The organism is Nonomuraea sp. NPDC049714 (assembly GCF_044465295.1).
Lineage (GTDB): Bacteria > Actinomycetota > Actinomycetes > Streptosporangiales > Streptosporangiaceae > Nonomuraea.
This window is the reverse complement of record NZ_JBITLM010000010.1, coordinates 1-56,895: the sequence shown is the minus strand read 5'-3', so window position 1 is coordinate 56,895 and position 56,895 is coordinate 1. Positions and strand designations below refer to the sequence as shown.

Below are 56,895 nucleotides of genomic sequence, written 5' to 3'. Positions count from 1 at the left end.
TCGTCGCGCTGCCCGACGAGCCGCGCGCCGCCCACGCCAGGATCGCGTTCCCGGGCGCGGGCAAGCCCGTGCCCGGTCTGCGACCGCTGGCCTTCCACGGTACGGTCTCCCACCGTTTCACTCCTGCCGTGCGGCAGGCGGGCTCGGTACGGCAGGAGGGCCCGTACCTGGTGCTGACCACGGCCGGGCAGGTCGACGGCAGGCCGCCCGTGACGTCCGGCGAGCAGCGTCCGGCCGTCTACGCCTTCGCGACCGAGCTCTCCGAGCGAGTGCTGGCGGACCTGAGCGCGCCGGTGATGCCCGACTGCTCGGCCAAGGAGTGGCAGTGCTGAGCGAGGAGCGGCAGTGCTGAGCCGGGTCGGCGTGGCCGTGCTGGCGGGGGCGTTGCTGTTCGACGCGCCGCCCGCCGTCGCCGACGAGGTGCGCCGCGGCCAGCGTCAGGTGATCGAGGCGCTCGACCTGCGTACGGCCTGGCGGATCAGCAAGGGCGAGGGCGTCAGCGTGGCGGTGCTGGACTCCGGCGTCGATCCCGGGCACCGCGATCTGGCCGGTTCGGTGACCGTGGGCAAGGACTTCGCCGACGGCGCGAACCCGCCGGGGGTGCCGCCCCTGCGCATGCACGGCACGTACATGGCCTCGCTGATCGCCGGGCACGGGCACGGGCCCGACGGGAGGTTCGGCGTCATCGGGGTCGCGCCCGAGGCGGGGGTGCTGTCGGTGCGGGTGATCCTGGAGGACGAGGAGCCGGGCTTCAAGGAGTTCACCACCTCCCAGCGGTTCGAGAACTCCGTCGCCGACGGCATCCGTTACGCGGTCGACCAGGGCGCTGACGTGATCAACCTGTCGATCTCCAAGGAACTGCCGAACAGGCAGGAGCGCGCGGCCGTCCGTTACGCGATCTCCAGGGGCGTCGTGCTGGTGGCGGCGGCGGGCAACCAGGGCGCGGACGGCGGGACCGTTCCTCTCTCCTATCCGGCTCCCTTCTCCTATCCGGCGTCCTTTCCCGGTGTGGTGTCGGTGGGGGCGGCGGACGGGAAGCTGCGGCGGGCGGCGTTCTCCAAGCGGAATCCCTCGGTCGTGGTGGCCGCGCCCGGGGTCGACATCATGGGCGCCGGGCCCGACGGCGGGTACTGGGTGGGCAAGGGCACGTCTCAGGCGACCGCGCTGGTCTCGGGAGTCGTCGCCCTGATAAAAGCGAAATATCCAGAAATGTCGCCGCCGTTGGTGGTGCAGGCCCTGGCCGAGAGCGCGACCGACAGGCCGCCGGGCGGCTACGACACCGGCACCGGATTCGGCGTCGTCAACGCCGCCAGGGCGCTGGCCGAGGCCGGCAGGCTGGCCCGCCACACCGTGACGGCCGCGGCCGGCCAGGCGCACGACCCCGCCAGGCCGCTCGGCGGCGGCCCGACGGGCCCGGTCAGGGTCGTCCACCGGGACGGCGAGCATGTCATGGCCTACGGCTCCATCGCCGCGGCGCTGGCCGCGGGCGCCCTGGGCTCGCTGGCGGTCATCTTCGCTCTGGTCAGGAGAGTGCGACGCGCGCACAATTGCCAAGACGCATGATCCGCCATCTAAGGGGGACGAATTAGACACGTAGCCGAACGGGGAACGAGGCGGTGGTGAAGGCACGCAGGTCCACCTCAGGTCTGCCACGCGCCGGGGGAGCAGCCACGCCGGGACGGAGGAATCCGCTCGGAGCCACCGGCCGCGGTTCCCGCGTGCGCGACTGGCCTGCGGCCGGCGGCGCGAGCAGGACGGCCGCCAAGGAGCGGGCCGAGGCCGAAGCGCTCCAGCAGGGCATCCGCTACCGGCGGCTGTTCGTGGCGTTGCTCGGCACCATCGTGGCCCTGTCGGCCGTCATCGTGCTGCTGGGCACCGCCGGTCTGTTCAGGGAGACCCGGTCCCGGCCGCTGACCCCCGAGGAGCAGAACCGCTACAAGCAGGAGGAGATCGCCAGGCGCTGGCAGTCCTGGCCCGCCACGAGCGTCTTCCCCGAAGAGGTGAAGTACCTCGGGCTCGACCGCGTCCAGCAGTACGCCAGACGCGTCGGCATCGCCCCCGAGACCACCTGCCGCAACGCCGTCGACTCCTCGATCGCCACGATCCTCGACGGCCACGGCTGCCTCACCATGCTGCGCGCCACCTACGTCGACCAGACCTCCACCTTCGTCATGACCGTAGGCGTGGCCGTGCTGAAGGACGAGGAGGCCAGGGTCTCCGCCGGTGAGGAGCTCACCCAGGACGACCGCGTGGGCGTGCTGCCCGTCGCCTTCCCCGGCACCGTGTCCGAACGGTTCCAGGCCCAGCAGCGCCAGCGCACCGGCTGGGTGGGCGCCGGACCCTACCTCGTCTTCTCCACCGCGGGTTACGCCGACGGCCGCACCAGGGCCGCCATCCCCCCGGAGGAGATCCTGCACAGCGAGCTCTGGCCGGCGGCCAGGTCGGTCGGCAACCAGATCGCCTACTTCCTCGCGGACCCGCCCAAGGTGCCGCCCTGCACCCAGGGGAACGTGTGCTGACCGCCGTACGCGTGCTGACCGCCGTCATGCTCGCCCTGCACGCCCCGGTCGAGGCGCCCATCAGGGAGAAACAGCAGTGGGTGCTCGACGCGCTCAACGTCGAGCAGGCGTGGACCATCACCAAGGGCAAGGGCGTCACCGTGGCCGTCATCGACAGCGCCGTCGACAAGGGCGTCAAGGAGCTGCGCGGCCGCGTCACCGTCGGCCCCGACATGAGCTCGTCCTCGGCGCGCGACCAGGCGGCCCCCGGCAGGCACGGCACCGCGATGGCCGGGCTGATCGCCGGCTCCGGCGCCGACGACGGCCTGATCGGCGTCGCGCCGGAGTCCCGCGTCCTGTCCCTGCCGCTGGCGCTGGACGAGGAGCCCGACCTCCACGCGATCCCGCCGCTGGAGGACCAGCGAAGCGCGACGCAGAGCCCGCTGGCCCGGGCGCTGCGTTACGCCGCCGACCACGGCGCCCAGGTCGTCAGCATGTCGATCGGCACCTACGGCCCGCAGCGCACCGAGCGCGAGGCCGTCTCCTACGCGCTCGGCAAGGGCGTCGTGCTCATCGCGGCCGTGGGCAACGACGGGCAGAGCGAGTACGCCAAGGAGAAGGGCACCTCCTACTGGAGCTTCCCCGCCGGCTACCCGGGGGTCGTCGGGGTGGCCGCCGTCGACAAGCAGAGCAAGGTCGCGCCGTACAGCAGTGACAATCTGTCCGTGCTGGTCGCCGCGCCGGGATCCGGGGTGCCCGTGATCAAGCGTGGCGGCGGCTACGAGGTGACCGACGGGACCAGCTCGGCGGCTGCGCTGGTGGCGGGGGTCGCGGCGCTCATCAAGGCACGCCATCCCGACATGCGGCCGGCCCAGGTGGCGCAGGCGCTGGCCGCCGGCTCCAGGGGCCGGCCCGCCGCCGGCTACGACGACAGGAGCGGGTTCGGGGTGGTCGACGCCGTGGCCGCGATGAACGCCGCCGAGCGGCTTGCCGGCGAGCGGCGTTCCCTGCCCGTGCCGGACGACCAGCACTTCGGGCAGGGGGAGGACTCGCCGCCGCCGTCGGCGCCCGGTCCCGATCCGTGGCGGCTGTGGCTCTACGGCGGGGGAGTTCTGGTGGCGCTCATCCTGTTCTGCGGGGCGATCGTCATGCTCAATCAGCGCAGACAGTAAAGATCCGCTATGGTCGCGCGTCATGGGATACGAGCTACGCGTGGTTCGTGAGTCTCCGCTGGCCTTTGGAGAGCTGGCGAGGGCGATCGCGCCGGCCGGTTTCGAGCTGCGCGGATCGGACGAGATCGTCGCCAGACATGGCGGCGGCACGCACCCTGTGGGCGCATGGCGGGACCAGCTGATCGGGGAGCCCGGCTCCGACTGGCAGGTGGCGCAACTCGTCCGGCTGGCCGCCGCGCTCGGCGCCAGGCTGGTCGGCGAGGACGGCGAGGTCTACGCGCTGCGCAACGGGGTCGTGGAGGTGCTGGCCGACGGCACCGCGATGGAGATCGGCAAGCTGGACGAGATGATCGACGCGGGCCCGGCGGCGTGGACGCCGTGAACCCGTTCGCCGAGGCGGTGCTCGAAGTAGTCGAGCGCATCCCGCCCGGCAGGGTCATGTCCTACGGCGACATCGCCGAGTATCTGGGCGAGGGCGGGCCGAGGCAGGTGGGCCGGGTGATGTCCACGTACGGAGGCGGTGTGCCCTGGTGGCGGGTGGTGCACGCGGACGGCACGGGCGCGCCGGATCACGAGGCGCGCTGCCTGGCCCACTGGAGGGCCGAAGGCACCGCACTGCGGGGTGAGCGGGTGGACATGCGGAAGGCACGCTGGGATGGGCGTTCAGCCGATTTTCAGGAAGCGCCGTGACCTGCTTTTTCGGTTTAGGGGCGATTTGTTGACATGTGACTCCTATTAGCATGAGCAGAAACACTGACGGCGGCCCGAAAGGCGGTGCCCACCCGATGGCTACCGGCGTAACAGCCCAGAGCCCGGGCGGCGAAGCGGTCCCCGACCGCCTCAAGGCGGTCCAGGATCTCTGCGATCGCGGCGAAGCACTCGACGCCATCATGCGCGTGGTCGGCCCAGGCGGCCGTGACTCCGCGTTCGACACCGAGGTACTCAGCGGCCCACTGGGCGCGCGGATGGACCTGGCGGTCAAGCGTGGCGCCGCGCGCAGGCGCGAGCTGCTCACCTTGCTGCGCCCCTACCTGGGGGGCGTGGACGCGGGCGTCAAGCGTGAGCTGCCCGTGGCCCGGCGCCTCATCTGCCACCTGATCGAGCACCGCCCCGACGACGAGCTCGTCGACGGCGAGACCCTCACCAAGGTCGTCGCGGCGGCGGCCGAGCCGTCCAAGCGCATCCGCAAGGGCCTGCGCTGGTACGCCGACCTGCCGTTCCGCGACGAGCTGCCGGCCGAGCTCTACCGCCTCAAGCGCGCCGACATGGTGCCGGTGACCCACATCGACGACATCGTCTGGGTCGGCGGCAAGCTGCGCATCACCGGCTTCGCCTACCTCGCGGGCCTGTCCGTCCGCAGCCGCCGCTTCAACCGGGCGACCGTGGTGCTGCGCGGCCCGCGCTGGCTGCCGCCCGTGCGGCTGCGTACCCGCCGGGTGCTCGCGCCCGAGGCCACCCACACCGCCCGCGAGCCCGGCTGCAACTACGACTGGTCCGGCTTCAGCGCGGAGCTCAACCCGTGGGCGCTGCGCTGGCGCGGCGCGGTGCGCGGGGTCGTCCACGCCGCGCGCCGTCGCATGCGCCGTCGTCCCGCCGTGCGCGACGCCACCACCTGGCGCGCCGAGATCGTGTTCTGGAGCCGCGGCGCCAGGGCCACCGGCCTGCTGCGCGGCGCCTCCGTGGGCCGCAGTGAGCGTCCCGCCGGCCGCAAGCTGCGGTCCGGCCTGTGGGCCAGGCCGGTCTGGACCTCCGACCGCGCCCTGCAGGTGGCGCTCCAGCCCAACCGGGCCGAGCTGACCGGCGTCACCGTCGACGAGGACCGCCTCGGGCTGCAGATCTTCCTGCCCGACCGCGCGGTGACCAAGGGCCACGCCCGGCTGGGCGGCCACCGCATCGCCGCCGAGTTCACCCCCTCGGGCAAGGGCACCGAGGTGCTGATCAGCCTGGCGGTGCCCGCGCTGCTGCAGGAGAAGGACGGCCGCCGCCTGTGGGTCGAGCCCAAGGGCGACCCCGCGGCCTCCGTCATGCTGGGCGATCTGGCCAACACCAGGACGACCGTGGCGGACCGCGAGATCACCGTGCTCGGCGACCGGCGCGACCGCGTCGTCATCTCCGCGCACCGGATCCGCCCGGTGATCGTCTCAGCCGTGTGGGAGGGGCAGACGCTCGTCCTCAAGGGCGACTATCCGGACGCGCCGGGGCCGCGCTCGCTGACCCTGCGCCACCGCTCCGGCCTGTCCTACCTGATCCCGATGGAGCGCTCCGGCGAGGACTTCACCGTACGGATCACCCCGGCCGCCATGGACCGGTTCGGCGAGTCGGTGCCGCTGTCGTCCGGCACCTGGAACATGACCGTGCGCCACCCGTCCGGCGAGATCGTCCCGGTCCGCATGGAGCACGCCTCCCTGGAGACCCTGGACGAGGAGCCGCGCGTCCTCGGCGGCCACGCCTTCCGGATGATCTCCACCCGCTTCGACGTGCCCGTGGTGATGTCGGAGGAGGAGCGGCCCGCGGACGAGAAGGGCGTGGCGGGCACCCACGTGCTGCGGCGCGTCTTCTACCCCGCCCAGCGCACCGAGCCGCTCAACGATGCCACCGTCTACGTCGTCAACGACGGCCGCCTGTACGCCGACAGCGTCCGGGCCGTCTACGAGGAGCGGCTGCGGCGCGGCGACGACCGTGAGCACATCTGGATCGTCAAGGATGGCGCGTTCGTCCCGCCGGGCCCGGCGACCGTGGTGCGCGCGGGCAGCCGGGAGCACCACGCGGCGCTCGCCAGGTCCCGCTACATCGTCACCAACGCCTTCCTGCCCGTCTGGTTCCGCTCCCGCGAGGGCCAGGTCGTCGTGCAGACCTGGAACGGCACCCCGGCCAAGCACATCGGCAACGACCAGGCGCACATGAACCGCGACCCCCGCCCGCCGATCTGGCACCGGCAGGCCGCGGAGGTGCGCGGCTGGGACGTGCTGCTGTCGCAGTCGCCGTGGGCCACGCCGGTGCTGCGTCAGGCGTTCGGCTATCAGGGCGAGGTCCTGGAGAGCGGCCTGCCGCGCAACGACGTCCTCACCTCGCCCGACAGGGACGAGCTGGCGGCGGCGGTGCGGGCCCGGCTCGGCCTGGCCGAGGGCAAGCGCGTGATCCTCTACGCGCCGACCTGGCGCGACTACGACCGTAAGAACGCCATGGTCAAGCTCGACCTGGCCAAGGCCCGCGAGGCGCTCGGCGCGGACCACGAGCTGCTGGTACGCGCCCACCCCATGCAGGCCACCCCCGCCGTCCCCGACATCGCCCGTGACGTCACCACTTATCCCGATATCGCGGATCTGCTGCTGGTGACGGACGTGCTGGTGACGGACTACTCCTCGGTCATGTTCGACTTCGCCGTGACCGGCCGCCCGATCGTGCTGTACGGCTACGACCTGGCGAAGTACGCCACCAAGCGGGGCCTGTACGTCGACCTGCCGGAGATCGCGCCCGGCCCGGTGCTGTCGACCTCGACGGACGTGGTCGAGGCGCTGCGCTCCATCGATGAGGTGGCGGCCGCGCACGCCGACCGCTACGACACCTTCCGGGCCACCTTCGCCCCGCGCGACGACGGCAAGGCGACGGCCAGGGTCGTGGACCACATCTTCTCCTGAGGGACCTGCTCACCGGCGCGCCGGGCTCCGGCGTGTCGGTGAGAATCCCGATATTTCCCCAGATACCGTGGGCGATCGCGCGGGGGCACCGGTCAAGTCGGCACGATCTACCCCTGTGGTCTGGTGGAATCTAGTGTTGTGAGTGGTCAGACCTGGCGACTGGTGCGCCGCAGCAGTGCGGGGCCTGTCGAGGCCCCTGTGCTGGATGAACATCAGCGCGCTGTGGTGGAGCACCGGAGCGGCCCCCTGCTGGTGCTCGCCGGGCCGGGCACCGGCAAGACCACCACCGTCGTGGAGAGCGTCGTCGACCGGATAGAGCGGCGCGGCACCGACCCCGAGCGGGTGCTGATCCTCACCTTCAGCCGCAAGGCCGCCGGCGAGCTGCGCGAGCGCGTCACCGGGCGACTGCGCCGCACCACCCGCACGCCGCTGGCGCTCACCTTCCACTCCTACGCCTACGCGCTGCTGCGCCGCGAGGCCGTGCTGGCCGGCGAGCGGCCACCGCGCCTGCTCACCGGCCCCGAGCAGCTCCTGGAGGTGCGGCGGCTGCTGCACGGCGAGCTGCAGGACGGGGCGCTGGAATGGCCCGAGGACCTGCGCGAGCCGCTGAAGACCCGCGGGTTCGCCGAGGAACTGCGCGACTTCCTGTCCCGCGCGGCCGAGCGCGGCCTGGACGGCGATCGGATCCAGGAGCTCGGCAGGCGCCACGGCCGGGCCGACTGGGTGGCGGCCGGCCGGTTCTCCCAGCGCTACCAGGTCCGCTTCGACCTGGACCCCGATCCGGCGCTGGACTACTCCGAGCTGATCAGGGCGGCGGCGGGGCTGCTCGCCGATCCCGACGTGCGCCGACGCGAGCGCGCGGCGCACGACGCGGTGTACGTGGACGAGTACCAGGACACCGACCCGGCCCAGGAGTTCCTGCTGGAGCAGCTGGCGGGCGACGGCCGGGACCTGGTCGCGGTGGGCGACCCGGACCAGTCGATCTACGGGTTCCGTGGCGCGGACGTGCGCGGCATCCTGAAGTTCCCCGAGCGGTTCCGTACCAGAGAAGGGCGGGACGCGCCGGTGGTGGCCCTGCGGGTCTGCCGGCGCAGCGGCGCCGACCTGCTGACGGCCTCCCGCCGCGTCGCCGCCCGCCTGCCCGCCGCCCCCATGCCCGCCCGCCTGCCCGACGCTCCCATGCCGGCCCCCATGCCGTACGCTCCTCTGTCCACCGCTCCTGTGCCCGCCGGGGGCCGTTCGGGCGGCCACCGGGACCTGCTGCCGCTGCCGGAGACCCCAGAGGGGAACGTCCGGGTGCTGCTGGCCGACAGCACCAGCCAGGAGGCGGCGGTCGTCGCCGACACGCTGCGGCGCGCCCACCTGATCGACGGCGTGCCGTGGCACCGGATGGCGGTGCTCGTCCGGTCGGCGATCCGCCAGGTGCCGCTACTGCGCCGGGCGCTGGTCACCGCCGGGGTGCCCACGATGATCGCCGGCGACGAGGTGCCCATCGCCCAGGAGCCCGGCGTCCGGCCGCTGCTGACGATGCTCCGAGTCGCCATGGACGCCGCCGAGCTGGACGAGGGCGTGGCCGAGGAGCTGCTGACCGGCCCGCTCGGCGGCACCGACATGATCGGCGTACGCCGCCTGCGCCGCGCCCTCAAGATCGCCGAGAACGAGGCCGCCGCCGCCGACACACCCGCAGACGAGGAGCCCGCCGCCGACCCGTCGGCCGAGGCTGAGGTCGCCGGTGCGGCGTCGCGTGCCGGGGACGAGCCCGCCACCCTTCCGCTCGGGCCGCGCTCCTCGGGGGAGCTGCTGGTCGCCGCCGTCAAGGACGCGCGGGAGCTCGTACGGATCGAGCCGCACATCGCGCTGCCCGCCGAGCGGGTCGCCAAGCTGCTGGCCACGGCCAGGCAGGCGGTGCGGCAGCAGGGCAGCGCCGAGGAGGTGCTGTGGGCCGTCTGGCAGGGCAGCGGCCTGGCCGAGCGGTGGACGGAGCTGAGCCTGGCCGGTGGCGCCAGGGGCGCGCAGGCGGACCGGGACCTGGACGCGGTGGTGGCCCTGTTCGACCACGCGGCCCGCTTCGTCGACCGGATGCCCAAGGCCGGCCCCGAGGTGTTCCTGGACGACCTGGCCTCGCAGGAGATCCCCGGCGACACGCTGGCCGAACGGGCGCCCGACGGCGACGCCGTACGCGTCCTGACCGCCCACCGGGCCAAGGGCCTGGAGTGGGACGTGGTGGTCGTGGCCGGGGTGCAGGAGGGCGTCTGGCCGGACCTGCGGCTGCGCGGCTCCATGCTGGGCGTGGAGGACCTCGTGGAGGTGGTGGAGGGTGCGCGCCCGAACGCCGCCTCGCTCACCTCCAAGCTGCTGGCGGAGGAGCGCAGGCTGTTCTACGTGGCCGCCACGCGCGCCCGCCGCAAGCTGGTGGTGACCGCCGTGGGCGGCGAGGACACCGACGAGCGGCCCTCCAGGTTCCTGTCGGAGCTGTTGCCGGGCGCGGTGGAGGAGGCCACGGTCGACGACCGGGCCAGGTGGCTGAACATGTCCGCGCTGGTAGCCGATCTGCGCAGCGCCGTCACCGACCCCACCAAGCCCGCCGCGATGCGGCACAAGGCCGCCGAGCAGCTGGCCAGACTGGCCGCCGCGGGCGTGCACGGCGCGCACCCCAACGACTGGTACGCGCTGACCCCCATGACCGACGACCGCCCGCTGAGCTGGCCGGACGACATCGTCAGCATCTCCCCGTCGGCCGTGGAGAGCTTCACCAAGTGCGGCCTGCGCTGGCTGCTGGAGACCGCCGTCGGCGCCGCCGGGACCAGCTCCGCGCAGGGCCTCGGCACGGTGATCCACGCGCTGGCCGTGCTGGCCGCCACCGACCTGCCCAGCGAGGACCTGCTCGGCAAGCGGCTGGACGAGATCTGGACCGAGCTCGACTTCGGCGGCGTATGGTTCAACCGCAAGCAGCGCCAGGTCGCCGAGCAGATGATCGGCAAGTTCCTCCGCTGGCATCAGGAGAACCCGCGAGAGCTCGTCGCCCTCGAAGAGGCGTTCGTCGCCACGGTGGCCGACGGCGTCCAGATCAAGGGCCGCGTCGACCGGGTGGAGCGTGACGCGGAGGGCAGGGCGGTGATCATCGACCTCAAGACGGGCGGCGCCAAGCCCCGGCCGGGCGAGCTCGACCGTCATCCTCAGCTCGGCGTCTACCAGCTCGCGGCGCTGCTCGGCGCGTTCGCCAGGCACGGCATGACCGAGCCGGGCGGGGCCGCGCTGGTCCAGCTCGGCAAGGCGGCGGGCAAGACCGCCGCCGTCGAGCAGCAGCAGGGCGCCCTCGCCGAGGACCCGAACCCCGGCTGGGCCGGCGATCTGGTCGACACCGTGGCGATCGGCATGTCAGGGCCGTTCTTCCAGGCGAAGGTGAACGACGGCTGCCGCACCTGCGCGGCCAAGGCGAGCTGCCCCGTCAACGACAGCGGGGGACAGGTGTGCTGAACCCGGTCGAACTGGCCGACAAACTCGGCATCCTGCCGCCCACCCGCGAGCAGGCCGGCGTCATCGAGGCCCCGCTCGAACCCATGGTCGTGATGGCCGGCGCCGGTTCGGGCAAGAGCGAGACGATGGCCGGCCGCGTGGTCTGGCTGGTGGCCAACGGGCTGGTCAAACCCGCCAACGTGCTCGGTCTGACGTTCACCCGCAAGGCCGCCGCCGAGCTCGCCGTCCGGGTCAGGGAGCGGCTGAACGGCCTGGCGGAGGCGGGCCTGGTCGAGCCCGCGGCGCTCGACGAGGAGCCGACCGTCTCCACCTACCACGCCTACGCCGCCCGCCTGGTCACCGACCACGCGCTGCGCGAGGCGCTGGAGCCGACCATGCGCCTGGTCACGCCGGCCGTCTCGTGGCAGCTCGCCTCCCGGGTGGTGGCCATGTACGACGGGCCGATGGACCGGATCGAGCTGAGCCCGGCCTCGGTCACGGCCGCGGTGCTGGAGCTCGCCGGCGAGCTGTCGGAGCACCTGCGCGCCGCCCCCGACGTGCGCCGCGTGGGCGACTGGCTGCGCGACAGGTACGACGCGCTGCCGGGCCGGACGGTCGTCGCCCAGCGCAAGCCGCTGGCCGTGCAGGCGGCCAGGGAGCAACTCCTGCCGCTGGTGGAGGCGTACGAAAGGCTCAAGCGCGGCCGGGAGGTCATCGACTACGGCGACCAGATGTCGCTGGCCGCCAGGATCGCCGCCAACCACAAGGAGGTCGGCGAGATCGAGCGCTCCCGCTTCTCCGTGGTGCTGCTGGACGAGTACCAGGACACCAGCCACGCGCAGCTCGTGCTGCTGCGTTCGCTGTTCGGCGGCGGCCATCCGGTCACGGCGGTGGGCGACCCCTGCCAGTCGATCTACGGCTGGCGCGGCGCCTCGGCGGGCAACCTGCGCCGCTTCCCCCAGGACTTCAGGGCCGGCTCCGGCGACCTCGCCCCGGTGCGGCAGCTCAGCGTCAGCTTCCGCAACGGCGACCGGGTGCTCGACGTCGCCGCGCGCGTGCAGCTGCCGCTGCGCATGGAGGCGCGCGAGGTGCCCGTGCTGGTCCCCGGCCCCAACCGGGTCGATCGGGGCCGGGTCACCTGCGCCTTCCACGAGACGGCCGAGGACGAGGCCGGGTGGATCGCCGACGGCATCGCCAAGCTGCTGGGCAAGGAGGTCGCCCCCGACGGCCTGCCCTGGGGGGAGAAGGAGCGCAAGAAGACGCTCGCCATCCAGCCGCAGGACGTGGCGATTCTGGCGCGTAAGAGATCGCAGTTCCCCGCCCTGCGCAGGGCGCTGGAGGCGCGCGACATCCCCGTCGAGGTGGTCGGCCTGGGCGGCCTGCTCACCGTGCCCGAGGTCAACGACATCGTCGCGACACTGCGCGTGCTGTACGACCCGACGGCCGGCGACGCGCTGGCCCGGCTGCTCGCGGGGCCGCGCTGGCGGATCGGCCCCGCCGACCTGAGGGCGCTGGGCGAGCTCGCCCGCGAGCTGAACCGCGAGTCCCGGGACAGCCGCCGCGCCGACGACCCGCTGGACCAGGTGGTGGCCGACCTGGCCGAGGAGCGCGGCAGCCTGGTGGACGCGCTCGACGAGCTGCCCGACCGTGAGGCCTGGCTGCGCTCGTTCTCGCCGCTGGCCGCGACCAGGCTCGTCGCGCTCGCGCACGAGCTGCGCCAGCTGCGGGCCCACACCGGGCAGCCGCTGCCCGACCTGATCAGCGAGGTGGAGCGCAGGCTGGGCCTGGACATCGAGGTGGCGGCCCGCGGCGGCACGGTCAGCGCCTTCGCCGCCAGGGCCGACCTGGACGCCTTCCAGGACGCCGCGGCCCGGTTCGCCGGCGACTCCGAGGATCCGACGCTCGGCGCGTTCCTGGCCTACCTGCAGGCGGCCGAGAGCGAGGAGTTCGGGCTGGAGGCGGGCCGGGTCGGCGAGAGCAACAGCGTCAAGCTGATGACCGTGCACGCCTCCAAGGGGCTGGAGTGGCCCGTCGTGGTGGTGCCCGGCCTGTCGCAGCTCGTCAGCTCCAAGGGGACGATCGCCAGCGGCAGCATGTTCCCCGCCACGCCCGTCACCAACAGCCGCTGGACCGACAACCCCCGCAAGCTGCCGTACACGCTGCGCGGCGACGCCGCCGACCTGCCACGCCTGGCCGGGCTCGGCAAGGAGGAGCTGGCGGTGTTCGACGAGCTCTGCCGCGAGCGGGACCTCATGGAGGAGCGGCGGCTGGCGTACGTGGCCGTCACCCGCGCCCACTACCACCTGATCGCCTCCGGCTACCGGTGGGGGAGCGCCTCCAAGCCGCTGGCGCCGTCGGACTTCCTGCTGGAGATCCGCGACACCGCCGACCGGGTCGCGTTCTGGGCGCCCGAGATCGCCGAGGGCGCCACCAACCCGCTGCTGGCCGAGCCGGCCGAGGCCATCTGGCCGGTCACACCCGAAGGACTGCGGTACGAGTCCGTCCTCGACGGCGCCCGCCTGGTCGAGGCCGCACTGGACAGGGTGATGACGGCTCCTTCAGAGGACACGGCGGAGGACACAGCGGAGGACACGGCGCACGGGGCGGGTGCGGGTGAGACGCTGCGCGCGTTCGAGGAGGAGCGGGTGCGGGCCTGGGAGCGCGACACCGACCTGCTGCTGCGTGAGCGGGAGCTGCACCGGCGGCGCGGCTCCACCACCGTCGAGCTGCCGACCAAGCTGACCGTGTCCTCGCTGGTCACGCTGGCCGCCGACGCCCGCGAGCTGGCCCGCAGGATCCGCCGCCCGGTCCCGGTCAAGCCCGCGCCGCTGGCCCGGCGCGGCACGTCGTTCCACCGGTGGCTGGAGACCCGCTGGGACCAGCAGCGGCTCATCGACGACTTCGAGCTCGACCTGCTCCGGGAGCCGGAGGAGGCGGACGTGCGGCTGGCCGAGTTGCAGGAGCGGTTCGAGGAGAGCGAGTGGGCCGAGCGGAAGCCGCTCGACCTGGAGGTGCCGTTCGAGACCATGATCGCCGATCGGGTGGTGCGCGGCCGGATGGACGCCGTCTTCGAGCTGCCCGACGGGCGCTACGAGGTCGTCGACTGGAAGACCGGCGAGCCGCCCAAGGGCAAGGCGGCCAAGGCGGCGTCGGTGCAGCTCGCGGCCTACCGCCTGGCCTGGGCGCAGCTCGCGGGCGTGCCCCTGGAGAACGTGGGCGCGGCCTTCCACTACGTGCGCGCGAACCGGACCGTCCGGCCGGTGGACCTGCTCGACGCCGCCGGCCTGGTCGCCCTCATCGAGGCCGTCCCCACCCGCTCCTGACCTGCCGGTCCGAGCGGCTCACCCTCGCAGGTAGCGGAACTCCGGCCGGGGATGCATCAGGAAGTCGTGGTGCGAGATGTTCCAGGCGTAGGCCCCGGCCATCCCGAACACCACCGTGTCCCCCACCCGTACAGAAGTCACGATTTTTCGGGCGAAGACGTCTTTAGGGGTGCACAGCTGCCCGACGAGGGTGACCGGCTCGTCCACGACCCCCGGCCCGCCGCCCGTGGCCAGGACGGTGAAGGGCTGGTCGTGCCCCTTGGTCACCGGCGTCCGCAGGTGGTGGGTGCCGCCCAGCAGGATCGCGTACGCCTCGCCACGCACCCGCTTCACGTCCACGACCCGGGTGACGTAGTGGCCGCAGTAGGCGGTGAGCGCTCTGCCCGGTTCGATGCGCACCACCTGCCCCGCCCGGCGGACCTCCGACAGTCCCGTGCCGTAGCCGACCCAGTCGAACCTCTCGGCGGGCGCGGCGTAGGACACGGCCATGCCGCCGCCCAGGTTCACCTCCGGCTGGTCGGTGTCCAGCAGCGTCCCGGCCAGCCGGAGCAGCGCGGGCGCGTCCAGCCCGCTGGCCAGGTGGGTGTGCAGGCCGCGCAGCCTCACCCGGTCGGTGAACAGCGGCAGGCACTCCGCCACGCCCGTCTCGTCCATGCCGAACGGGCCGCTCATGGTGAGCGCGGCCCCCTCCACCGGCAGGTCCGGGTTGATCCGCAGCAGCACGTCGGCGCGCAGGCCGGTCGCGAGCAGGCGGCGCAGCTCGTACGGCGACTCCACGTGAATGCGGTGATGAGGCAGCCCCAGCTCCGCGTCCGTCTTGCCCGGACCGCCCAGGGCCAGCCGCCTGCCCGGCAGCAGGGCCGACACGTGCGCGTGCTCGCCGCCCGACGACACCTCGAAGCCGTCCACGTACCGGTCCAGCACGCGCAGCAGCTCGGCGTCCGGATTGGCCTTGACCGCGTAGTACAGCTCGACGTCCGGCAGCGCACGCCGTACCGCCGCCGCGTGCTCGTCCAGCGCGGGCAGGTCGTACAGATAGGCGGGGGCGGCGGGGAGCCGCAGGGCGGCCTCCTGGACCTCTGGGGCGATCATGCGAGCGGGTTCGCGATCGGGACGTATCCGGCGGACCGGTCGGCCGCCCTGGCCCAGCGCACGCTCAGGTTGGCCTTGGCCGGGAGCGGGGAGCCGGCCAGGAGGTCCGACAGCGGCAGCGGCCAGCCCAGTTCGCCGGCCTGCTGAACGAGGATCTCCCGGGCCGCCTTCCAGAGCTCGGGCAGGATCTCCTCCTCGAAGACCGCGCCCCCGCCGTGACCCGCCACGGTGGCGGCGATCTCGACCAGGTGGTTGACCAGCAGGCAGTAGACGACCCTCGCCCAGCCGCGCTCGGCGTCGTACGACACGGCCCGCGCCACCTGCGGAGCGAGGCCGGTCAGGTCGTGGCGGCCGGTGACGAGCTTGGCGCCCTCCAGGTCGCGGAAGACGGCCTCCACGGGCAGCCCGGTCGGGTCCAGGCCCACCAGGACGTTCTGCAGGTGCGGCTCCACGACCACGCCGTGGGTGAAGTAGAGCTCCAGCACCGGCCGCGCCACCGCCGAGACGTAGGCGGTCCACCACGCGAGCGGATCGCGGCTCAGCGCCTCGGGCCGGGGCGTCCCGGCGGCGAGGGCTCCGGCCAGGATCGGGGTCACGCCGGGGGAGCCGCCCGTCCACGGCCCGGTTCTGACGATCACGCCGAGGCCCTCCAGCAGGCGTGTCCCGAGGCGGGCCGAGCGGTAGCCGGGCTCGGGCAGCCACCGCGTCCCCGGATGTTTTCGGGAAATGTCAGCGAATATCGGGGTGAGGCGGCGGGTCAGCTCCACCGCCCCGGCCAGCTCGTACCAGGCGTTCTTCCGCACACAGTTGGTGATCCGCACATCCAGGCTGAACTTCAGGCACACCCCGGCATCCGGCGCGTACACGGTCCGCACCGACGAGGTCGGCATCACGACGGGCCCCGGCCCCAGATCCACCAGCTCGCTCCCCAGGGCGGGCCGCAGCAGGTCGAGCTGCCACGGATGCGCGGGCAGCAGCCGGTGACCGGCGGGCGCCTCCCCCAGCGCGTCGAGCGCCGTCACGTCGCCCTCCTGCGCCACCGCGTCCGCCCGCACCCCCAGCAGCCGCAGCGGGAAGCTCGCGTGCGCCTCGGGCGCGTACCGCAGCCACCCCCGCCCGCCCCGCGCCTTCGGGCTCGGGTGGAACGGGTGCCCGTACACCAGCGCCTGCTCCGAGGCCAGCCATGGATCGGCCGGCGGCACGGCGGCGGCCCTGGCCCGCAGGATCGCCGCCATGGCCGTACGGCTCGCCGCCACCTGCCCGGCGAACTCCTCGTTGTGGCCAGGCCCCGCCCCACGCCCCAGATCCGCCTGTGCCAGCCGTACCAGCTCATCCGTCGTCAGCGGGTGCCAGGCGCCCGCTTCCAGGCGCTCGGGACGCCCCTCGAAGCGCAGCGCGGCGCCGCCGCGCGTGCGCGCCCGCAGCAGCGCGCCGCCCACCCGCAGCAGAAGGTACGGCGGAGCGGGCCAGACCAGGCCGCGCGGCCCGGCGACCTCCCGGACGCAGCAGCGCAGCAGTGCCGCGAGCGTCGCCTCCTCGGCTTCCTCGGCCTCCTCGGCGGGCGAGGTGCGGGCCAGACCGTGCATTCAAGCTCTCCTCAGGTAGTTGGGCCCGCTGGTGCCGTAGAACTTGTTCACGTCCGCCGCGCCGGTCCGCTCCTTGGCCACCAGCGTCCCGGCGGTGACCATGGACTTGCCGGTGAGCCGGGCGGCGTCGAGCGTCCTGGCCCGCAGGAGCCTGGCCATCGGGTCGTCGCCGTAGCCGTCGAGCGCCTCGGCCAGTGTGTCGCGCAGCAGCGCGGAGGCGCGGGCGTGCGGCAGCGCCCCGAACGCGATGGCGGCGCACGCCAGGTGCAGCGTGATGGTCACGAACACGTCGGCCAGGGCGTGCGGGTCGTCGGTCAGCATCCGCGCATCGGCGAACTCCGGCACCTCGACCCCGGCCGCCGCCAGCCTGGCGGGGGAGGCCAGCAGCCCGTCGTTGTCCTTGACCAGCAGCTTCATCCCCTCGCCCGTGAAGACCAGGGACAGGTTCTGCTGGTGTGCCTCCAGCGCGACGCCGTACTCGACGAACAGCCGTACGTTCCAGCGCAGCAGGAGGCGCAGATAGGCGGGCAGCACGTCGCCCAGCTCGGCCAGGACGCCCGGGATGGCCAGCGCCGCGACGGGCACCACCTTCCCGGCGGGGAGCCTGCGCACCATCCAGGCGAGGTACTCGTGCCCGGCGTGCGCGTAGGTCTGCTCGTCGGCGATCAGCACGTCGGAGTCGGCGAGCCCGCGCAGCAGCAGCTCCGCCCGCGCGCCGTCGCGCAGGGTGCCGGCCTTGATCGAGCGCCGGTTGCGCAGGCCGAGTGTGCTGGTGGGGAGCGGCAGCTTGAGATGCGTGCGGGCGTCCAGCTCCACGGTCCGCATCGACAGGGTGGGCCGTACGGTGACGCGCGGCTCCTCCAGCAGCCGCACGCCGTCGATCCCGCGCACCTCGTCCACGGTCAGCGGATGCACCGGGAAGAGCACCTCGCCGTCCGGCTGCTCCCGCCCCCGCACGTCGGCGGGCAGCGCGGGCGCCGAGCCCGGCTCCAGCATCCGGCCCAGCATCCGGCGCTGCACCGCCGCCCAGCGCAGCTCGAACGCGGGCGCGAACTCCGGCGCGTACGCCAGCAGATCGGCCTCTGACAACCCCGGCCGGGCCCGTGAGGTCGGATAGACCGGATGGTCGGCGAAGGCCGCCAGCGACTCGTAGGAGGGCTTCCTGGCCAGGACGTCGGGCAGGTGCGCGTCGTGCAGCTCCAGTGCGGCCAGCGCGGCCACGCACTCCTCGAAGAACGCCGCCACGCCCGCCGCGTCCTGCGGGTCGGCGAGCTCCGTCAGCGTCTCCAGCACCTGCTCCAGCCCGAGCTGCTGACCGGGCGCCACCACGAAGTCCTGGAACGGCGCGCCGGTCGCCAGCCGCACCAGCCGCCCGTCCGCCAGTGTCAGCCCGACGCCGCTCCTGCTCCGGCCCACCCGGGACGACAGCCTGCCGTAGTCCTCGCGCAGCAGGGCGTTGAGCACCCGCGCGGCCAGGTACGCCTCCCTGGACCTCATCCGACGACCCACGGCCGGGTGGCGCGGTAGTCGAGCACGGCCGCGTCCACCCGGGCCCGGTCCGGCCCGACGGCCCTGATCACGCCCAGGTAGTCGCGGTTGGTGTGCGTCTGCTCCACCCGGTCGCCGACCCGGCGCAGCGGCCGGTGCCAGAGCCTGACGCCGTCCCGGGTGAGCTCCTCCGGCCCGGGGGCCGAGGTGATGGTGCCGGACCGGCCGGCGACCAGGCTGACCGCGCTGCCGTGTCGGTCGACCGAGGGGACCCGCGGCGCGCGCTCGCCGAGATGGACGCGCAGGATCCACTCGAACAGCGGCACGCCGAGCAGGTCGGCGAGCAGGAAGTCGCAGTGGTCGCCGATCACCCGGTAGTTGACCTCGACGATCCTCGGCCCGCGCGCGGTGCGTACGTACTCGGTGTGGCAGGCGCCGAAGCCCGCCCCGATGGCCCGCAGCGCGGCCAGGACGTGCTCGTGCGGCCCGTCCGGCGCCCAGTCCAGCCGCTCCTCGACGAAGTGCGGCAGCGGCCCCAGCGTGGTCTCGAACCCGCCGAGCACCTGGATCGTCTCACCGTCGCCGAGGGTCTCCAGCGTGCGCAGCGGGCCTTCCAGATACTCCTCCACGACCAGCGACTCGCCGGGCCGCCGCTGGCGGACCGATCGGACCGCTCCGGCCAGGCCGGACTCCACGAACAGCACGTCCTCGCTGGCCACCCCCTCCCGGGGCTTGACCACGAGCGGGTAGGGCAGCCCTTCCGGCACCGGATCCTCGGGCCGCAGCCGGACGGAGAGGACCCGCTCGATCCCCGCCTCCGCGAGCCTGCGGCGGGTCAGGAACTTGTTCTTGGCCGTCAGGCAGGCCCGCCAGTCCTTGCCGGGCAGCCCGAAGTAGGCGGCGGCCATGGCGGTCTCCACCTGGAGATGATCGGAGTTGGAGAACAGGGCGTCGGGCCTGCCGAGGTGCTCGATCGCGTCGATCAGGGCGCGCGGGTCGCGCACGTCGCAGGCGACGGCGTCGGGATGCCGCTCCGGCCGGTCGGTGAGTATCGTCACCTCGCACCCCAGCGCGCGGGCGGCGGGCAGGAATCCGCCGGTCACCGAGTCGGTCGCTTTGAGCGCGGTCAGGTAGAGCCGCAACGCGAGGCACCCCCGAAGATCAGGTAAGGCTAACCTAACCCACAAGATCCTAGCCCCTCGAAGATCCTCCCGAAGCCGGGGATTCGTAATCGGAGGACAACCCCGAGGTCATAGGATGACATGGGATTTGAGAAGGGTGGGGGCCGTGGAAACCGCGGAAGAGCAACTCATCGGACCGCTGCTCCTCGCACGCGGCACCATCGACAGATCGGCGACGCTGAGGGCCGACGAGGCCTGGTTGGAACGTGCCTGGGCGGATCCGGCGACCCGGGTGCTCGTCGTCGACAACGGCCGCACCCTCGTCCGGCGCAGCGGCGACGAGGTCCACGCCGTGCTCCTCACCACCATCGATGCCCCGCCCGGCGAGCGCTACCTTCTGGGCGTCGCCGACGGCGTCGCCTACTTCGCGGTGGCCGCGCCGCTGCCCGGCATGCCCAACGGCGAGGTCGGCGGCGAGGTCAACGGCCGCCTCTCCAGCGTCATGAGCCTGCGCGACGCCCCCGACGGCCAGGCGGTCCCCGCCGGGCTGCGGCAGGCGGGCGCCCTGCTCGGCGACCGCGACGCCGGCCTGCTGGTCTACGCGGTCGCGCTCGAAGCCTGGCACACCACCCACGACTTCTGCCCGCGCTGCGGCACCCGCACCGAGGTGCGGGCGGGCGGCCACATCCGGGTCTGCCCACAGGACTCCAGCCAGCACTTCCCCCGGGTCGACCCCGCGGTGATCATGCTGATCCGTGACGCCGACGACCGCTGCCTGCTCGCCCGCGGCCCGCAGTGGCCCGAAGGCCGCCTGTCGATCCTGGCCGGCTTCGTGGAGCCCGGCGAGTCCCTGGAGGGCGCCGTCATCCGCGAGGTGGCCGAGGAGGTCGGCATCGCCGTCGCCAACCCGCGCTATCTCGGCAGCCAGCCCTGGCCGTTCCCGCGCAGCCTCATGCTCGGGTTCTTCGCCGAAGCCCTCACCACCGACCTGACGCCCGACGCCGAGGAGATCGCCGAAGCCCGCTGGTTCTCCCGCGAGGAGCTGGCCGAGGCCCTGGCGTCCGGAGAGGTACGTCTCCCGCCCGCGGTCTCCATCGCCCGCCGCCTCATCGAGACGTGGTACGGCAGGCCTCTTGAGGGTGACTGGTGAGCCCCCGCGTGAGGCGGGGGCTCTGACCGTCAGACCGTTTCCGTTTCCAGGAGGGCCTTCACCTCGCGGGCCGACGGGTTGGTGCGGACCACGCGCCCCTTGGCGGTCTCGATCACCACGGTCGGCACGACCTGGTTGCCGTTGTTGACGCTCATCACGAACGCGGCCGCATCGGCATCGCGCTCGATGTCGATCTCGTTGAACCGGATGCCTTCTCGGGTCAGCTGGGACTTCAGCCGCTTACAGGGGCCGCACCATGTGGTGCTGTAGACCGTGAGCGCCATGTCAGGATTCCCTCCAAGGTCAGGAACAGGCGATCCGTGCAACAACCCCGGGAGCCCGGGTAATCCCTCACCCGATGCGCTCGGTGATCCACTTCTGTACGCGCTCGGCCACGCTCACGTTACGGTGCAGCCCGGAGGCGTGCGCCGTGCCCGGCACGGTCACGACCTGCACCGGCACACCCGCCTTGGCGAGCGTCTGCTTCAGCAGCATGCTCTGCACCGGAGGCACGAACTCGAACTGCGAGTGCACGGTCAGCATCGGCGCGTCCTTGGCGCTGGCGTGCCAGGCGACCTCCATGCTGGCCCAGACCCGCGAGCACTTGCCCTTGGGCGCGCAGCCGCCGGCCAGCTGGATCGCCGCCTTGCGGAGGCGCGCCGCGTAGGGGTCGGCGGCCGTGGCGCCGTCGGTGTAGGCGCGCAGCGGAGAGATGATCGGCGACAGGCCCACGACGCCCTTGAGCCCCGGCATGCCGTTGCCGTAGGTGCCCACGGCCGCGGCGATGTGGCCGCCCGCGGAGAAGCCGGTCACCACGAAGTTGCCCGCGTCGAACGCCCACCTGTCGGCGTGCCGCTTGGCCGTGGCGATGGCGTCCAGCGCGTCGGCGCGCTGGGCGGGCCAGGCCGCCTCGGTGGAGAGCCGGTAGTTGAGGTTGAAGACCGTGTAGCCGCGGTCGGCGTACGTCCGAGTGATCTCGGTCATCTGCTTCTTGTCGCCGCTGGACCACCAGCCGCCGTGGACGATGAAGATCCCCGGGCGCTTCTGGCCGTCGGGCGTCCACCAGACGTCCATCTGCTGATGACGGTGCTTGCCATAGGAGACGGTCTCGGAGGCCAGGCCGCCCATTCCGTCCAGATCGGTCACGGAGGTCGTCGGCGTCGGACCCGGCACGGGGTCCGTGGACGCCGCCGTGGTCGCCGCTGCGGTCGCGGGCGCGAGCGCGACACACGCGAGCGCTATCGCGCTCAAGGAAACCGCTGTTCGCACGGCCTTCCTTCCTCCTCCATGCTCAGGGACGGCCCCATTGTGATGGAAGAGACGAGCTCTTTGCACCTTGTTGCCTGGGAGTTGCCTGGGCGTTACCTGCAACGGGCGAATGCCGCAGGTTGTCAGAATGGAGCCTGGACCGCCACCGGCTGGGAGGATGGACAGGTGAACAGCGTGGATGACGTGCTGTCCGGCCTCGATCCGGAGCAGCGTGAGGTGGCAGAGACCCTGCGTGGGCCCGTCTGCGTGCTCGCCGGCGCCGGCACGGGAAAGACCAGGGCGATCACGCACCGCATCGCTCATGCCGTGCGCAGCGGAGTGGTCGACGCACGCAGCGTGCTCGCAGTGACATTCACCACACGGGCGGCGGGCGAGCTGCGGCAGCGGCTGCACGCGCTGGGGGCGCCCGGGGTGCAGGCGCGCACCTTCCACGCCGCCGCGCTGCGGCAGCTCACCTACTTCTGGCCCCGGGTGATCGGCGGCGCGGCGCCGTCGGTGATCGAGTCCAAGCTCCCGGTGCTGGTGGAAGCCTGCCGCCAGATCCGGAAAAATCCGGATCGGTCCGAGCTGCGGGACATCGCGGCCGAAGTCGAGTGGGCCAAGGTCACCCAGGTCGGCCCGGAGGACTACGTCGCGGCGGCGGCCAAGCACCACCGCACCTCCCCCGTCCCGGCCGAGGAGGTGGCCCGCCTCTACGAGTCCTACGAGCGGATCAGGCGCGAGCGCCACCTGGTCGACTTCGAGACCATCCTGGAGCTCACCGCCGCGGTGATGACCGAGCACCAGGAGGTGGCGGGGCAGATCCGCCAGCAGTATCGCTACTTCGTCGTCGACGAGTACCAAGACGTCAACCCGCTGCAGAAGCTCCTGCTCGACACCTGGCTCGGCGGTCGCAAGGACGTGTGCGTGGTCGGCGACCCCAACCAGACGATCTACTCCTTCACCGGCGCCACCCCCCGCTATCTGACCAACTTCGCCGTCGAGCACCCTGACGCCGCGGTCATCAAGCTGGTCCGCGACTACCGCTCCACGCCGCAGGTGGTCGACCTGGCCAACCTGGTCATCGCCAAAGGGCGGTCGCCGCACCGCGTGGAGCTGATCGCGCAGCGACCCGAAGGCCCCCGGCCGGCCTTCGCCGACTACGACGACGAGCCCGCCGAGGCCGCCGGAGTCGCCCGCGCCATCCGCAAGCTGATCGACCAGGGCGTGCCGTCCCGCGAGATCGCCGTGCTCTTCCGCACCAACTCCCAGTCGGAGGCCTACGAGCAGGCCCTGTCCAAGGCCGGCCTCCCGTACGTCCTGCGCGGCGCGGAGCGCTTCTTCGAGCGTCCGGAGGTGCGGCAGGCGATCGTGCTGCTGCGCGGCGCGGCCCGCTCCGCCGCCGGCGAGCCGCTGGCCGCCGAGGTCCACCACATCCTGGCGGGCGTCGGCCTGACGCCGTCACCGCCCGGCGGCGGCAAGGCGCGCGAGAAGTGGGAGTCGCTCAAGGCCCTGGCGGACCTCGCCGAGGACCTGGCCGCCACCGGCGCGGACCTCCAGGCGTTCGTCGCCGAGCTCGAACGCCGCGCCGCCGAGCAGCACGCGCCCCCGATCGAGGGGGTCACCCTGGCCTCCCTGCACGCCGCCAAGGGCCTGGAGTGGGACGCGGTCTTCCTCGTCGGCCTGACCGACGGCATGATCCCCATCATCTACGCCGAGACCCCGGAGCAGATCGAGGAGGAGCGCCGCCTGCTCTACGTCGGCATCACCCGGGCCCGCGAGCACCTGTCCCTGTCCTGGGCGCTGTCGCGCGCCCCCGGAGGCCGTAAGAGCCGCCGCCCGTCCCGCTTCCTCGACGGCCTCACCGGCCGCGCGCCCGCCTCCTCACGCGCGGCGGCCTCCTCACACGCGCCCGCCCGCGAACGCCGCCCGGTCGCGGCCCCGGTGAGCTGCCGCGTCTGCGCCAAGTCCCTGACCACGGCGCCGGAGCAGAAGCTCGGCCGCTGCTCCACCTGTCCGGCCGAGTACGACGAGGCCCTGCTGGAGAGCCTGAAGGTCTGGCGCGCGGCCACCGCCAAGGAGGCGAAGCTGCCGCCGTACGTCGTGTTCACCGACGTGACGCTGCAGGCCATCGCGGAGCGCGCGCCCACCACCGAGCAGGAGCTGCTGTCCATCGCCGGCATCGGCCGCGTCAAGCTCGACCGCTACGGCGAGGCGGTCCTCGGCCTCTGCCGTACCGCCTCTCCATGAGTCCCGCTGTGATGGCACCATGATGACGGGCGGAATTCCGGACACCGCCGATGCGAGGGGGATCTGTGAACGAGGCGCTGAAGGAGCTCCTCGACCTGCTCGACCTTGAGCAGCTCGAACTGGACATGTTCCGGGGGCGCAGCCCGGAGGAGCGCATCCAGCGCGTCTTCGGCGGGCAGGTCGCCGCGCAGGCGCTGGTCGCGGCCGGTCGCACCGTGGACTCCGACCGGCACGTGCACTCCCTGCACGCCTACTTCATCCGCCCCGGCGACCCTTCGGTGCCGATCGTCTACAACGTCGAACGCGTGCGCGACGGCAGGTCGTTCACCACGCGCCGGGTCAAGGCCATCCAGCACGGCAAGACCATCTTCACGATGTCCGCGTCGTTCCACGTCCTGGAGGACGGCGTGGCGCACCAGGCGGCGGTGAAGCCCGACGTGCCGGACGCCGAGTCGCTGCCCGCGTACCAGGAGCGGATGTCGAAGCTGCTGGGCACCCATCCGGAGCTGCGCGAGTGGGCCTCCCGCCCGCGCCCGGTGGACTCCCGGTACGCCTCCCCGCTGACCTGGGAGGCGTACGCCGACCCGGCGCTGCGCAGCGCCGAGACCAACGTCTGGTTCCGCTACGACGCCGACCTGCCGGACGATCCGCTGCTGCACGTGGTGCTGGCCGCCTACGCCTCCGACTTCACCCTGGTCGACACGATCTTGCTGGCGCACGGCATGGCCTGGGGCGCCTCCAACGTCATGGGCGCCTCCCTGGATCACGCCATGTGGTTCCACCGGCCGTTCCGGGCCGACGACTGGCTGCTGTACGCCCAGGAGTCCCCCTGGTCAGGGGCGGCGAGAGGGCTCGCGCGGGGCGAGATGTTCACCGCTTCGGGCGAACTGGTGGTGTCGGTGGTGCAGGAGGCCATGATCCGTGTGACAAAGTCGTAAAATCGCAGGTAGAAAATATGTTGCCCAGTTCCCGGATCCCGGTTTAGGGTCTTGGACAAGCGAGTCGGGCATTCAGCCCGACGATCCCAGAGTGGAGGTGAGCCCCGGTGATCAGCATGAACATGACGGCCACGCAGTGGCTCGCTTCCGCATGCCGTGACTCGGTGAGGCTCGTCCATGGGCCGGCCAAGCTGCGGCGGGAGCAGTCTGCCCGACGTCAGGACTCCGCTTTCTACGCGCGTGCCCACTACGGTGCGGCCGCCCTGATCGCTCCTGCCCTCGTCGCAGGCGCCGAAGTGCCGACCCCGCAGTTCACCAAGGGTGGAATGTGCGGTCCGCAACCCTGGAGGGATGCGCCGGTCATAACCTGACCGGCACATAGCAGCCCCCAGGCCGCGGATCCGCACACAGGATCCGCGGCCTCTTTGTTTGTCCGTGATCCCCGAACACCCCCGAGGTGCCAGAACAAGCTCAAAAAGACCGATCGAAGGAGAAAGCAGATGGGGGCGAAGACGATCATGGACCTGATCGACGAAGCCGAGATCCCCTGCCGTACCGACCCTGACCTGTGGTTCGCTGAGTCACCGGAGGACGTCGAGTTCGCCAAGGCGCTCTGTGGCGGCTGCCCGATCCAGAAGGCCTGCCTGGCCCGCGCGCTCGAGCGCGAGGAGCCTTGGGGCGTCTGGGGTGGCGAGCTCATCCTCCGCGGGACCGTCGTTCCCCGTAAGCGTCCGCGCGGCCGTCCGCGCAAGCACCCGGTCGCTGCCTGAACCAAAGCCAGTTCCACCACCGACTTCCGACAGAAAGAAGACAGGCAATGAGCATCCCGACGAGTCACGTCTCGCTTCCGTCTCTCTACCATGAATTGGTAAACGACCGAATACAAACGCTCCATCAAGAGGCGCGGGAGCAAGGCCTGGTCGCGCGCATCAGCCGCATCCAGCGGGCTGAGCGCCGGGTCCAGCGGGCGAACGAGCGCCTCAGCCGGGCCCTGAGCATGGAGGGCTGATCCGGGAGATCCTGCCGCCGGCGCAGGATCTCCCGGATCCTCCGACATCAGCTTGGTGACCATCGATCGCCCCGCGGGGAACACGACCTGTTCCCCGCGGGGCGGTGTCGTTTCCGGGCCGGGGTCGTTTTCGCGGCGGTTCCTTTTCCGGCGCTTCTTTTCCGGCGTCGGCCGTCAGTGCGCGACGGCTCCGGAAGCGGCGGCCACGCGCGGTTCGTCCTCGGCCGACCACAGACGGGTGGCCAACCAGGCGATCCCCACCGCTGCAACGACCAGGCCGATGAGATAGACCGGCAGCGGGACCGCGTTGCGCAGCGAGCCGGGGATCATCCCCACGGCGTAGAGCGCCACACCCAGCGGAGGCAGCAGGCCGGTCCTGATGGCCGCCGCGCTGAACATCAGCACCCCCGTCACCAGTACGACCGAAGTGACGAGGAAGGCCATGCCCGTGGTCCCCGCGAGGAGTCCGGTTATCGTGGCGGCGTCGAGTGACGGGAAAACGAAGTGCAGCGCGTACTCGATGGCGAACGCTCCGGCGAGGCCGGCCGCGTTGAGCAGGTATCCGATCAGGCCGACGTTGCCCGCACCGCCCCTGACGAGCAGGTACAGGCCGGTGATCGCGAACAGTCCCGTCAGCGCCCCGAACGGGGCGATGGCATGCGTGAGAGCCGTTTCGGGGACGATCCCCGCGCGACGGAGCACGTTCACGATCAGAATCACAGCACAGACATGGGCGGCCACGGCGGCCATCCGGTAGAGACGCATGTACGGCCTTCCTCTCTGGTGATTACGCCGTAAGCATGCGCGCTCAGGGGCCGCCCGCTCAGACCTGGCGAGCTGTCGTAAGCACCCCGAAAGAACTCAACAGGACATGCCACAGGAAGTCGCGGTCGTGTGGTGAACAGGACCGGGCCGGAGGCGGTTCGTTCCGGGCGATCATTCGCGAATGCCTCCGGAAGGCGCGTTACGTCAGTGCCCGTCGCCGGCCTCGCTCTCGCCAGGCCGTGAGCACCGCGTCGGCGGCGTCCGTCGTCCGCGTGGTGTCGACCTCGTAGTCGTACGGCCCGAAGGTGTGAATGCCGTCCTTTTCGACATGCGCCCGGCCTTCGCCGATACGCCGATCACCGCGGGCCCGTTCCCTGCGGTCGAGCTCGTCGAGGTCGCAGTGCACACCCACCAGGAAGACATCGAACCCGGCCAGTAACTCGGCGAGCAGCACGCGCCAGGCCGGGAACTCGATGATGTGCTCCACGATCAGGTCGTTCCCCGCTCCGGCCAGCGCGGGCAGGCAGCGATGGAACCCGTGGAAGAAGCGCGGGCGCATCTCCGGCCACCAGGCGAACGGCCCGTCACGATCACGACGCTCCGGCAACATCCCGGCCGCCACGAACTGATCGGACGACACGTACAGGAACGGCTCGTCCAGACGCCGCTGCAGTGACCTGGCGAGCGTGGACTTGCCCGAGCTGGAGGCGCCGTTGAGCATGATGATCCGCCCCGGGCCTCGATCCGGCGGCTGCGGCTCGATCGGAAGACTCATGCCTCCTTGTATGGCAGATTCGCCGCCGATCGGCTTGCCACATACGGCACGTCCATTGATTCCATCAAATTGATTTGATGTATTCTGCTGACATGGTCACCACGGGTCAGACGCCACCGGCGTTCGTGCGGCTGGCCGCCCACCCACTGCGGTGGCGGCTGCTGACCGAGCTGGCCGCGAGCGACTACCGCGTCCGCGAGCTGGTCCACCTGCTCGGCCAGCCGCAGAACCTGATCTCCTACCACCTGCGGCTGCTCCGCGGCGGCGGCCTGGTCACCGCCCACAGGAGCAGCTTCGACGCCCGTGACACCTACTACCATCTGGACCTGGAGCGCTGCGCGCAGGCGCTGACCGCCGCCGGCCTCGCCCTGCACCCGGCGCTGCGCGCCGACCCCGCCCCGCCACCGTCCACGACCGCCGAGCTCCAGCCCCGCGTGCTGTTCATGTGCACGGGCAACAGCGCCCGCTCGCCGATCGCCGAAGCCCTGCTGCGCCACCGCACCGGCGGCCACGTACGGGTGACCAGCGCCGGCAGTCACCCCAAACCGCGCATCCACCCCCAAGCTGTACGAGTCCTACGCGAGCACTACGGCATCGACCTGGCCGGCCAGCGGCCACGCCACCTGGACACGGTGACCCACCACCGGTTCGATCACCTGATCAGCCTGTGCGACAAGGTCCGCGAGGTCCGCGCTGAATTCGCCGGCCACCCGCGCCAAATCCACTGGAGCATCCCCGACCCGGCCACCACCAGCGACATCGGCTCAGTCATCACCCGCGACAACGATCAGGATGCGACCAGCGAGGCCGAGTCGGCCGCCATGAGTGACACCGAGTCGGCCGCCACCAGCGACATCGACCACGCGAGCTACTCCGCCTTCAGAGAAACGGCAGCGGAGATCGACACCCGCATCCGCTACCTGCTGCCCGTCCTCGCCCAAGCCACAAGTCTGGAGATCGAGCCATGACAACAACACCCGACGATCTCGCCAGCGTCCGCTACATCGTCGACGACGTGGCCGCCGCCGTCCACTTCTACACCACCCACCTCGGCTTCACCCTGCGCACCCACCCGGCCCCCGCCTTCGCCGACGTGGTCCGCGGCCCGTTGCGCCTGCTCCTGTCCGGCCCCGCGAGCTCCGGCGCCCGCGCCACGCCCGACGACTCGACCGCGCCAGGCCGCAACCGCATCCACCTCATCGTCGACGACCTCGACATCGAGATCGCCCGCCTCCGCGCCGCCGGACTGTCCTTCCGCGGCGACGTCATCGCCGGTCCCGGCGGCAAGCAGATCCTCCTCGCCGACCCAGCCGGCAACCTCATCGAACTCTTCGAAGCCGCTTCACGCTGAGCCGCCCTGAGCATCCTCAGCTTGAGGCCGGATGTCAGGTGGGCCAAGGAGGGTGGCCGGCGATTCACGTACCGGCACAACCCCAGAGCTGCTAGGGCAAGCCGGACTGGGCCATGGCGCGGATGGTTTCCTCGAACCGCCGTACCTCGTTCAGGTCCACGGCGAGATCGATGATCTTCCCCTTCTTCCAGGCCGTGAGCGGCTCGGCCGGCGGCTGGTCGATGAGCGCGGCGATCGGCCGCACCGCCTTGGCCACCGGTTGGGCGAATACCGCCGATGCCACCCGTACGAGACTGCGCAGCGGCTGACCGAAGGGCTCGTGCAGCCCTGTCGCGACGAACACCGGGTTGTACAGCACGTACTTCGTACGCTCAGAGGCGTAGGCCGCCCCGAGCAGTTCGCTGGCCCTGGCGCCCTGCATGGTCGCGGCGACCGCCCGGTACCTGTCCTTGAACTGAAGATCGTCCCAGCGAATCAGACCGCCCTTACCAGCTCCGCCCTTACCAGCTCCGCGCTTACCAGGTCCGCCCTTTCCCGCTCCGCCCTGCCCAGCGCCGCACAGATTGATGATCACCGGTGCCGCCGCCTTCTCCAACGGGCCGCGCAGCCCCTCGGCCAGGAGCCAGCGGTTGAGCACGTAGAGGGCGAAGGTGTGCTCGAAACCCTCCTCGGTCTCCACCCGTGTCGGGTTGAACCGGAACGCGGCGAGCACCAGCGCGTCGACCACGGGGTGCTCGGTGCGGAGCCGTTCCACCAAATCACTGCTCTGGCGAAGGGAACTGAGGTCAGCCCGGATGAAACGAACCCCCGGCACCTCCTCGCGCAGGCGCCGCCCACCATCCTCGCTGCTGCCCACGGCCACGACCTGATCACCTCGTTGGGCGTAGTGACGGGCCAAGGCCCTGCCGATGCCGTTCGTACCTCCCGTGATCACGATGGTGCGGGTCATAGATTGAGGCCCTCCTCAACTTGAAGTGCTCCTCAAGTTAGCTAAGCTTGCGGCCATGCGCAAGGACGCCCTGCAGAACCGCGAGCGCCTCCTGCAAGCGGCCCGGCAGCTGTTCGCGGACCGGGGGCTCGACGTGCCTCTCGAAGAGGTCGCACGCACGGCCGGGGTGAGCATCGGGACCCTCTACAACCGCTTCCCCACAAGGGACACCCTGGTGGAAGCAGTCTTCGCGGACCGAGTGGCGACCGTGGCCGAGCTCGCTGAGCAGGCGCTGGCGACGGCCGACGCCTGGGAGGGCTTCGTCGCGTTCCTGACCGGCGTGTGCGAACTACAGGCCGCGGACCTCGGCTACAACGACCTCGCCGCACGGACAACGGCAGCCGACGGCGATCGCGGGCACGCCCTGATGCGGGAGATCCTCAACCGAGCCCAACGATCCGGAGATTTGCGACCCGACATCACCCTCGCCGACATGGCCTTCGTAATCTGGGCCATGGCGGCGACCATCAGAGCCACCCACAAGGTGGCACCCGGCGCCTGGCGACGCCACCTGGCCCTGACCCTGGACGGCCTACGCACAGCAGCAGCCCAACCCCTCCCAACCCCACCCATCCCCACCGCACAAATCCGCGCCGCGATGCGTGAGTGCTGACCTCTCCCGCCTCCTGTCATCTCCACCGCGCAGGCGCCTGCCGCGATGCGTGAGTGCTGGCCTTTCCCGGCACTTCTCAACCTGCGACAGAGCCACCGTGACCCGCCGCTGGCGGATTTTCGTGTACGCCGTCCCACGGCGGGCGTCGTCTTCGTGTACGCACTTCTAACCGGCAAGAAGGTCTCCGGTTGGCGGTGGCTTCTTCGACGCCTGAAGTGGTCGACCAGACAGTACTTGGCCATTGATTCGAGGCCCTCAGGTCACCTGCCGTGGTGCAACGGTCAGTGCCGACCCGGACGGCGACCTCCTCGTCGCGCCAATTCGCGGATGGGCCGATCTCGTGCTGCCCCGAGGAGGTGTTGGCCGGGACCACTGGTCGACGGCTTGCTCGGCGGTCGAGTCAACTCACAGGGCGTCCGGTGCGCCTGCCGAGAGGCCGGGCAGGCCATGTGTATGCACTACCCCTCCGCCCTGATGGAGGCCTGCGCTTTGGGCACCTGGAAGGGGATTCTGAACTGGTCTTCACGGGCTGCATCGGCTCGATTCCACGCTTGTCGCCGAGCTCGAAGCTTCATCCTCCAAGGCTATGATCACGGTGGGCACCGGGAGGTTCAAAAGACACGGACTACGGGAGGGCGAAAGCTCTCGCCCACGGGGAACACGGGGAAGGAAGCTCGCGCCCAATAGCTCGCGCCCAATAGGGGGAAGCTTCTCGCCTCATGGGGAGGGAACCGCCTTGTGGGAGCGGGAAGCTTTCGGTTCAACGGGTGGGCGAGAGCGTTGTTTCAAGGGACGGCGAGGGCTTCGTCGTTAGGGTCGTCGATGAAGCCGGGGACCCAGCGGACGGCCTCGTCACGGAAGCGGGCAGTGGTGCCGAGCTGGCATAGAACGCCGACGCCGGCCGCGTGTACACGGTGAATGAGGACGTAGGAGGCCGGCAGATTGAGCTGGCGTACGACGTTGGTGGGGCGGAGGTCGGTGACGCTGGCCGCCTGGGCTCGAAGCCATTCGCGGCTGAAAGTGAACTCCTCGACGGCTGTCGGCTCGACGTAGGGCGCGAGGAAGGCGCGCAGGGCATCGGGGTCGATCTCTATGCCGGGGCGGATGAAGCCTTCCTCACGCAGCCCGTTCACGACGGTGTCCATGTCGCCTTGGTTGAAGATGCGGGTCAGCTGGCCGAAGACCGTGGGGTAGCCGCCGGGCATGCGGTTGACGGCGCCGAAGTCGAGGATGCCGAGCTTGCCGTTGGGCAGTATGCGGAAATTGCCCGGGTGCGGGTCGGCGTGCAGCATGCCGACGCGGGCGGGGGAGCAGAACAGGAACCGGACGAACAGCAGGCCGGCGTGGTCCCGCTCCTCCTTGGTGCCGTCCGTGATGACGCGCGACAGTGGGGTGCCGTCCATCCACTCGCTGACCAGGATCATCTCGTTGGCGGCGATCACGTCGGGGACGTGGAAGTCGGGGTCGTTGTGGAATTCGAGGGCGAAGGCGTGCTGAGCCTCGGCCTCGCGCAGGTAGTCGAGCTCCTCGGCCACCCGGTCGCGCAGCTCGGCCAGCACCGCCTTGATGTCGAGACCGGGAAGCAGCGCGCCGAACATCTTGCCCAGGCGAGCCAGCTGGGCGAAGTCACCGAGCAGGGCCTTGCCGGCCCCTGGGTACTGAATCTTGACCGCGACCTGCCGGCCGTCGTGCCACACGGCCTGGTGCACCTGGCCGATCGAGGCGGCCGCGGTCGGCTGGTCGTCGAAGGAGAGGAAGTTGTCGCGCCAGTCGTCGCCGAGCTGCTCAGTGAGCACTTTGTGAACGGTGGCGGCGGGCAACGGGGGTGCGGCGTCCTGAAGCTTGGTGAGGGTCGCGCGGTAAGGGCCGACGATCTCCTGTGGCAGGGCGGCCTCGAAGATGGACAGGGCCTGGCCGAGCTTCATCGCCCCGCCCTTGAGCTCGCCGAGGACCTTGAAGATCTGCTCGGCGGTGCGCTGCTGGATCTCCTCCGCGACGATCTCCGCGGACTTGCCGCCGATGCGCTTGCCGAGCCCCATGGCGGTGCGACCGGCGAAACCGAGTGGAAGGGCGGCCAACTTGGCGGAGCGCGTGACTGCTCGGCGTGGAAGATCGCTCACACTGATGCGCGGAATCCCAAACGGGATGCCACTTCCCCCCTTCATGGTCGATACCTGAGCACGTCAATCGCAGGTAGCTGACATGACCATTGTGCGCGGATATGGGTTGTTTCGCGTACAACGACATTGCGGATGCATGACCCACGATCGCCGTTCCCAGTGCCAATCAGGGAAGACATCCATTGTGCCGTTGGTCACAACCGCGTCCCGGCCCTCAAGGTGGGCGAGCGCGTGACCGGCCGCCGCGGCCGCCACCAGGCTTGCGAGGACCGCATCGCAGGCGATTTCGCCCGGCGGATAACCGCCGAGGCGTGCGGTGACGATCGGCCAGGCTGGGTCGCGGTCGCGACGAGCCAAGTCTAGGCAATGCAAACATGCGGTCTGACCAGGCAGGACTAGGGGCCCCACGCAACCGTGACCCTCGAAGGCCGCCACGAGAAGGTGCGGGATGCCCAGGGCGATGAGCTCGTTGACGAGCACACGGTCGAGCGGCCGCACCGGCGTAAGGATCACGAGATCGGGCCGCTGGGTCTTGTCACTCAGATACGGCCCACCGGCCTGCACGTCCACGGTCGGCGCCCGACGATCCGCACCCCTGGTGAAGGAGGACGCGCAGCCGGGCTCGGCGTCCGTCATGAGGCTCTGACGGTTCCCGCCCCCGTTCGGGCTGCGTGCGCTGCTGGGCTTCGCCCTCGTGGTTGGGGTTTGATGACGGTTCGTGGCTCCGTTGGTGGTGGATGTGTGGCCGGGTTCGGTGGCCGTGATGGGGCTTAGACGGTTCGTGGCGCCGTCGGTGGTGAGCGCGCGGCCGGGCTCGGCGTCTGTGGTTGGGTTCTGACGGTTCATGCCGGAGTTGGTGGTGGGTGGCCGGCGGAGCTTTGCCTCCTGGGTGGGGCCTTGACGGTCGTTGCCGCTGGAGGCGCTGGGTCCGGCTTCCGTGGGCGGATGATGTCCGTTCGCGCTGCTGTCCGAGCGCGACACGGGGCCGGGCTTGGCGTAAGCGGTCCGGGCGTTGGCCGAAGAGGGCGCGCTTGGGGAGCTTGGTGTGCGGCCATCAGGTTGCTCTGGTGAGGGAGGGGTGGTGGCTCTGCGGGCTAGTGCCACCGTGCCGTCCTGGCGGCTGAGGCCGAACTCGGACCAGGTCAGGCCGCCGGGAGCAAGGTCCTCCGGGCGGGTCGGCTCGGGATCGATCACCCGGATCGTCCCCACGCCGGCTGCGGCCAGCAGGGCGACGACCTGGGCACCCACCCGGCCGGCGCCGTAGACGCGCACGTGCGCCTCTCTCCTGCGCCGCATCGTCTCCCGGCCACCGTCGGGGGTGGAGGAGGCCAGGTCCAGGGCCTCCAGGTCGGGTCTGAGGCGGTCGAGCTCCGCCAACGGGAGTGGGAACGGCGGGGCCGAGGCGTCGTGCAGCACGCCTTGCTCGATGAGCCGGTCGAGCAGGGATCGGGCGCTGGGCTCGTCCAGCCCAGCCGCCACGGCCTCGCGCAGCACGTGGGCGAGGTCACGGGTGCCGTCGAGAGTGTCGATCCACTGGCGGATCGGCCGAGTCAGGCCGGTCAGCATGAGCGCCCGCTGAGGATGCAGGCCGATCTGCAGGGTGTGCTCGTCGCGGTCGACGCACCGGAGGGCGGGTTTCACACGTGGCCTCATGGCCCGAAGATTCGCACGAGCCTTCAAGATCCCGAGTCGCTTTTCGCGCCCCTGTGGATAACTTCCGCCGACACCTGACCGCCTGTGGATGACCATCCGCCCCGGAGCCCTGCGGATGACCACCCGCCCGTGCCAGCTCTGTGACCACTCGCCCGAAAACGAGCGAAAAAACGACGCCCACCATGGCACGGCCGTGGACGCAGAGCCGGCGGCGAGGGCCCCGCCGATGGCGTCGATCGCGCCGATCGCGCCGACGGCGTGCGCAGTCCGGCTCCTCAGCACCCCGCCAGCTACGCTTCCCCGCATGAACGATCTTCTCGTCGACCGCCAGGACGACGGCGTCGTCCTGATCACCCTCAACCGCCCCGACGTCCGCAACGCCATGACCGACGGCATGACCGACGCCTGGCAACACACCATGACCGCCCTGGCCAGAGATCGAGACGTCCGCTGCGTGGTGGTCACCGGCGCCGGCACCGCCTTCTGCGCGGGCGGGGACCTGTCGTGGCTGGGGGAGCGGGGCGTGGAGCCGGTCGACCGGCTGCGCGACAGGATGCTCGCCTTCTACCGCTCCTGGCTCTCCATCACCGACCTGGAGGTGCCCACGATCGCCGCGGTGAACGGCGCCGCCGTGGGTGCGGGCCTGTGCGTGGCGCTGGCGTGCGACCTCGTGTACGCCGCCGACGACGCGAAGCTGCTGGCTCCGTTCACGGCACTGGGCCTGCACCCGGGGATGGCCGCCACCTACCTGCTGCCGAGGCGGGCGGGGACCGGCCTGGCGAGGGAGATGCTCCTGACCGGCCGCATACTCCTCGGCGCCGAAGCTGCCGATAAAGGCCTAGTAAACCGATCTTTCCCGAAAAATGACCTTATGTCGGAGGTGTTGGCTATCGCCAGAACAGTGGCCGGCAACGCCCCCATTGCCACCAAACTAACGAAAGTCGCACTCAATGAGGATCATCCACACCTGGAAGCCGCGCTCAGATGGGAGTCCCTGGCCCAGCCGGTGACCATGACATCCGCGGACATGATCGAGGGCCTGGCGGCGCATCGGGAAAGCCGTGTTCCCAAATTCACCGGCTCTTAATCATCTGACCAGCAGAAACAGCGTCCACCCTCTGTGGAATTCGGCCAGTCTCGGCTAACGTGCATATGTGCCCCCCGAGACAGTCGAGGTCCGACGTAGCTCTCGTCGCCGGCGCACGGTCTCCGCATACCGTGACGGCGACAAGACGATTGTGCTCCTGCCCGCCTGGCTGAGCGGCGAGGACGCGGATGAATGGGTGAGCCGGATGCTCGATCGGCTAGCGGCGAAAGAACGCCGACGGCGGCCGACGGACGAAGCGCTCCTCGAGCGGGCCAAGGAGCTGTCGATGAAGTATCTCGACGGCAGAGCCGACCCCGTGAGCGTCCGCTGGGTCGACAACCAGCGGCATCGATGGGGCTCCTGCACTCCGGAGAGCGGCACGATCAGGATCTCGACCCGCCTCAAGGGCCTGCCCGAATGGGTCATCAACTACGTCATCATCCACGAGCTCGTCCACCTGCTGGTGCCGAGCCACGGCCCCCGTTTCTGGGCGCTGGTCGAACAGTATCCCAAGGCAGAGCGGGCGCGCGGGTTCCTCGAAGGATTCTCCGTCGCGGCGCAGACGGCACCGGAGGAATGTTGACGCGCGTCGTCGCGGTCCTGGTACGACAGAGCATGGCGAAGTCCGCCCCCCGTGGCGTCGACGCGCGGCTGTGGCTGGAGGCGGTGGCCGAGGACACCTACGAGATGGTCTCCGGCCTGGAGCTGGTGACACCCGTCCTGGTGACGAGCGTCCCCGGCCTGGACGAGATCGTCTGGCCCGGCACCGAGGTGATCTCCATCGCCGAGGACGAGTCGCTCCGGAGCATCCTCGACCGGCTCGGCGGCGATCAGGCGGCGGTGATCGCCGGCGACGCGCCGGATCTGCCGCCGTTGCTGGTCGGCAAGCTGTTCCGGGAGCTGGGCCGGGCGCGGATCACGGTCAGTCCGGCCGAGCGCGGCGGGGCCGTCGCGCTGGCCTGCGGCCTGCCCGCACCCGACTGGGCGGACCCTGATCTGGACGACCCGGACCTGGTGGCGACGTTGCGCGCGCAGGCTCCCGGCCCGCGGATGGTGGCGACCACGCCGGGCTGGCACCGCCTGCGCACCCCGGACGACGTCGAGCGCCTGGACCCCGGCCTCGAAGGCTGGGACAACACGCGGGCCCTGCTCACGGCACGGTGAGCTCCGCGAACACCGCCCGATGATCGGTGCCGGGCACGTCGTGCACGCTGACCGCCTTGACTCCCACCCGGTGGTCGACCAGCACATGGTCGATGGTGATGATCGGCGGGATCCGCTTGTTCGCCGGCCAGGTGGGGATCAGCCCCGCGCCGACCTGGGCGGCGGCGTTCTTGTAGCCGCGATCGAGCAGGCGGCGCAACGCCGCGTGATCGAGTGAGGCGTTGAAGTCGCCGGCCAGAATGCGCACGACGTCGGCGGAGGCACTGGGGAACGACTCCAACGACTGGTTCCACTCGTGCACCTGGGGGCCGAGCGGCGGGAACGGGTGCACGTCGATGAACTCGATCGGCCGCGCGCCGGGCAGTGAGAGCCTCGCGGCGGGCGTGTTGTGGCTCGCGGAGCGCGCCGGCACACCGGCGATCGGCTCCAGCGGATGCCTGGAGAACAACCCGCTCCCGCCCGCGCTCCATTCGGCCTGGACCACGCGGTGCGGCATCAGATCACGCAGGCCGGCCTGGTCCAGCTGCTCCACAGCCGAGGGGGTCAGCTCCTGGGTGTTGAGCACGTCGGCGTCGAACTCGTGCACCATCTTCATGATCGCCTGGGCATCGGCCTGCCCGAACAGCATGTTGATGCTCAGCACCTTGAACGGCCTGCCAGGAGTGGCCTCGGCCGTGCCGAAGGCCCTGGGCAGCACGCTGAACCCGAGCGCGGTGGTGGTGAGCAGGGCGATCGCGGCGGCGGCGCGCCTGCGCCCCAGCGCGGCGATGAGCAGGGGGATCAGCGAGCCCGCCGCGGCGTACGGTGTGGCGGTCATGAGCTGGGTGGGGATCGACCCGCGCTCCAGCCCCGCGAGCCTGGCGACGGCCCAGGCCGCGAACGGCGTCACGGCGAGCCAGGTCAGGGTGGCGCGGGCGCGCCCGCTGCGCTTGCGGCGGACAGGGGTGACGATCGTGCCGCCGACGGGACTGTCCGCCGAAACCTCCACATGCCCCCCTTTGGAACGATGCGACTCTGGCGGACTCTAGCCAAGCGCGCGTGAGCGCGAGGTAAGAGCGGCCTGCCCACGTGCGGCCAGGCGGCGGGTCGCCTCGTCGGAGAGCTCCGGGATCTCCTCGACCGGGAACCAGCGCAGATCGAGCGATTCATCGCTGATCACGGCCTCCGCGCCCGCGGGGGCCACGGCGGCGTACTCGACGTCGAAATGCCGGCTGTCCGGCGGATGGCACCAGACCAGGTGCTTGTCGAGCGCCAGCGGGCCAGGCAGTAACTCCAGGTGCGGGATCCCGGACTCCTCCACGGCCTCGCGGAGCGCGACTTCCGCCAGCGTGCGGTCGCCCGGCTCGCAGTGGCCTCCCATGGGCAGCCACATGCCGGCCTTGGGATGCAGCGTGAGCAGGACCCGCGCGCCGTCGTGCGACAGCACCGCCGTCGTCGCCGTCAGATGGCCGGGAACGCACTGGCGCAGCATGGCGTCGTCGTGCGCCGCCAGATGCCGCAGGAACTCCGTGCGCAGCACCTCCTCCTCGGCCGTCGGCGCCGTCCACGCGGTGAGCACGCCCACCGCGTCGTCGTGCAGGCTCAACTCTGGTCGCCCTCGTCGTCGGGCTTGCGGTCGAGCTGCGAGATGTCCCAGGCCGCCTCGCCGCGCACGAACGCGTCGGGGTCGTCCAGGTCGTCGGCGTGCGGCATCAGGTCGGGGTGACCCCACAGCGCGTCGCGCCCGTCGACACCGCGCTCCTGCTTCAGCGCCTGCCACAGCGCCGCCGCCTCCCGCAGCCTGCGCGGACGCAGCTCCAGGCCGACGAGCGTGCCGAAGGTCAGCTCGGCCGGACCGCCCGTCGCGCGACGACGTCGTACGGTCTCCGCCAGCGCGACGGCGGAGGGCAGCTTGCCGGCGGCGGCCTCGTCGACCACCGTCGCCACCCAGCCCTCGACCAGCGCGAGCATGGTCTCCAGGCGAGCCAGGGCGGCCTTCTGCCGCTCGGTCTCCTCGGGCTTGAGCAGGGCGCCCCCGCTGAGCGCCTCCTGGAGCGCCTCCGGGTTGTTGATGTCGAGGCCGCGGATCTGCTCCTCCAGCGCGGAGGTGTCGACCGTGATGCCCCTGGCATACTCCTCGACGGCGCCGAGCAGGTGCCCGCGCAGCCACGGAACGTGCTGGAACAGCCGGTGGTGCGCCGCCTCGCGCAGCGCCAGATAGAGCCTGATCTCGTCGGCCGGGTGCTCCAGCCCCTGGCTGAAGGAGGCGACACCGCCGGGCAGCAGCGCGGCGGTGTCCGACAGCGGCAGCCCGATGTCGGTCGTGCCGATCACCTCGCGGGCCAGCGAGCCGAGGGCCTGGCCGATCTGCTGGCCGACCATCATGCCGCCCATCTGCTTCAGCATGCCCATCAGCGGCCCGGCCATCTGCTGCGCCTCAGGCGGCAGGTTGGAGCCGCCGAGCGCGCCGCCCATGGTCTCGACCATGCGCTCGGCGATCGGCTCGGCCAGCTTGCGCCACACCGGGATCGTGTTCTCGATCCACTCGGAGCGGCTCCACGCCTGTGGGCCGGACACGCCGCTGGGCAGCGCGGTGGCCTCGTTGAGCCACAGGTCGGCCAGCTGGAGGGCGTCGACGATCTGGCGTCGCTCACCCTCCATGACGCTGGGATCGCCCTCTGCGACCACGGCGTGGCGGGCGATGTTCTTGGCCATGTCCCAGTTGACAGGGCCGGAACCCTGCGGCGCCGACAGCATGTCGGCGAACTGGCGCATCGCCTGAGCCATCTGCTCAGGGTCGCCGAACATGGCGAACGGGTTCTCGTTGGGGTCGTTTTCGCGACCTGGCAGGTCAGTCACCGCTCTACCTCGTGCAGGATGGAGGAGTCCACATCCGCCACGTTAGTCGTCCTACGGCGGATCAGTGCAAAGTGAGGACCTGGTGCCTACCTCGAAACGCCCGCGCCAACCAGTCGTAGCGGTCACAGGTGCTGCCTCGGGCCTGGGCCGCGAGCTGCTCGCAAAGCTCGTCTCCGCCGCGGATTTCCGCAGGGTGGTGGCCATTGACGAGGAGCGCGGCGACATCAAGGAGGCCACGTGGAGGGTGATCGACGTACGAGATCCGCTCTTGGCGAACCGGATATCCGACATCGACGTCCTGGTTCATCTGGCCGGTGACTACGCCGTCGACTCCGACCCCGGGGAGCGGAGAGCGTACAACCTGAGAGCGGCGCAGACCGTGCTCACGGCCAGCGCGGCCGCTCGCGTCCGCCGCGTCGTGCTGGTCACGAGCGCGATGGTGTACGGCGCCGCGCCCGACAACGACGTGCCCCTCGCCGAGGACGGCCCGGTCGCGGCCGAGCCCGACACCGGCGTGGTGGGCGACTACCTGGAGATCGAGGCGCTGGTTCGCAGGTCGCTGCGCAGTCATCCGGGGCTGGAGCTGACCGTGCTGCGTCCGGCCGCGGTCGTCGGTCCCGGCGTGGACACCGTCATCACCCGCCACTTCGAGTCGCCGAGGCTGCTCACCGTCAAGGGGTGCACGCCGCGCTGGCAGTTCTGCCACATCGAGGACCTGGTCTCGGCCCTGGAGCTGGCCGCGAAGGGCGTGATCACCGGCGTGCTGGCCGTGGGCTCCGACGGCTGGCTGGAGCAGGAGAAGGTCGAGGAGCTGTCCGGGATCCGCCGGTTCGAGCTGCCCGCCGGGTTGACGTTCGGCACCGCGCAGCGGCTGCACCGGCTGGGCATCACCCCGGCTCCCGCCACGGACCTGCACTATGTCGTCTATCCGTGGGTGGTCGACTGCGCGCGGCTGCGCGAGGCGGGCTGGAAGCCGGCCTGGACCAACGAGGCGGCGCTCGCCCAGGTGCTGGAGCTGCGCGAGAACCGGACGACCGTGGTCGGCAGGCGGCTGCCCGTCAAGGAGGCCACGCTCACCGCCGCCGGCGCGACCGTCGCGGTCATCGGCACCGCCGCGATCGTCCGCCAGGTGCGCAAGAAGCGGCGGGCGTGAGGATCGGAGGGGAACAATCTGTAGGCTCTTTTCGTGGACGTTATCCGCTTGCTGGCAATTCGTGACACCGCGCTCTCCGTCGACGAGGTGATGGCCGCGGTGGGTGACCACGCGGCCGGCGGCACCACGCTCTTCGTGGGCACCGTGCGTGAGCAGGACCACGGCAAGCCCGTGACCCGGCTCTCCTACTCGGCCCACCCTTCGGCCGAAAGCGAACTGCGGACGGTGGCGGAGAAGGTGGCCACCGATTTCCCCGTCACCGCGCTGGCGGCCGTGCACCGGGTCGGCGATCTGGAGCTCGGCGACACCGCCGTGATCGTGGCCGTGGCCAGTGCGCACAGGCAGGAGGCGTTCCTGGCGGCGCGCAGGCTCATCGACGACCTCAAGTCCCAGGTGCCGATCTGGAAACATCAGGTGTTCGCCGATGGGTCGACCGAGTGGGTCGGTGCCTGCGAATAAGCTCGATCCATGTCACGACGCGCCCTGACCCTGCTGGTTTCGGCCTTTCTCGTGCTCGCCCTCGGGATCGTGGGGGCGCTGTCGAAGGTGCCGTACGTCGTGCTCAGCCCCGGCCCGACCGAGGACACCCTCGGCAAGGTCGACAACAAACCGGTGATCACGATCAGCGGGCGGGAGACGTACCCGACCAATGGTGAGCTGAGGCTCGTCACCGTCGCCTATCAGGGCGGGCCCAACGCCAAGATCGACCTGCTGACCGCGCTGCGCGGCTGGATCGATCCGACCGTGGCCGTGGTGCCGCAGGAGACCATCTTCGCCCCCGACCGCTCGCAGGAGCAGGTCGAGGAGGAGAACACGGTCGAGATGACCAACTCCCAGGACGACGCGACCGCCGCCGCGCTCAACGAGCTCAAGATCCCCTACACCACCGTCATCTCGGTGGTCTCCACGGTGAAGGACCAGCCCGCCGCCGGCAAGCTGCTAAAGGGCGACGAGATCGTCTCGGTCGACGGCAAGCCGGTCAGTGAGATCGAGGCGGTCGGTGAGGCGGTCAGGGCGCGCGGTCCGGGCGAGGAGGTGACGTTCGGCGTGGTCAGAGGCACGCAGAAGCTCGACGTCGCCGTGCGGACCACCGGGGAGAAGGGCAAGGCCATGGTGGGGGTGACCATGCAGGCCAAGTACAAGTTCCCGTTCGAGGTCGACATCAACGTGGGCGACGTGGGCGGGCCGAGCGCCGGGCTGATGTTCTCGCTCGGCATCGTGGACAAACTCACCAGCGGCCCCCTCACCGGTGGAAAGCAGGTCGCGGGCACGGGCACGATCACCCCGGAGGGTGAGGTGGGCCCGATCGGCGGCATCGCCCAGAAGATGGTCGGCGCCCGTGACGCGGGGGCCACCGTCTTCCTCACGCCGGCCGACAACTGCGCCGAGGCGCTGAAGGGCGCGCCCGACGGGCTGCGGCTGGTCAAGGCGGAGACGTTGAGCGGCGCGGTGCGCGCGCTCGACGCGCTCAACACGGGGAAAGGCGAGGTGCCTTCTTGTGGCTAGGGACGAAACTTCCTGCTATCGCCGTGCGTTAGTCATAGGGATGGCACCGCAGTGTAGGTTGCCAGACACGGACCGTTTCTTCATCACGACGAGGGGTTGGCCTTGAGCTTCCGGACCCCAGGAGCCGGCGGCAGGGCGATGCGCTTGCCCCGCCGACCGCGACTGCTTCTGCCTGTCGCGATCGCACTCGTGGCGATTGTGGCACTTTTCTTCCTTTTTTCCGGGATTTATACGGATTATCTATGGTTTGACGCCATCGATTACATTCCCGTCTTCTCCGGTGTGCTGCTGACCGAGATCGTGCTGTTCCTCATCGGGGCGCTGCTCATGGTCGGCATCGTCGGCGGCAACATGCTGCTGGCGTTCAGGACCCGGCCGATGTTCGGGCCCGCCATGTTCGGTGGCGGCAGCGGCGCCGACCGCTATCGCATGGCCATCGACCCCCATCGCAAACTCATCTTCATCGTCGGCATGGCGCTGATCGGGCTGTTCGCCGGCTCCTCTTCCGCCGGGCAGTGGCCGACCTGGATGCAGTTCGCCAACGGGGAGAAGTTCGGCAAGACGGACGAGCAGTTCAAGATGGACCTCTCGTTCTTCATGTTCGACCTGCCGTTCATCCGGATGCTGCTGAACTTCCTGTTCACCGCCGTCGTCATCGCGGCCATCCTCTCGGCGATCACCCATTACCTCTACGGCGGATTCAGGCTGCAGTCGCCCGGGGTGCACGCCTCCCGCGCCGCGCGGATCCACCTGTCGGTCCTGGTCGGCGTCTTCGTGCTGCTCAAGGCGGTCGCCTATTGGATCGACCAGTTCGACCTGGTCTTCTCCGACCGGGGGTTCGTGCACGGCGCCTCCTATACGGACGTCAACGCCGTCCTGCCCGCCAAGAACATTCTCGCGATCATCGCGCTGATCTGTGCCGCGCTGTTCTTCGCCGCCATCTTCCGGCCGGGCGGCATGCTGCCCGGCGTCTCCCTCGGTCTGCTGGTGCTCTCGGCCGTGCTGATCGGCGGCGTCTATCCGCTGCTGGTCGAGCAGTTCCAGGTCAAGCCCAACCAGCAGGGCAAGGAAGCCCCGTACATCGGCCGCAACATCACAGCGACACGCGACGCGTACAAGATCGGTGATGCGGAGGTCACTCCGTACACCGCCGAGGCCGACCCGACCAAGGTGCAGGTCAGCGGCGACGCCTCGGTCTCGGGCGTGCGCCTGCTCGACCCGGCGCTCGTGTCCGCGACCTACGAGCAGACCCAGCGCATCCGCGGTTTCTACGCCTTCGCCGACCAGCTCGACGTCGACCGCTATCCCGACTCGACCGGCAAGCTCGTCGACCACATCGTCGGTGTCCGTGAGCTGACCGGGCCGCCCCAGGGGCAGAGCAACTGGATCAACCGGCACCTCGTCTACACCCACGGCTACGGCATCGTGACCGCCCCGGGCAACAAGGTCGACTCCGGCGGCCTGCCCGACTACGACGCCAAGAACATGCCGGTGACCGGTCCCCTGGTGACCAGCACCAATCTCAAGGAATCGCGGATCTACTTCGGCGAACACGAGAACATCACCAACAACTACGCCATCGCCGGTGGCAACCCGAACAGGCCGCAGGAGCTCGACTACCCGGAGACGGGCGGCACCGGGCAGGCCAACACCACCTACACCGGCGCGGGCGGCGTGCCCGTCGGCTCGTTCATCAACAGGCTGTTCTACGCCGCCAAGTACGGCGAGGTGAACATCCTGCTCTCGGGTGACATCAACGACAACTCCAAGATCCTGTACGAGCGCAACCCGCGCCTGCGGATCCAGAAGGTCGCCCCGTTCCTGACCCTCGACTCCAACCCTTACCCGGCGATCGTCGACGGGCGGGTCACCTGGATCGTCGACGCCTACACCACGTCCAACGCCTACCCCTACTCGCAGAGCGAGAGCCTCGGCGAGATGACCAGGGACCTGTCCACCGACCGCTCCCGCGTCATCGCCCAGCAGCCGCAGGACAAGATCAACTACATCCGCAACTCCGTCAAGGCCACGGTCGACGCCTACGACGGCACCGTCACCCTCTACGGCTGGGACGCCAACGACCCGGTGCTGAAGACCTGGAGCAAGGCCTTCCCCGGCGTCATCCGCCCGGCCGCCGAGATGAGCGAGGACCTGCGCGCCCACGTGCGCTACCCGGAAGACCTGTTCAAGGTGCAGCGCTACACCCTGTCGCGCTACCACATCACCGACGCCGCGGCCTTCTACAGCGGCCAGGACTTCTGGAACGTCCCCAACGACCCGTCGCAGGGCGACCGCAACATCAAGCAGCCGCCCTACTACCTGACCGCCACGATGCCGGGCGGGCAGCCGACGTTCTCCCTGACGACGACCTTCGTCCCCAGGGAGGGGCCCAACCTGGCGGCCTTCATGGCGGTCGACTCCACGGCAGGCCCCAACTACGGCAAACTCCGCATCCTGCGAATGCCGTCCAACACTCCGATCCCAGGTCCTGGCCAGGCGCAGAACGCCTTCCAGAGCCGGTTCGCGGGTGAGCTCAACCTGCTGGGCGTCGGCGCCTCGTCGGTCCGCTACGGCAACCTGCTGACGCTGCCCTACGCGGGCGGGCTGGTCTACATCGAGCCCGTCTACATCCAGGTGGCGGCCGGCGGCGGCCAGGAGCCGTACCCGATCCTGCAGCGCGTGCTGGTGTCGTTCGGCAGCAAGATCGGTGTCGACCGCACCCTGCAAGGGGCGCTCGCCCAGGTCTTCAGCGCCGACCAGCAGACGCAGACGGACGAGAACGCCCAGGAGAATCAGCCGACCGAGAACAACCAGGCCGCCACGGCCCTGTCGACGGCCATCTCCGAGGCGGAGAAGGCCTACGACGACGCCCAGAAGGCCCTGCAGAGCGACCCGCCGAACTGGGTCGAATACGGCAAGGCTCAGCAGCGGCTGGACGACGCCCTGGAGAAGCTGAAGACGGCAGGGGCGCAGCCAGTGCCTTCGGCCAGTCCCACGGCCTCACCGTCGGCGTCGCCCACCGCCACGCCGACGGCGACACCGACAGGCTCACCGACGCCGCCACCGGCTGGGGGTTAGGTCAGTCAGTTTGCGTAAGCCCCGTGTCAGGGATAGTCTTTAGACACACACCGACGCGGGGTGGAGCAGTTCGGTAGCTCGCTGGGCTCATAACCCAGAGGTCGCAGGTTCAAATCCTGCCCCCGCTACCAAAAGAAAGGCCCTCCAGGATTATCCTGGAGGGCCTTTCGCATTTCCTGGAAACCATTCACTGGAAAGTATTCACCCCAGCCAATGGAGTGCCGTACATCACAACGGCCGGACTCGACGTGTGGGGCGAGTCCGGCCGGATGTGGGGGTAGGGGTTATGCCATCAGCACCTCCTGCCGCTGTTGATGCACTGGACGACGGTCTCCATGAGTTCCTCCTCCATCACGCCGATGGCGCCGACATGGTCGGTGATCGGGTTGTGGCGTTCGCTGGCGAACGAGTCCAACGCGAAGGGGACGTCGGTGCCGTTGGGCCGGGTGTTGGGCAGGTCGTTGTAGATCAGCGTCATGCGCAGCTGCGGCACGGCCTGGGTGCCGTCCGGGCAGGCGCCGCTGTCGTCGGGGAAGACGAGGTGGTCGCGGTGGTTGGCGCTGTCGGTGTTCTGGCCGTCCCAGCAGCTGGGCATGTCGAAGATGCGCGTCACGTCGCTGCCGGACGGGCAGATCGGGTACTTGTCGGTGATGCGGTCGGTGAAACCGGTGCACGTCCAGACCGCCTTGGCGTTGGCCGGGCCGTTGGTCACCGCCTTGGCGTCGCCGAAGTTGATCCTCAGGAAGCGCGGCGCCGCCGTGACATCCGAGACAGGGTTGCCGCGGTACTCCAGCCGCGCCACTGACGGCCGCACCGGGGTGCCGATGTTGTTCTTGTCCACCTCGGGAGCGCCGGGCTCGTCGTTGGGCCCGCGTACGCGGATGACCGGCCAGAAGTAGGTCGTCTTGTCGGCCTTGTTGCGGCAGGTGGTGTCGGACGCGGCGAGGCTCTCGTTGGTGGAGAAGGCGTCGGCGGACACGTTGCCCACGTAGTCGTGCAGGTGCTGGGCGGCGTTGACCACGCCGGGGGCGTTGATCAGGTTGTCGGTGTTGCGATGCTCCTCCTGGTTCGTGCCGCAGTTGGAGACGAAGCTGCCGCTGGAGCCGTTTCCACGCGCCTGCGGTCGCTGATTGCGTGGCACCTGCCGGATGTCGATGAAGTCCTCGGCCGATGGCCCGATGGCCGCCGCGATGTCCTCCTCGCTCTGCCCACCGTCGTCCTGGCCGCCGTCGTCCTGGTTACCCTCGTCCTGGCCGTCGTCCTGGCCGTCGCTTGGCTCAGGGCTGGGCGATCCGGTGGCACCGTCGCCCGGGTCCGGCGTCGGTGCGCCGGTTTCGCTGAGTTCGCAGGGGGCGAGGGCGGCGAGGTCGTCGGGGCGTTCGGCGGTTCGGCCGATGGCGGTGGCGATGCGGTTGAGGGTGGCGGTGCGTTTGGAGGTGAGGGGGTCGAGGATGGCGTTGCGGACGAAGTTGGGTCCGCCTTGTCCTTCGGAGTTGGCCAGGCGGGTGTTGGCTTCCTGGAGTTGTGTCTCTAGGAGTGTGAGGTTCCGGTCGACTTCGTTCTGCGCGGACGCTGGGATCTCCGGGAGCCTGCCGTTGACGTCCGGGCAGACGATGGTCTGCCCACCGGCGCCGTTGTCGTCTCCCTGTGGAGGAGGCGCGGAGGGTGTCTCGCTCGGGTCCGGCGTCGGTGCGCCGGTTTCGCTGAGTTCGCAGGGGGCGAGGGCGGCGAGGTCGTCGGGGCGTTCGGCGGTTCGGCCGATGGCGGTGGCGATGCGGTTGAGGGTGGCGGTGCGTTTGGAGGTGAGGGGGTCGAGGATGGCGTTGCGGACGAAGTTGGGTCCGCCTTGTCCTTCGGAGTTGGCCAGGCGGGTGTTGGCTTCCTGGAGTTGTGTCTCTAGGAGTGTGAGGTTCCGGTCGACTTCGTTCTGCGCGGACGCTGGGATCTCCGGGAGCCTGCCGGCGACGCCGGGGCAGACGATGGTCTCCGCCGCCATGCTGCTGGCCTGGGCGGATAACGGGGCGCCGGACAGGACCAGCGCGATGCTGCCCCCTAGCGAAACGGCGCCCAGCCAAGGTCTGAGCCTTCTTCTCCCCGATCTGTTGCGCATGCGACCTCTCCTTCCGGTCTTGGGAAAGTCCGGTCCCCGAGAAGTACGGGGGAGAGAAAGACCGGGTTCAGTCGCCCGAAGCGGGACGAGCCGGGCCCTCCGGGTGAGGCGTCCCGGAGGGCAGGGCGCTTGGAGCGGTCAACCTTCTTCGCGGTCCGCCTCTTCCTTGGTGTGGTGTACGGTCCCGTCCGCGTGGTCCGGCGGCCCGTACACCGTGTAGAGGACCAGCGGGTTGACGCCGGTGTTGACGAAGTTGTGCCGGGTCCCTGCCGGTACTGCGACCAGGTCTCCCTGGTTGACTTCGCGGACCTCGCCCCCGACCCGCGCCTCGCCGGTTCCGGCGACGAAGGTGAGAATCTGGTCGTTCTCCTCGTGGACCTCATCGCCGATCTCGCCGCCCGGCGGGATGGTCATGATGACCAGCTGGCTGTGTTCCCCGGTCCACAGGACCCGGCGGAAGTCGGCACTCTTCTCGGCGATGGTGGCGATGGTGAAGTGCTGCACTGTTCTCTCGCTCCCGTAATGATCAGGCGCATGGACATTCGCGCTCCTACCCCGCAGACCGTCCGAGATGTCCGGAATTGCGCCCCGCATGCACAGGCCGGGGCCGCCTCCCCCGGAGCGCGGGTAAGAAGGGATCATGAGCGCGAGATATGACGGTCTGGCCGAGTGGTACGACGACATCATCGGCTCCGGCGCAGCCGCGAACTTCCCGGACCTCGCCGGCATCCTCGGCCCCGGCGATGGACTCTGCCTGGACCTGGGCTGCGGCACCGGCCGCTATCTGGAGCTGATCCGTTCCACCGGCAGGACCGTGGTGGGCCTCGACCGGTCGGACGACCAGTTACGGCTGGCCCGCCGCCGGGACCCGGCGCCGCTCCTGCGGGGTGACGGGACCGCGCTGCCGTTCGCCGGCGAGGTGTTCGGCACCGTCACCGCGCTCTGGGTGTCCACCGACCTCGACGACTTCGCCGGGGTGCTGAAGGAGGCCGCGCGCGTCCTGCGGCCAGGCGGGATGCTGCTCTTCTACGGCGTGCACCCCTGCTTCAACGGCCCGCACATCGAGAACCGGGAGGACGGCGCGCTCATCATCCACCCCACCTACCGTCGGACAGGCTGGCACCCGCGCTCGCCGTGGTGGCCCATCGGCGGCCTCAGGGACCGGCTCGGGATGAACCAGCTCCCGTTGCCCGACCTGCTCAACGCCTTCATCGACGCCGGCCTCGGCCTCGACAGGGTCTACGAGCCGCGTGAGCAGCCCATCCCCGGCATCCTGGCGATACGCTCGCATCGCCTGTGAGGACGGACTTTTAGCGTTAAGGGTCTCGAAATCTCAACTTTTGTAACAGTGGGTTGTCGTGCGGGAGCCACGCGTGCATAGTGGGGCAAATCACAGTGCGCGTCCGTCGCGGCGTGCACTTCTGCCACTTCCTGCCCACAACCGGCAGATCGACTAGCGGATTGGACCTAGCGATGCGCTCCACCCCGCCGATCCGCTCGAAGATCCTCAAAATCCTGCTGGTGCCCCTGGTCTCGCTGGTCGCCCTGTGGGCGTTCATCGCGTACAGCATGGTGGCGGAGACCTCAGGGTTCGCGCAGAGCCGGAGTGAGTGGGACGCGGTCGGCGCGCCCGCTCGCGCGCTGATGGTCGAGGTCCAGCACGAACGCCAGTTGTCCGCCGAGCTCGCGGGCCGGACGGCGCGCGACGCGCAACTCGCGGCGCAGCGGCAGCGCACCGATCAGGCCGTGGCCCGGATCCGGGACGTGGCGCAGCAGGTGTCGGTGACCGGGACGCCTCCCGAGGCGGTGCAGGGCCTGCTCAACGTGCTCGACGGCCTGCCCGCCGTGCGGGCCGGCGCCGACCTGGAGGAGACGGCCCCGCTCGCCACGACCGAGAAGTACGACGCGGTGATCAACGTCGCGCAACGCCAGTTCGGTGGTTCGGAGAGGATCACCGAGGTGTCGTCGTACCGGGTACTGCGCGGGCTGTCCGCGTACAGCTCGGCTGCGGAGTACGCCGCCAGGGAGAACGCGGTGCTCACCCCGGCGCTGGCCCGCGGGGAGATGACCCAGGCCGAGCACGCGGCGTTCGTCGCGGCGATGACCTCCCGCCGGGTCCAGCTCGCCGACGCCGACCGCGACATCGGCCCCGACCTGCGGGGATGGCACGAACAGCTGGAGGCGAGCGTCGCCTACCAGCGTTTCGAGAGGGCCGAGAACGCCGTCTTCACCTGGGACGGGATCGGCAAGCCGCCGGTCTCCACGGCCGACTGGCAGCGCGACGCGAGCGAGGCGTTCGCGGGAATGACCGGGAACGCCGCCAAGGACCTGCAACGGGCCACGCTCAAGGGCGAGGGCCTCGTCGTCGCCGGCCTGCTGCGCATCGTGCTGGTGGTGGGCCTCGGCCTGCTGGCCGTGGTGCTGTCGATCGTGTTCTCCTACCGCTTCGGCCGCTCGCTGATCGACGAGCTGAAGAAGCTGCAGAGCTCGGCCGTCGAGCTGGCCGAGGTGCGGCTGCCCAGGCTGGTCGAGCGGCTGCGCAGGGGAGACGACGCCGACCCCGACGAGACGCCGGAGCTGGACGGCGCCCGGACGGCCGAGGTGGCTGCCGTCGTCCAGGCGTTCTCGGACGTACAGCGGACCGCGGTGGAGGCCGCCGTCGGCCAGGCCACCCTGCGCAAGGGCGTCGGCCAGGTGTTCCTCAACCTGGCCCGGCGCAACCAGGCACTCCTGCACCGCCAGCTCAGCCTGCTCGACTCCATGGAGCGCAAGGCCGACGATCCGGACACCCTGGAGAACCTGTTCAAACTCGACCACTTCACCACCCGCATGCGCCGGCACGCGGAGAACCTGATCATCCTGTCCGACGCCGCCCCCGGCCGCCGCTGGCGCGACCCGGTGCCGATCCATGACGTGGCACGCAGCGCGGCCCTGGAGGTCGAGGACTACACACGGGTCACCATCCAGCCGATGCCGGGAGCGCCGCTGCTCGTCGGCAACGCGGTGACCGACGTGATTCACCTGATCGCCGAGCTGGTGGAGAACGCCACCGTCTTCTCCCCGCCGAACACCACCGTCCAGGTGCGCGGCCTGACCGCGGCCAACGGGTTCGCGGTGGAGGTCGAGGACTGCGGACTCGGCGTCGAGCCCGCCGCCCTCGCCGAGCTCAACGCCCAGCTCGCCACCCCGCCCGAGTTCGATCTGGCCGGCAGCGACCGGATGGGCATCTTCGTGGTGTCGCGGCTGGCCGCCCGGCACGGGATCAAGGTCACGCTCCGCCCGTCACCGTACGACGGGACGACCGCGATCCTCATGCTGCCCGCGAGCCTGCTCACGCCGCCGGAGCCGCCCGGTTTCTCCCTGTTCGATGCCACGCGTTCCTACCAGTCCGCCACGCCGGCACGAACGCCGATCCGTCCCATCCAGTCACCGCCTGCCGTACCCCAGATCGACGAAGACCTGGACGGGCTGCCCGTCCGCGTGCGGCAGGCCAACCTCGCACCACAACTGAGCAGTACACGTCTGAAGCAGGACCCCGATACCTCCGCCCGCTCCCCGCGGGAGCTCCTGGACCTGATGGCCTCCATGCAGGAGGGCTGGCGTCAGGGGCGCAGAGAGGCGGAAGGGGATCAGGACGTGCGCAACGAAAGGGATTCCCATGGCTGACGCTAGATCCGAGCTGAGCTGGCTGCTCGACGACCTGACCCACCGGGTCGACGGCATCCAGCACGCGGTCCTGTTGTCCGCCGACGGCCTGACGATGGGCGGCTCCCAGGCGCTGACGCGGGAGGACACCGAGCACCTCGCGGCCATCGCGGCCGGCAGTCACGGCCTGGCCTCGGGCGCCGGACGGCACTTCGGACTCGGCGGCGTCCGTCAGACGATCTTCGAGCTGGAGGGCGGATTCCTCTTCGTCACGGCCGCCGGACAGGGTGCCCGACTGGCCGTGCTGGCGGCGGGCGACGCCGAGCTCGGACTGGTCACGTACGAGATGGCACTGCTCGTCAAGCGCGTCGGCCAGCATCTGACAGCCCTGCCGCGAGGAGCGGCGCCCGCGCCCGCCTGGAACGGCATGGCGCCGTGACGGACGCGGATCCAGGACCTCTGATCAGGCTGTACGGCCTGACAGGCGGCCGGGCGCGGCCTCCTGGCGAGGCGTTCGATCTGGTGGCCATCGTCACGACGATCACGACGACCACGACGCCGATCGAGCCGTCCGGCCTGAATCCCGAGCAGCACGCCATGCTGGCCATCTGCCGCGAGCCGACCCCCGTGGCCGACGTGGCGGCACAGCTCGGGCTGCCCCTCAACATCACCCGCGTGCTCCTCGGCGACCTGCGGCGCGAGGGCCTGGTCGACATCGCAGCGCCGCAGCCCGTCGACGAGACGATCGACGAACGTACCTACAGGGATGTACTGCATGGAATTCGCAGGCTTTGACCGCCCCCGGCCCTCCGGAGGTACGCTCACCGCCACCGCGCTGAAGATCCTGGTGGCAGGAGGCTTCGGCGTGGGCAAGACCACCATGGTCGGCACCATCAGCGAGATCCGTCCCCTGCACACCGAGGAACTGCTGAGTGATCGCGGTGTGGGCGTGGACGACATCTCGGGCGTGGAGACCAAGATCGCCACGACCGTGGCGCTGGACTTCGGGCGCATCACCATCCGCGACGGTCTGTGGCTCTACCTGTTCGGCACCCCTGGGCAGGACCGCTTCTGGTTCATGTGGGAGGAGCTGGCGCTGGGCGCGCTGGGCGCCGTCGTCCTGGTCGACACCCGGCGACTGCAGGACTGCTTCCCCGCCGTGGACTACTTCGAGAAGCTCAAGCTCCCCTTCGTGGTCGCGGTCAACTGCTTCGACGGCGCCCGCCGCCACGATTCGGCGAAGGTGCGGCGGGCGCTGGGCCTGGACGAGTCCACGCCGCTCATCTTGTGCGACGCCCGCGACCGCGCCTCCGTCAAGGAAGTGCTGACCACCTTGGTCACCCACTCGATGAGCAGTCGCTAGCGGGCGCCCGCCCGTCAGGACGCCGTGCAGGTGAGCGGCGACGGTGTGCTGCTGTCACCGTCCCCGCTGCCGAGGAAGCCGAACGTGGCCGTCGCGTTCGGCGCGATGCCGCCGTTCCAGCCGAGGTCGGTGACCGTGACGCCGCCGGAGGTCGACAGGTTGCCGTTCCACAGCTGCGAGATGGACTGCCCAGCGGGGAAGGTCCACCCCACCCGCCAGCCCGTCATGGGGGACGAACCGGTGTTCCGCACCGTGACCTCCGCCTGGAAACCGCCCGTCCACTTGTTGATCAGCCGGTACGACGCGGCGCAGCCGGCACCGGCCGTCGGCGTCACTGTCGGCGTCACTGACACGGTGGGCGTCACGGTGGGGGAGACCGTGGGCGACGGCGCGGCCATGGCCAGGTCGTAGGCCCGTTGCGGCACGAACTGGCCCGCCGTGGCGATGCAGCCGTCGGCCTCGCCAGGGGGCTTCACCCACAGGAACGCGTCGATGGCCGGGTCGCCGGTCTCGGTGGTGCTCCAGGTGCCGGTGGCCCGGCCCGCCGGATCGCACCACTCACTGCCCGCCGGCCCGTTGCCGTTGCGGCTGGTGTCGATGACCGCGCCCAGCCCGGAGACGCCCGTCGCGGCGATGACGCTCTTGGCGAACGACACCAGGCCCCCCGTGGAGCGGTAGTTCGAAGTGTTGACGGCGATGCCGTCGGCGCTGCCGGCCACGTCCGCGCCGTTCAGCCTGACGGCGGCCTCCGAGGCAGACAGCCAGGCGTCGTGGCCGATGTCGAAGTAGACGTTCACCTGGGAGGACGTGGCGTTGAAGCGCCTACCGGCGTAGGCCATGGAGGCCTGGACCTCGGCTTGCTGGGCGGCGTTCATGCAGTTGGACATGATGGGCAGCGCGTCCGGCTCCAGGACGATCGTGGCCGGGCGGCCGCCCAGTCCTGCGGCGATCTGGTCGATCCAGGCCCGGTACGCCGCGTGGTCGGGAGCCCCGCCCGCGCTCGGGCCGCCGCAGTCGCGGTTCGGCATGGCGTACACGACCATGATGGGGATCTTGCCCGCCGCCGCGGCGGCGCCCACGTACGCGTCGACCTGGCCGCGCACGGTCGCCGGGTTGTAGGTGGCGAACCAGCGGCCCTGCGGGACGGCGGCGATCCGGTCCCTGATCACGCCGGCGCGGCTGTCGTCGGGGTTGTCGGCCACCCACGTGGCCGCGTTGGTCAGCGGATCCACGTAGAACGTGGACTCGGCGGCCTGAACGGCGGACGAGGTGAAGATGGCCGTCCCCGCCGCGACCGTGGCGACCGCGGTGAGGATGGTGGCCAACAGGGGCCTTGTGCGAGACATGGATACTCCGTCCGATGACGTGGGAGCGCTCCCATTGCTTCTTTCGGATGGTAGGGAGCCAGGGGCGGAGCCAGAAGGGGCGGCGGTCGGCGAAATGCGCGCTCCCGCCAAAGGCACAGGCGGGACAGGTCGGCCCTGCGCCGAGTGGCTGAAAGTTTCAACCCCCGGGACGGTTCTTGGCAGGTCACCCGGGATCTTGGTGCTGGCTTGCTATCGTCGGCGTGTGCCTGTTCCCGCCCCGCCCGCGCGCAAGCGGATGCGGTGGCTCTGGTTCGTGGCGCCGCCGCTGTGCGCGACCGTGGCCAGCCTGATCGGCGCGGTGTTCCCGGGAGGCAGTCTCTATGTCTGGTCCTATGCCTTCCTGTTCTGGCTGATCACGGCCGTCTGCTGGGGGGTGATGCTCTACCTGCCGGGCAGCCGAAGGCATGCCGGCATCGCCGTCGCGCCGGTTCTCGCCGTCGTGACATGCGGGGCCGTGGCGGTGGACCTGCCGATCCGGCTGGCCTTCGCGGTCTCCGAGTCGGCTCTGTCCGACTATGTGAGCTCGCTGCCGCTGCATCCCGAGAGCATGACGCTGGGAGACGCCGAAGCCGGGCTGGGCGTCGACTGGGTGGGAGTCTTTCCCGTCGGGCGTGCCGTCCGCCACGCCGACAGCTCCGACCTCAGCGTGATCGGGGCCGGTGGATGGCTCGAATTCTGCGGGCTCACCTACGCGTCGGGCGACGGGAGGATCCGGTCCTCCTCCGTCGACCACCTCTCCGGCCGGTGGTACGTGACCTGCGACGACTTCTGACGGCTCAGTTCCGATGGACCAGCAGGTAACGCCAGAAGAGCAGGCGGCGGATCCCGGCCCCCGGGAGCAGGTCCGCGGCCTGGCTCCGCACCTCGTCCAGCGTCATGGAGGCCGTCGCGACGGGCGCCTGGACGGGGGAGGCGGCGGGCCGGCCGCTCAACGCCAACCGGGCGGCCGCGTTCACCGGGACGGCCGCCGCGCTGACGAGATGGTCCGACCACGAGCTCCCGCGGTAACAGCCCAGCACCGCCAGCACACCGCCTGGCGCGAGCGCCTCTCGCAAACCGCTCACTGTTCCGAACGGCATGTGGTGGAGGCTGGCCAGGCACGAGATGAAGTCGTAGCGGCCCTTCGGCAGCGGCATCGCCGTGATGTCGGCCTGGACGAAGCGCACGCCGTCGATGGCGGGCGCCGCCGCGATCACCTCTTCGCTCGGGTCGACGGCGTCCACGTCGAGCCCGCGTGCGGCCAGCCTGCGGGCGAACAACCCGGTGCCACATCCCACGTCGAGCCCACGTTGCGCCTCCGGCGGAACCTGCCGGAGGAGAAGGCGGTGGTAGTGATCATTGTGGTTGAACGCCATGGCCGGGAGTATGGGGTCTTGTCGCTATAAGTCGTAGCTGATTACATGATTACATGAATGAGAACGCAGTGCCGACGCTGTACGAGTGGGCGGGGGGCACGGAGGCTCTGGAACGGCTGACCGAGGTGTTCTACCGGGAGGTCAAGAAGGACGAGCTCATCGGCCCCTTGTTCGCGCACATGGACCCGGATCATCCGAAACATGTGGCGATGTGGCTCGCGGAGGTGTTCGGCGGTCCCTCCCGCTACACCGACGAACGTGGCGGATACGCTCATATGCTCGCCTACCACCTGGGCAAGCACATCACCGAGCCACAGCGCCGGCGATGGGTGAGCCTGCTCATGGACGCGGCGGACGAGGTGGAGCTGCCGGACGACCCCGAGTTCAGGGCCGCCTTCTTCGGATACATCGAGTGGGGGACGCGACTCGCCCGGCAGAACTCCCAGCCTGGGGCGGAGCCGCCGCCTGAGGCGCCGGTGCCCCATTGGGGATGGGGTGTGGCGCCGCCCTACATCCCTTGATCTCCTGAGTCAGGCCTTGCCGATCATTTCGACGGTCTTCCAGATGGCCCATCCCATCAGGAACAGGGCGAAGACCGCCTGGGAGACGCGCACCCAAGGGGCCGAGGCGACGTCGGCATAGATCACGACACCGAGCCACATCAGCCCAAATGTCCCGACCAGCGCGATTGCTGCCCAATTCATACCCCGCTGCCACATATGCGCAGTCTTCCAGCCGCTTCGCCAATGCTGGGTATGAGTCAGGTCGCCATCGGGTCACTGGTCCGGCATCACCTGGCCGTCCGCTCGGTCGTCGGGCAGTGCTTGGGAAGGGCGCGGGCGGGCTTCGTCTCGACCCGCCCGCTCATATGCGCAGGCTGAGGCGGGTTACATCTGGACGCGCCCGCTCGTCTGGACGCGCCGCTCTGGACGCGCCGCTCGTCTGGGCAGGCCTGCTACGTCTGGGCGGGCAGGCCCGCTCATCTGGGCAGGCCGCGGGTCGCGCCCACGCAGCGGCGCAGCCGCATGTTGTGCGTGCGGGCCGGCTTGGGCTGCTCCAGGCAGGCGAGAAGGGTTGCGGCGGTACGGGCGTCGGCGAGGATTCGCTGGACCGCCTCACCGTCGCGCGGGAGCTGGCCGTGCTCGGCGAGCTCGTGCTTGATGAAGGCCATGGGGTCGGGGGCGCCCACGGCGTCCGCCGCTGCCGTCGCCCGGGAGGCGGTGAGCAGGCGCAGATAGTGGGTCCGGAGAATGGCCTCACGCGTTCGGGCATGCTCAAGGTCGTCGATCAGCATCCGGGCGATGCGCAGCAGGTCATCGGCATGGGTCGCGTCGTCGGCGAGAAAGGCGCGGATGTCGTCGAACTCCGAGCGGGTCATAGCGGCCACCTCCGAGAGCACAGTCGGCTCATGGGTACTTCGTACCGGGTGGCGATTGCGGATGACTTGCTGACCACTTGCCTGGCCGTCCGTCTGGACCAGCAGCTCTGGGCGCATGTCAAGGCATGTCGGGCTTGTCCCGGTTAGGGCGTCTGACGTTGCCAAGTGGGTGGAGAGGTTTGGGGGTTGCGTGGGGAGGGAAGGACCACATGATTACCACTGCGAGGCCGAGTTGGTCTTGAGGGCTGCTAGAGTTGCTCAGGCACGGGCGGCCAGGACTCGCAGAGTCCGGGAGATGCCCGGCAAACCCCACTCACTTGCTGCAACATTGCGATGGTCTCGACCATTCAAATGAGTTGGTAAGTTAGAGGGGTTGTCCCGGAGACGGGGCAGTGGTTATTCCTGCAGGTCGAGCGAGTCCGGTCAATTTGACAGAGACTTGAACGGCTGACAGGATTAAGACATAACAGAAACACGAAATGAGCGCCTCCGCCGCTCGGTCTGAGAGATCAGATGGTGTGGGGATGTACGCGTCCGTTTCTTGAGAACTCAACAGTGTGTTAAAAGCCAGTGCATGATGCACAACCCCGTCATTTATGACGGATTCCTTTGGTTGA

Annotated in this window: 50 protein-coding genes and 1 tRNA gene (1 of these 51 only partly in view); 31 read left to right on the top strand and 20 right to left on the bottom strand. The window is 70.4% G+C overall.

What is annotated here, in order from left to right; translation table 11 throughout:
- The 9 genes from ACIBQX_RS33515 to ACIBQX_RS33475 form a co-directional block, all read left to right on the top strand.
- Window positions 1-332, top strand: the final stretch of a protein-coding gene (locus tag ACIBQX_RS33515) for a hypothetical protein (RefSeq protein WP_397011646.1). 388 nt of this gene lie to the left of the window's left edge; only the last 332 of its 720 coding nucleotides appear in the window; its start codon lies off the left edge, out of view; the stop codon is at window positions 330-332.
- A gap of 13 nt (window positions 333-345) precedes the next feature.
- A complete protein-coding gene (locus tag ACIBQX_RS33510) occupies window positions 346-1,563 on the top strand; it encodes a S8 family serine peptidase (RefSeq protein ID WP_397011645.1) in 1,218 nt (405 codons plus the stop codon).
- A gap of 155 nt (window positions 1,564-1,718) precedes the next feature.
- Entirely contained in the window at window positions 1,719-2,519 is an 801-nt protein-coding gene (locus ACIBQX_RS33505) for a hypothetical protein (protein ID WP_397011643.1), read from the top strand.
- A complete protein-coding gene (locus ACIBQX_RS33500; protein ID WP_397011641.1) occupies window positions 2,513-3,670 on the top strand; it encodes a S8 family serine peptidase in 1,158 nt (385 codons plus the stop codon). Before ACIBQX_RS33505 ends, ACIBQX_RS33500 begins: the two co-directional genes overlap by 7 nt.
- 22 nt (window positions 3,671-3,692) lie before the next feature.
- Window positions 3,693-4,052, top strand: coding sequence for a hypothetical protein (locus ACIBQX_RS33495; RefSeq protein ID WP_397011639.1), 360 nt, complete (start codon window positions 3,693-3,695; stop codon window positions 4,050-4,052).
- On the top strand, window positions 4,040-4,360 hold the full coding sequence (locus tag ACIBQX_RS33490; RefSeq protein ID WP_397011637.1) for an MGMT family protein: 321 nt from the start codon (window positions 4,040-4,042) through the stop codon (window positions 4,358-4,360). Before ACIBQX_RS33495 ends, ACIBQX_RS33490 begins: the two co-directional genes overlap by 13 nt.
- A gap of 95 nt (window positions 4,361-4,455) precedes the next feature.
- The gene (locus ACIBQX_RS33485; RefSeq protein ID WP_397011635.1) at window positions 4,456-7,308 is read left to right on the top strand and encodes a CDP-glycerol glycerophosphotransferase family protein; all 2,853 of its coding nucleotides are present in this window, start codon (window positions 4,456-4,458) and stop codon (window positions 7,306-7,308) included.
- 198 nt (window positions 7,309-7,506) lie between these two features.
- Window positions 7,507-10,785: an ATP-dependent helicase gene (locus ACIBQX_RS33480; RefSeq protein WP_397011633.1), complete on the top strand. Its 3,279-nt coding sequence runs from the start codon at window positions 7,507-7,509 to the stop codon at window positions 10,783-10,785.
- The gene (locus ACIBQX_RS33475) at window positions 10,779-14,087 is read left to right on the top strand and encodes an ATP-dependent helicase (protein ID WP_397011631.1); all 3,309 of its coding nucleotides are present in this window, start codon (window positions 10,779-10,781) and stop codon (window positions 14,085-14,087) included. The genes ACIBQX_RS33480 and ACIBQX_RS33475 overlap by 7 nt, the downstream gene beginning before the upstream one ends.
- Before the next feature lie 18 nt (window positions 14,088-14,105).
- Here the strand turns inward: ACIBQX_RS33475 and ACIBQX_RS33470 are convergent, their stop codons facing one another.
- Genes ACIBQX_RS33470 through ACIBQX_RS33455 form a run of 4 tightly spaced genes read right to left on the bottom strand, consistent with a single transcriptional unit; the run spans window position 14,106 to window position 19,395 of the window.
- A complete protein-coding gene (locus tag ACIBQX_RS33470) occupies window positions 14,106-15,179 on the bottom strand; it encodes a type III PLP-dependent enzyme (RefSeq protein ID WP_397011629.1) in 1,074 nt (357 codons plus the stop codon).
- Window positions 15,176-16,765 (bottom strand): IucA/IucC family protein, encoded by a 1,590-nt coding sequence (locus ACIBQX_RS33465; RefSeq protein ID WP_397011627.1) that lies wholly within the window; start codon window positions 16,763-16,765, stop codon window positions 15,176-15,178. Before ACIBQX_RS33465 ends, ACIBQX_RS33470 begins: the two co-directional genes overlap by 4 nt.
- The gene (locus tag ACIBQX_RS33460) at window positions 16,766-18,262 is read right to left on the bottom strand and encodes an IucA/IucC family protein (RefSeq protein WP_397011625.1); all 1,497 of its coding nucleotides are present in this window, start codon (window positions 18,260-18,262) and stop codon (window positions 16,766-16,768) included.
- Complete coding sequence (locus ACIBQX_RS33455; protein ID WP_397011623.1) at window positions 18,259-19,395, bottom strand: ATP-grasp domain-containing protein; 1,137 nt, start codon at window positions 19,393-19,395, stop codon at window positions 18,259-18,261. Before ACIBQX_RS33455 ends, ACIBQX_RS33460 begins: the two co-directional genes overlap by 4 nt.
- 145 nt (window positions 19,396-19,540) lie before the next feature.
- Between ACIBQX_RS33455 and nudC the strand changes: the two genes are divergently transcribed.
- The gene (gene nudC, locus ACIBQX_RS33450; RefSeq protein ID WP_397011621.1) at window positions 19,541-20,524 is read left to right on the top strand and encodes an NAD(+) diphosphatase; all 984 of its coding nucleotides are present in this window, start codon (window positions 19,541-19,543) and stop codon (window positions 20,522-20,524) included.
- A gap of 29 nt (window positions 20,525-20,553) precedes the next feature.
- Here the strand turns inward: nudC and ACIBQX_RS33445 are convergent, their stop codons facing one another.
- Together ACIBQX_RS33445 and ACIBQX_RS33440 are read right to left on the bottom strand one after the other, a co-directional pair.
- A complete protein-coding gene (locus tag ACIBQX_RS33445) occupies window positions 20,554-20,808 on the bottom strand; it encodes a glutaredoxin family protein (protein ID WP_397011619.1) in 255 nt (84 codons plus the stop codon).
- 67 nt (window positions 20,809-20,875) lie between these two features.
- Window positions 20,876-21,775 carry an alpha/beta hydrolase gene (locus tag ACIBQX_RS33440; protein WP_397011617.1) on the bottom strand — a complete coding sequence of 300 codons (900 nt, stop codon included), beginning with the start codon at window positions 21,773-21,775 and terminating at the stop codon, window positions 20,876-20,878.
- A gap of 192 nt (window positions 21,776-21,967) precedes the next feature.
- Between ACIBQX_RS33440 and ACIBQX_RS33435 the strand changes: the two genes are divergently transcribed.
- From ACIBQX_RS33435 to ACIBQX_RS33425, 3 genes are all read left to right on the top strand, one after another.
- Window positions 21,968-24,022 (top strand): ATP-dependent DNA helicase UvrD2, encoded by a 2,055-nt coding sequence (locus ACIBQX_RS33435; RefSeq protein WP_397012227.1) that lies wholly within the window; start codon window positions 21,968-21,970, stop codon window positions 24,020-24,022.
- A gap of 65 nt (window positions 24,023-24,087) precedes the next feature.
- On the top strand, window positions 24,088-24,960 hold the full coding sequence (locus ACIBQX_RS33430; protein ID WP_397011615.1) for an acyl-CoA thioesterase: 873 nt from the start codon (window positions 24,088-24,090) through the stop codon (window positions 24,958-24,960).
- A gap of 500 nt (window positions 24,961-25,460) precedes the next feature.
- Window positions 25,461-25,730 carry a WhiB family transcriptional regulator gene (locus ACIBQX_RS33425; RefSeq protein WP_189141775.1) on the top strand — a complete coding sequence of 90 codons (270 nt, stop codon included), beginning with the start codon at window positions 25,461-25,463 and terminating at the stop codon, window positions 25,728-25,730.
- 413 nt (window positions 25,731-26,143) lie between these two features.
- Here the strand turns inward: ACIBQX_RS33425 and ACIBQX_RS33420 are convergent, their stop codons facing one another.
- Together ACIBQX_RS33420 and ACIBQX_RS33415 are read right to left on the bottom strand one after the other, a co-directional pair.
- Window positions 26,144-26,734: a hypothetical protein gene (locus ACIBQX_RS33420; protein WP_397011613.1), complete on the bottom strand. Its 591-nt coding sequence runs from the start codon at window positions 26,732-26,734 to the stop codon at window positions 26,144-26,146.
- Between the two features lie 199 nt (window positions 26,735-26,933).
- Window positions 26,934-27,509, bottom strand: a complete 576-nt coding sequence (locus ACIBQX_RS33415) for a chloramphenicol phosphotransferase CPT family protein (protein WP_397011611.1) — start codon at window positions 27,507-27,509, stop codon at window positions 26,934-26,936.
- 92 nt (window positions 27,510-27,601) lie between these two features.
- Between ACIBQX_RS33415 and ACIBQX_RS33410 the strand changes: the two genes are divergently transcribed.
- Window positions 27,602-28,477: an ArsR family transcriptional regulator gene (locus ACIBQX_RS33410; protein ID WP_397011609.1), complete on the top strand. Its 876-nt coding sequence runs from the start codon at window positions 27,602-27,604 to the stop codon at window positions 28,475-28,477.
- A complete protein-coding gene (locus ACIBQX_RS33405) occupies window positions 28,474-28,860 on the top strand; it encodes a VOC family protein (protein WP_397011607.1) in 387 nt (128 codons plus the stop codon). The genes ACIBQX_RS33410 and ACIBQX_RS33405 overlap by 4 nt, the downstream gene beginning before the upstream one ends.
- 91 nt (window positions 28,861-28,951) lie before the next feature.
- Here the strand turns inward: ACIBQX_RS33405 and ACIBQX_RS33400 are convergent, their stop codons facing one another.
- Window positions 28,952-29,809, bottom strand: a complete 858-nt coding sequence (locus ACIBQX_RS33400) for an SDR family NAD(P)-dependent oxidoreductase (RefSeq protein ID WP_397011605.1) — start codon at window positions 29,807-29,809, stop codon at window positions 28,952-28,954.
- A 55-nt stretch (window positions 29,810-29,864) separates the two neighbouring features.
- Between ACIBQX_RS33400 and ACIBQX_RS33395 the strand changes: the two genes are divergently transcribed.
- Entirely contained in the window at window positions 29,865-30,461 is a 597-nt protein-coding gene (locus tag ACIBQX_RS33395; RefSeq protein WP_397011603.1) for a TetR/AcrR family transcriptional regulator, read from the top strand.
- Window positions 30,462-31,246: 785 nt separating this feature from the next.
- On the opposite strand, the gene ACIBQX_RS33390 is transcribed toward ACIBQX_RS33395, so the two are convergent.
- The gene (locus ACIBQX_RS33390) at window positions 31,247-32,581 is read right to left on the bottom strand and encodes an ABC1 kinase family protein (RefSeq protein WP_397011601.1); all 1,335 of its coding nucleotides are present in this window, start codon (window positions 32,579-32,581) and stop codon (window positions 31,247-31,249) included.
- 63 nt (window positions 32,582-32,644) lie between these two features.
- A complete protein-coding gene (locus ACIBQX_RS33385) occupies window positions 32,645-34,234 on the bottom strand; it encodes a ThiF family adenylyltransferase (RefSeq protein WP_397011599.1) in 1,590 nt (529 codons plus the stop codon).
- Between the two features lie 115 nt (window positions 34,235-34,349).
- On the opposite strand from ACIBQX_RS33385, the gene ACIBQX_RS33380 reads away from it, so the two are divergent.
- From ACIBQX_RS33380 to ACIBQX_RS33370, 3 genes are all read left to right on the top strand, one after another.
- Entirely contained in the window at window positions 34,350-35,321 is a 972-nt protein-coding gene (locus ACIBQX_RS33380) for an enoyl-CoA hydratase/isomerase family protein (RefSeq protein ID WP_397011597.1), read from the top strand.
- A 67-nt stretch (window positions 35,322-35,388) separates the two neighbouring features.
- On the top strand, window positions 35,389-35,904 hold the full coding sequence (locus ACIBQX_RS33375; protein ID WP_397011595.1) for a M48 family metallopeptidase: 516 nt from the start codon (window positions 35,389-35,391) through the stop codon (window positions 35,902-35,904).
- Window positions 35,898-36,485, top strand: a complete 588-nt coding sequence (locus tag ACIBQX_RS33370) for a hypothetical protein (protein WP_397011593.1) — start codon at window positions 35,898-35,900, stop codon at window positions 36,483-36,485. Before ACIBQX_RS33375 ends, ACIBQX_RS33370 begins: the two co-directional genes overlap by 7 nt.
- Here ACIBQX_RS33370 and ACIBQX_RS33365 read toward each other — a convergent pair.
- Genes ACIBQX_RS33365 through ACIBQX_RS33355 form a run of 3 tightly spaced genes read right to left on the bottom strand, consistent with a single transcriptional unit; the run spans window position 36,472 to window position 39,323 of the window.
- Window positions 36,472-37,473, bottom strand: coding sequence for an endonuclease/exonuclease/phosphatase family protein (locus ACIBQX_RS33365; protein WP_397011591.1), 1,002 nt, complete (start codon window positions 37,471-37,473; stop codon window positions 36,472-36,474). The genes ACIBQX_RS33370 and ACIBQX_RS33365 overlap by 14 nt on opposite strands.
- Before the next feature lie 36 nt (window positions 37,474-37,509).
- Window positions 37,510-38,070 carry an NUDIX hydrolase gene (locus ACIBQX_RS33360; protein WP_397011589.1) on the bottom strand — a complete coding sequence of 187 codons (561 nt, stop codon included), beginning with the start codon at window positions 38,068-38,070 and terminating at the stop codon, window positions 37,510-37,512.
- Entirely contained in the window at window positions 38,067-39,323 is a 1,257-nt protein-coding gene (locus ACIBQX_RS33355; RefSeq protein ID WP_397011587.1) for a zinc-dependent metalloprotease, read from the bottom strand. The genes ACIBQX_RS33360 and ACIBQX_RS33355 overlap by 4 nt, the downstream gene beginning before the upstream one ends.
- 79 nt (window positions 39,324-39,402) lie before the next feature.
- On the opposite strand from ACIBQX_RS33355, the gene ACIBQX_RS33350 reads away from it, so the two are divergent.
- The 5 genes from ACIBQX_RS33350 (at window position 39,403) to ACIBQX_RS33330 (ending at window position 45,191) form a co-directional block, all read left to right on the top strand.
- The gene (locus tag ACIBQX_RS33350) at window positions 39,403-40,476 is read left to right on the top strand and encodes an NAD-dependent epimerase/dehydratase family protein (protein ID WP_397012225.1); all 1,074 of its coding nucleotides are present in this window, start codon (window positions 39,403-39,405) and stop codon (window positions 40,474-40,476) included.
- Window positions 40,477-40,509: 33 nt separating this feature from the next.
- Window positions 40,510-40,935 (top strand): molybdenum cofactor biosynthesis protein MoaE, encoded by a 426-nt coding sequence (locus ACIBQX_RS33345; RefSeq protein WP_397011585.1) that lies wholly within the window; start codon window positions 40,510-40,512, stop codon window positions 40,933-40,935.
- Window positions 40,936-40,944: 9 nt separating this feature from the next.
- Window positions 40,945-41,982, top strand: coding sequence for a PDZ domain-containing protein (locus ACIBQX_RS33340; protein ID WP_397011583.1), 1,038 nt, complete (start codon window positions 40,945-40,947; stop codon window positions 41,980-41,982).
- Window positions 41,983-42,120: 138 nt separating this feature from the next.
- Window positions 42,121-45,060 carry a UPF0182 family protein gene (locus tag ACIBQX_RS33335; protein ID WP_397011581.1) on the top strand — a complete coding sequence of 980 codons (2,940 nt, stop codon included), beginning with the start codon at window positions 42,121-42,123 and terminating at the stop codon, window positions 45,058-45,060.
- A 54-nt stretch (window positions 45,061-45,114) separates the two neighbouring features.
- Window positions 45,115-45,191: transfer RNA gene (locus ACIBQX_RS33330), tRNA-Met, on the top strand.
- Window positions 45,192-45,352: 161 nt separating this feature from the next.
- On the opposite strand, the gene ACIBQX_RS33325 is transcribed toward ACIBQX_RS33330, so the two are convergent.
- Both ACIBQX_RS33325 and ACIBQX_RS33320 read right to left on the bottom strand, forming a co-directional pair.
- Window positions 45,353-47,170 (bottom strand): DUF1996 domain-containing protein, encoded by a 1,818-nt coding sequence (locus ACIBQX_RS33325; protein WP_397011579.1) that lies wholly within the window; start codon window positions 47,168-47,170, stop codon window positions 45,353-45,355.
- A gap of 138 nt (window positions 47,171-47,308) precedes the next feature.
- Window positions 47,309-47,674, bottom strand: a complete 366-nt coding sequence (locus tag ACIBQX_RS33320; protein ID WP_397011577.1) for a cupin domain-containing protein — start codon at window positions 47,672-47,674, stop codon at window positions 47,309-47,311.
- A 136-nt stretch (window positions 47,675-47,810) separates the two neighbouring features.
- Between ACIBQX_RS33320 and ACIBQX_RS33315 the strand changes: the two genes are divergently transcribed.
- The 5 genes from ACIBQX_RS33315 (at window position 47,811) to ACIBQX_RS33295 (ending at window position 52,178) form a co-directional block, all read left to right on the top strand.
- The gene (locus ACIBQX_RS33315) at window positions 47,811-48,470 is read left to right on the top strand and encodes a class I SAM-dependent methyltransferase (protein WP_397011575.1); all 660 of its coding nucleotides are present in this window, start codon (window positions 47,811-47,813) and stop codon (window positions 48,468-48,470) included.
- Between the two features lie 173 nt (window positions 48,471-48,643).
- On the top strand, window positions 48,644-50,836 hold the full coding sequence (locus tag ACIBQX_RS33310; protein ID WP_397011573.1) for a nitrate- and nitrite sensing domain-containing protein: 2,193 nt from the start codon (window positions 48,644-48,646) through the stop codon (window positions 50,834-50,836).
- A complete protein-coding gene (locus tag ACIBQX_RS33305; protein ID WP_397011571.1) occupies window positions 50,829-51,254 on the top strand; it encodes a roadblock/LC7 domain-containing protein in 426 nt (141 codons plus the stop codon). The genes ACIBQX_RS33310 and ACIBQX_RS33305 overlap by 8 nt, the downstream gene beginning before the upstream one ends.
- The gene (locus tag ACIBQX_RS33300; protein WP_397011570.1) at window positions 51,251-51,610 is read left to right on the top strand and encodes a DUF742 domain-containing protein; all 360 of its coding nucleotides are present in this window, start codon (window positions 51,251-51,253) and stop codon (window positions 51,608-51,610) included. Before ACIBQX_RS33305 ends, ACIBQX_RS33300 begins: the two co-directional genes overlap by 4 nt.
- Window positions 51,591-52,178 (top strand): GTP-binding protein, encoded by a 588-nt coding sequence (locus ACIBQX_RS33295; protein ID WP_397011568.1) that lies wholly within the window; start codon window positions 51,591-51,593, stop codon window positions 52,176-52,178. Before ACIBQX_RS33300 ends, ACIBQX_RS33295 begins: the two co-directional genes overlap by 20 nt.
- Window positions 52,179-52,192: 14 nt before the next feature.
- On the opposite strand, the gene ACIBQX_RS33290 is transcribed toward ACIBQX_RS33295, so the two are convergent.
- On the bottom strand, window positions 52,193-53,524 hold the full coding sequence (locus ACIBQX_RS33290; RefSeq protein ID WP_397011566.1) for a glycoside hydrolase family 6 protein: 1,332 nt from the start codon (window positions 53,522-53,524) through the stop codon (window positions 52,193-52,195).
- A gap of 223 nt (window positions 53,525-53,747) precedes the next feature.
- Between ACIBQX_RS33290 and ACIBQX_RS33285 the strand changes: the two genes are divergently transcribed.
- Complete coding sequence (locus ACIBQX_RS33285; RefSeq protein WP_397011564.1) at window positions 53,748-54,317, top strand: hypothetical protein; 570 nt, start codon at window positions 53,748-53,750, stop codon at window positions 54,315-54,317.
- A 4-nt stretch (window positions 54,318-54,321) separates the two neighbouring features.
- Here the strand turns inward: ACIBQX_RS33285 and ACIBQX_RS33280 are convergent, their stop codons facing one another.
- Window positions 54,322-54,900 carry a class I SAM-dependent methyltransferase gene (locus ACIBQX_RS33280; RefSeq protein ID WP_397011562.1) on the bottom strand — a complete coding sequence of 193 codons (579 nt, stop codon included), beginning with the start codon at window positions 54,898-54,900 and terminating at the stop codon, window positions 54,322-54,324.
- A 53-nt stretch (window positions 54,901-54,953) separates the two neighbouring features.
- Between ACIBQX_RS33280 and ACIBQX_RS33275 the strand changes: the two genes are divergently transcribed.
- A complete protein-coding gene (locus tag ACIBQX_RS33275; protein WP_397011560.1) occupies window positions 54,954-55,421 on the top strand; it encodes a group II truncated hemoglobin in 468 nt (155 codons plus the stop codon).
- 9 nt (window positions 55,422-55,430) lie between these two features.
- Here the strand turns inward: ACIBQX_RS33275 and ACIBQX_RS33270 are convergent, their stop codons facing one another.
- Together ACIBQX_RS33270 and ACIBQX_RS33265 are read right to left on the bottom strand one after the other, a co-directional pair.
- Window positions 55,431-55,604, bottom strand: coding sequence for a hypothetical protein (locus tag ACIBQX_RS33270; RefSeq protein ID WP_397011558.1), 174 nt, complete (start codon window positions 55,602-55,604; stop codon window positions 55,431-55,433).
- A gap of 275 nt (window positions 55,605-55,879) precedes the next feature.
- Window positions 55,880-56,278, bottom strand: a complete 399-nt coding sequence (locus ACIBQX_RS33265) for a hypothetical protein (RefSeq protein ID WP_397011556.1) — start codon at window positions 56,276-56,278, stop codon at window positions 55,880-55,882.
- Between the last annotated feature and the right edge of the window lie 617 nt (window positions 56,279-56,895).

What these genes read in the sequence shown, in the direction of transcription:
- ACIBQX_RS33495 (WP_397011639.1), top strand. Translation starts at nt 3,693, where the DNA reads ATGGGATACGAGCTACGCGTGGTTCGTGAGTCTCCGCTGGCCTTTGGA.
- ACIBQX_RS33485 (WP_397011635.1), top strand. Translation starts at nt 4,456, where the DNA reads ATGGCTACCGGCGTAACAGCCCAGAGCCCGGGCGGCGAAGCGGTCCCC.
- ACIBQX_RS33470 (WP_397011629.1), bottom strand. Translation starts at nt 15,179, where the DNA reads ATGATCGCCCCAGAGGTCCAGGAGGCCGCCCTGCGGCTCCCCGCCGCC.
- ACIBQX_RS33465 (WP_397011627.1), bottom strand. Translation starts at nt 16,765, where the DNA reads ATGCACGGTCTGGCCCGCACCTCGCCCGCCGAGGAGGCCGAGGAAGCC.
- ACIBQX_RS33460 (WP_397011625.1), bottom strand. Translation starts at nt 18,262, where the DNA reads ATGAGGTCCAGGGAGGCGTACCTGGCCGCGCGGGTGCTCAACGCCCTG.
- ACIBQX_RS33445 (WP_397011619.1), bottom strand. Translation starts at nt 20,808, where the DNA reads ATGGCGCTCACGGTCTACAGCACCACATGGTGCGGCCCCTGTAAGCGG.
- ACIBQX_RS33425 (WP_189141775.1), top strand. Translation starts at nt 25,461, where the DNA reads ATGGGGGCGAAGACGATCATGGACCTGATCGACGAAGCCGAGATCCCC.
- ACIBQX_RS33420 (WP_397011613.1), bottom strand. Translation starts at nt 26,734, where the DNA reads ATGCGTCTCTACCGGATGGCCGCCGTGGCCGCCCATGTCTGTGCTGTG.
- ACIBQX_RS33415 (WP_397011611.1), bottom strand. Translation starts at nt 27,509, where the DNA reads ATGAGTCTTCCGATCGAGCCGCAGCCGCCGGATCGAGGCCCGGGGCGG.
- ACIBQX_RS33410 (WP_397011609.1), top strand. Translation starts at nt 27,602, where the DNA reads ATGGTCACCACGGGTCAGACGCCACCGGCGTTCGTGCGGCTGGCCGCC.
- ACIBQX_RS33405 (WP_397011607.1), top strand. Translation starts at nt 28,474, where the DNA reads ATGACAACAACACCCGACGATCTCGCCAGCGTCCGCTACATCGTCGAC.
- ACIBQX_RS33400 (WP_397011605.1), bottom strand. Translation starts at nt 29,809, where the DNA reads ATGACCCGCACCATCGTGATCACGGGAGGTACGAACGGCATCGGCAGG.
- ACIBQX_RS33395 (WP_397011603.1), top strand. Translation starts at nt 29,865, where the DNA reads ATGCGCAAGGACGCCCTGCAGAACCGCGAGCGCCTCCTGCAAGCGGCC.
- ACIBQX_RS33385 (WP_397011599.1), bottom strand. Translation starts at nt 34,234, where the DNA reads ATGAGGCCACGTGTGAAACCCGCCCTCCGGTGCGTCGACCGCGACGAG.
- ACIBQX_RS33380 (WP_397011597.1), top strand. Translation starts at nt 34,350, where the DNA reads ATGACCACCCGCCCGTGCCAGCTCTGTGACCACTCGCCCGAAAACGAG.
- ACIBQX_RS33370 (WP_397011593.1), top strand. Translation starts at nt 35,898, where the DNA reads ATGTTGACGCGCGTCGTCGCGGTCCTGGTACGACAGAGCATGGCGAAG.
- ACIBQX_RS33340 (WP_397011583.1), top strand. Translation starts at nt 40,945, where the DNA reads ATGTCACGACGCGCCCTGACCCTGCTGGTTTCGGCCTTTCTCGTGCTC.
- ACIBQX_RS33335 (WP_397011581.1), top strand. Translation starts at nt 42,121, where the DNA reads ATGCGCTTGCCCCGCCGACCGCGACTGCTTCTGCCTGTCGCGATCGCA.
- ACIBQX_RS33325 (WP_397011579.1), bottom strand. Translation starts at nt 47,170, where the DNA reads ATGCGCAACAGATCGGGGAGAAGAAGGCTCAGACCTTGGCTGGGCGCC.
- ACIBQX_RS33315 (WP_397011575.1), top strand. Translation starts at nt 47,811, where the DNA reads ATGAGCGCGAGATATGACGGTCTGGCCGAGTGGTACGACGACATCATC.
- ACIBQX_RS33310 (WP_397011573.1), top strand. Translation starts at nt 48,644, where the DNA reads ATGCGCTCCACCCCGCCGATCCGCTCGAAGATCCTCAAAATCCTGCTG.
- ACIBQX_RS33305 (WP_397011571.1), top strand. Translation starts at nt 50,829, where the DNA reads ATGGCTGACGCTAGATCCGAGCTGAGCTGGCTGCTCGACGACCTGACC.
- ACIBQX_RS33295 (WP_397011568.1), top strand. Translation starts at nt 51,591, where the DNA reads ATGGAATTCGCAGGCTTTGACCGCCCCCGGCCCTCCGGAGGTACGCTC.
- ACIBQX_RS33290 (WP_397011566.1), bottom strand. Translation starts at nt 53,524, where the DNA reads ATGTCTCGCACAAGGCCCCTGTTGGCCACCATCCTCACCGCGGTCGCC.
- ACIBQX_RS33280 (WP_397011562.1), bottom strand. Translation starts at nt 54,900, where the DNA reads ATGGCGTTCAACCACAATGATCACTACCACCGCCTTCTCCTCCGGCAG.
- ACIBQX_RS33275 (WP_397011560.1), top strand. Translation starts at nt 54,954, where the DNA reads ATGAATGAGAACGCAGTGCCGACGCTGTACGAGTGGGCGGGGGGCACG.
- ACIBQX_RS33270 (WP_397011558.1), bottom strand. Translation starts at nt 55,604, where the DNA reads ATGAATTGGGCAGCAATCGCGCTGGTCGGGACATTTGGGCTGATGTGG.
- ACIBQX_RS33265 (WP_397011556.1), bottom strand. Translation starts at nt 56,278, where the DNA reads ATGACCCGCTCGGAGTTCGACGACATCCGCGCCTTTCTCGCCGACGAC.